This is a genomic window from Streptomyces sp. PA03-6a, from assembly GCF_033792765.1.
In the GTDB taxonomy this organism is placed as follows: domain Bacteria; phylum Actinomycetota; class Actinomycetes; order Streptomycetales; family Streptomycetaceae; genus Actinacidiphila.
Map to the genome: position 1 here is coordinate 1 of NZ_JARAVK010000040.1, position 48,438 is coordinate 48,438.

A 48,438-nucleotide genomic window follows, 5' to 3' on the forward strand; every position below is an offset into this window, starting at 1 on the left:
CGGCTCCTTCGCCAACAACTGGATCGCCGAGTACAACGCCGGCCTGCCCCGGTACAACGAGTACAAGAAGGCCGACGAGAACCACCTGCTGGAGACCACCGGCAAGAAGCTCCGCAAGCTCATGAGCTGGGTGGACGAGGAGGCGTAAGTCCTCCGCACCGCGGTCGGAACGGTCCCGGGGGCGCCGCGCCCCCGGGACCGGCGGCTTTGGCCACCCCGTACACCCTCGTGCGGGTGATCCTTCCACGTTGGCGCAGGATGCCGGGCCCGCCGCCGATACACTCCATTAACAAGCGCGTCAGGCTCACAGCGTCGTGCGTCTTCCACGCGGCATGCCATCCCTCTCCACCGCCTTCGGCCGTCGGGACGCGGCCGTAGACCAGGGACTAGTGAGGACTCACGTGAGCAACCCCGTCGTACTCATCGCTGAAGAGCTGTCGCCCGCCACCGTTGACGCCCTCGGGCCGGACTTCGAGATCCGGCACTGCAACGGCGCCGACCGGGGAGAACTCCTGAGCGCGATCGCCGACGCCGACGCCATCCTGATCCGCAGCGCCACCAAGGTGGACGCCGAGGCCATCGCCGCAGCCTCCAAGCTCAAGGTCGTGGCCCGCGCGGGCGTCGGCCTGGACAACGTGGACGTCTCCGCGGCCACCAAGGCCGGCGTGATGGTCGTCAACGCCCCGACCTCCAACATCGTCACCGCCGCCGAACTGGCCTGCGGCCTGCTGATCGCCGTGGCCCGCAACATCGCCCCGGCGAACGCGGCCCTGAAGCAGGGCGAGTGGAAGCGCAACAAGTACACCGGCGTCGAGCTCGCGGAGAAGACCCTCGGCGTGGTCGGCCTCGGCCGCATCGGCGCCCTGGTGGCCCAGCGCATGTCCGCCTTCGGGATGAAGATCGTCGCGTACGACCCCTACATCCAGCCCGCGCGCGCCGCCCAGATGGGCGTGAAGATCCTCAGCCTCGACGAGCTGCTGCAGGTCTCCGACTTCATCACCGTGCACCTGCCCAAGACCCCGGAGACCGTGGGCCTGATCGGCGAGGAGGCGCTGCGCAAGGTCAAGCCGCACGTCCGCATCGTCAACGCCGCCCGCGGCGGCATCGTGGACGAGGAGGCGCTGTCCGCCGCGCTCAAGGAGGGCCGGGTCGGCGGCGCCGGCCTGGACGTGTACGCCAAGGAGCCGTGCACGGACTCGCCGCTCTTCCAGTTCGACAACGTCGTGGCCACCCCGCACCTGGGCGCCTCCACCGACGAGGCCCAGGAGAAGGCCGGCATCTCCGTCGCCCGCTCCGTGCGCCTGGCGCTCGCCGGTGAGCTGGTGCCGGACGCGGTCAACGTCCAGGGCGGTGTCATCGCCGAGGACGTCCGCCCGGGCCTGCCGCTCGCCGAGAAGCTCGGCCGGATCTTCACCGCCCTCGCGGGCGAGGTCGCGGTCCGCCTCGACGTCGAGGTGCGCGGCGAGATCACCCAGCACGACGTGAAGGTGCTGGAGCTCTCCGCCCTCAAGGGCGTCTTCGAGGACGTGGTCGACGAGACCGTCAGCTACGTCAACGCCCCGCTCTTCGCGCAGGAGCGCGGGGTCGAGGTCCGCCTCACCACCAGCAGCGAGTCGCCCGACCACCGCAACCTGGTCACCGTGCGGGGCACCCTCTCCGACGGCACCGAGGTGGCCGTCTCCGGCACGCTGGCGGGCCCCAAGCACATCCAGAAGATCGTCGCCGTCGGCGACGACGACGTGGACCTGGTCTTCGCCGACCACATGGGCTTCCTGCGCTACACCGACCGTCCCGGCGTCGTCGGCACCATCGGCCGCATCCTGGGCGACGCCGGCGTCAACATCGCGGGCATGCAGGTCGCCCGTGACCAGGCCGGCGGCGAGGCGCTGGTCGCGCTGACCGTCGACACCGCCATCCCGGCGCCGGTGCTGGCCGAGATCGCCGAGGAGATCGGCGCGAGCTCGGCCCGCGCGGTCAATCTCGAGGACTGACGGCCGGTTCGCTCCGCTGGGGGCGGCCGACCCGGGCGATCCGGGACGGCCGCCCCTTTGCCGTCAGCGCCGCCATCGCGGGGGAGCCGGGCCGGAAGCGCAGCGCCACCGCCGCCAGGAAGACCAGGCCCAGCACGGGGTACGGGGAGGCGAAGGGCTGCAGCCACCACGCCAGGTGCAGATCGAGGTCACCGGCCTTCGGCACGATCCACAGCGTGCGCGCCAGGAAGGCCACCGCGGCCACCCGCAGCGCCCAGCGCGGCGCTTCGGCGGCGAGCAGGATCAGCATCGGCACGCACCACACCCAGTGGTGCGACCAGCTGATCGGGGTGATGAGCAGCGCCGTCACCGCGCAGCACACCACGCCCCAGGGTTCCCGGCCCAGCCGGCCCATCCGCACCGAGACCGCGAGCCCCGCGCAGGCCACCACGAGCGCGGCGACCGCCCACACGGCGCCCGGGTGGGCGGTGTGCAGCATCCGGGCGACGAGGCCCTGCAGGGACTGGTTGTCGACGATCCAGACCTTGCCGATCCGGCTGGTGTCGAACAGGCAGCGGGTCCAGTAGTCGACGCTCGCGCCGGGCAGCGCGAGCGCACCCAGCAGCGTGGTGCCGGCGAAGGCGGCGGCGGCGACCGCGGCCTCCTTGCGCCGGCCGGTCAGCAGCAGGTAGACGGCGAAGATCGCCGGGGTGAGCTTGATGCCGGCCGCCACACCGATCGCGATGCCCTTGCCGCGTGCGCCGTCCGGCCTGCTCAGGTCCCAGAGCACCAGCACCGTGAGCAGCAGGTTGATCTGGCCGTACAGCATCGTCTGGAAGACCGGCTCGAGCCACAGCCCGAGGGCCATCGCCAGGAGCACCACCACCCAGCGCGAGCCGCGGGCGCGCGGCCACCCCGTCGCCCGGCAGGACAGGTGCGCGAGCAGCCCGAGCAGCAGCAGGTTGCCGCCCATGAAGGCCAGCTTCAGCAGCGGTACGGGCAGCCACGTCGTCGGTACGAACAGCAGCGCGGCGAAGGGCGGATAGGTCGCGGGCAGCTTCCACTCGGTGACGGTGAAGCCGTACAGGTCGGTGCCGTCGACGGCGGCCGCGCCCTCGGCACGGTAGACCTGCATGTCGGCCATGGGCACGGGCATCGACAGGCACAGCGCGGTGAAGGCGGCCAGCGACACGACCAGCAGCAGCCCGGCCAGGAGCAGTCTGCGGTCGGGGCGCGGTCTGCCGGGGACGGCCGGCGGCGTCCTCCACAGCGCTGGGCGTTCGCGTCCGTGGGCCTCCGTGGAATGAGTCACCGGCTCCCGATCCCCTTGTTTCGCTCCGCGGTGTCCGCGCGGGACGCGCGGGTCACCCGCGTCCTGCGCGTGTTGATCAAGCCCCCCAACGGCCTCGCGCCACGTTACTTGTGCCCCCTCGGGTCGGCAACAGTCCCATCAGTCCCCGAGCCCGGCCGTCTTGAGGGCTATGTGGAGCAGCAGCCGGTCCTCCCCGTCGTCGAGGTCGAGGCCGGTCAGCCGCTCGACGCGGGACAGCCGGTAGTAGAGCGTCTGGCGGTGTATCCGCAGTTCCGCGGCGGCGCGCCCGGCCTGCCCCGCACGGTCGAGGTACACCTCGGCGGTACGTGCGAGGTCGGCGTGCGAGGGCTCCAGCAGCGGGCGCACCGCCGGGTCCACCGCTCCGGTGGGCAGTGCGGCCAGCATCCGGTAGGGGCCGATCGCGTCCCACTCCGCCGTGCGCCCGAGCCGGGGCTGGGCGCGGGCGGCGCGGGCCGCGGAGACGGCCTCGTGCCATGCCTCGGGCAGCTCGGCCAGTCCCTGGCGCGGGGCGCTGATCCCGGCCCGCGCGCCCGGCTCCGCCGCCTGGCCGTTGCCCTCCATCAGCCGCGCGGCCGCCGTGAGCGCGGGCCCCGACATCGTCGACGTGCGCAGCCGCACCAGGGCGGCGAGCGCCGCGACCGAGGGCTCCCGGTGCGTCGCGCCCGTGGTCTCCCGCGGCGGCACCACGCACAGCGCGGCGGCGCCCGGCACACCGCGCGGTCCCGGGGCGTCGCCGTCCTCACCGCCCGGCCAGGGCAGGACGCACACCACCGCGTGGGCCGCGTCCGCGTCCGGGCCGAGCGCGGCCCGCAACGCCTCACGGGCGGCCGTGCGGCCGGGCCCGGGGGCGGAGCCGAGGAGATCGCCCAGCGCCCGGCCGGCGTCGGCGCCCGCGCGGGACTCGGCGGCCAGCAGCGCGCCGATGCGGGCGGCGACCGCCATGGCGGCGGCCAGTTGGGCGTCGGTGTGCCCGCTGGTGTCCAGCAGCCACACGTAGCCGTGGACGACGCCGCCGTGCCGCACCGGCAGGCACAGCCGGGGCCGGAACACCCCGGCGTCGGGGGCGGCGGGGATGCGGACCGGGGCCGTGGCGCGGGCGATGCCGAAACGCTCGAACCAGGAGCGGACCTCGGCGGTGGAGCGGCGGGTGAGGATCGACCGGGTCCGCACCGGGTCCATGGCACTGTCGTCGTCGCTGTCGTGCGCGCCGAAGGCGATCAGCCGGAAGTCGCGGTCCTCCAGGGTCGCGGGGGCGCCGAGCAGCGCCGAGACCTCGTCGACCAGCTCCTGGTAGTCACCGCGCACGCCGCCATTCTCCCTCATACATCTGTATGAGGGATGCCGATCGGATGCGTGACAGCTGTCGATGGTGGGCGGGGTAGGTGGATCCTAGATTTCACGGCGACGCTGCCTGCCCCCTGGGCAGCCCTTCCTCCAGGAGGAGACCGTGCTGGGTCCCGTGCTGCTCGCCGCCTCGCGCAGCGACCGTATGCGCCGCGTCGTCGCGGGCGCGCCGATCACCCGCCCCGTGGTGAACCGCTTCATCGCGGGTGACGAGCTGGCGCCCGCGATGGAGACCGTGCGGTCGCTGACCGCCTCCGGCCTGGAGGTCACGCTCGACCACCTGGGTGAGGACGTCACCGACAAGGCGACCGCGCTCGCGACCCGCGACGCCTACCTGCGGCTGCTGGAGGCCCTGAAGGCCGAGGGCCTGGGCACCCGCGCCGAGGTCTCCGTCAAGCTGTCGGCCTTCGGGCAGGCCCTGCCGGCCGGCGGCCACGACATCGCGCTGGAGAACGTCCGCCCCGTCGCCGACCTGGCGAGCGAGATCGGCACCACCGTCACGCTCGACATGGAGGACCACACGACGGTCGACTCCACCCTCGCGATCCTCGCCGACCTGCGCCTGCGCCACCCCGGCACCGGCGCCGTCCTGCAGTCGTACCTCTTCCGCACCGAGCAGGACGCCCGCGACCTCGCCGTCGCCGGCTCCCGCGTGCGCCTGGTCAAGGGCGCCTACAAGGAGCCCGCCACCGTCGCCCACCAGGACAAGGCCGAGGTCGACCGCGCCTACGTGCGCTGCCTGAAGATCCTGATGGCGGGCGAGGGCTACCCGATGATCGGCTCCCACGACCCGCGGCTGATCTCCATCGCCCAGGAGCTCGCCCACCGGCACGGCCGCAAGCAGGGCTCGTACGAGTTCCAGATGCTGTACGGCATCCGCACCGCCGAGCAGCGGCGCCTGGCCGAAGAGGGCGAGCGCATGCGCATCTACGTCCCGTACGGCGCAGACTGGTACGGGTACTTCATGCGGCGCCTCGCGGAGCGGCCGGCGAACCTGGCCTTCTTCCTGCGGTCCTTCCTCCCCACCCGCTGAGCCCACGACCCCACAAGGACACAAGGAGATGTCTTCCATGGACGCTGTGACCCAGGTCCCCGCCCCGGTGAACGAGCCGGTGCACTCCTACGCCCCGGGGAGCCCGGAGCGGGCCCGGCTGGAGGCGAAGCTGAAGGAGCTGGCCGGGAACCCGGTGGAGCTGCCGATGACCATCGGCGGCGTGCGGCGGATGGGCGGCGGCGAGCGCTTCGACGTCGTGCAGCCGCATAACCACGGCGCCCGCCTCGGCACCTACGCCAACGCCACGCAGGACGACGCCCGCGAGGCGATCGACGCCGCGCTGACCGCCGCCCCGGCCTGGCGCGCCATGTCCTTCGACGACCGCGCCGCCATCATCCTGCGCGCCGCCGACCTGCTGGCCGGCCCCTGGCGCGAGACGATCGCCGCCTCCACGATGCTCGGCCAGTCCAAGACCGCCCAGCAGGCCGAGATCGACAGCCCCTGCGAGCTGGTCGACTTCTGGCGCTTCAACGTGCACTTCGCCCGCCAGATCCTGGCCGAGCAGCCGATCGCCAACTCCCCGGGTGTGTGGAACCGCCTCGACCACCGCCCGCTCGAGGGCTTCGTCTACGCGATCACGCCCTTCAACTTCACCGCGATCGCCGGCAACCTGCCGACCGCCCCGGCCCTCATGGGCAACGTCGTGGTGTGGAAGCCCTCCCCGACGCAGACGCACGCCGCCGTGCTGCTGATGGAGCTGCTGGAGGAGGCCGGGCTGCCCAAGGGCGTCATCAACCTGGTCACCGGCGACGGCATCGCCGTCTCCGAGGTCGCCCTGGAGCACCCGGACCTGGCCGGCATCCACTTCACCGGTTCCACCCGGACCTTCCAGCACCTGTGGCGGACGGTCGGCAACAACATCGACAAGTATCGTTCCTACCCGCGGATCGTCGGCGAGACCGGCGGCAAGGACTTCGTCGTCGCCCACCCCTCGGCCGACCCGGCGGTGCTGAAGACCGCGCTGACCCGCGGCTCCTTCGAGTACCAGGGCCAGAAGTGCTCCGCCACCTCCCGCGCCTACATCCCGCGCTCCCTGTGGGAGAACGGCTTCAAGGAGGAGTTCGCGGCCGAGGTCGACGGCCTCACCATGGGTGACGTCACCGACCTGTCGAACTTCATCGGCGCCGTGATCGACGAGCGCGCCTTCGCCAAGAACAAGGCCGCCATCGACCGCGCCAAGGCCGACCCGACCGTCGAGGTCGTCGCCGGCGGCACCTACGACGACAGCGTCGGCTACTTCGTCCGGCCGACCGTCCTGGCCTCCTCCGACCCGGAGAACGAGATCTTCCGCGAGGAGTACTTCGGCCCGGTGCTCGGCGTCCACGTGTACGACGACGCCGACGAGGACGCCTTCGAGGCGATGCTGACCCAGATGGAATCGGTCGCCGCGTACGCGCTGACCGGCTCGGTCGTCGCCCGTGACCGCGCCGCGGTCGCCCACGTCATGGAGCGGCTGCGCTTCGCCGCGGGCAACTTCTACATCAACGACAAGTCCACCGGCGCCGTGGTCGGCCAGCAGCCGTTCGGCGGCGGCCGCGCCTCCGGCACCAACGACAAGGCGGGTGCCGCGCAGAACCTGATGCGCTGGACGTCGACCCGGTCGATCAAGGAGGCCCTGGTGCCCCCGACCGACTACCGCTACCCGCACATGGGCTGACCTCCGAGTCACCCGGACGAGCCCGCAAGGGGCAGGGCCCGGTACCCCCGATTCCGTGGGGTGCCGGGCCTTCGCCGTCTCAGATAGTAGGAAGTCCGAGTAATTGTGGAGACAGATCGGCGGAGCTGTCCTAGCTTTGTAGGAGCCGAACGTCTCGCTCCACCAGCGACCGGCGGACAGCCGCGCACCTGTGGCAGGTCACCCCCTGCAGCGCCGCTCCCCGCCCCGTTCTATGGCGACACAACCCTCTCTTCTTCTCCGGGAGCTGTTCACCATGGACGAGACCGCCCGCAAGAACGCCGCCGAAGCCCTCCAGCGCGCCCTGGACCGCCGTGACAACGGCGGATCGACGGGACACGAGCCGCGTTGACCGGCCACTCCGTTCCCCATCCCCTCCGCCGTCTGCGACGCCTGGCCTACCTGGCCGTCCGCGCGATGGTGAAGTGATCGATCCGTCTGCCGTTCTCGGCGAGCGCCGAGACGACCAGCCGCGCCGTCCCACCGGGCGGCGCGGGCTGTGACTCCACGGTCAGGAACGAGTGGCCGGTGTAGCGGACGCGTGACCACTCCACCGTCTCCGTGACCTTGTGGGCACCTTTCACCCAGTGGTACGTCTCCACGCCGTCCAGGTCCTTGACGTGCCCTTCGTGGCTGTCGGGCACCGGGAAGGCGTACAGGCTCTTCCCGGCGCCGCCCGCCGTGACGTAGACGATGCCGTCCCGCTCGGGGTGCGTGGTCGCCCCGATGGGGACGTCCTTGCCCACGGCGTCGCGGCGCACCGCGTCGGTGCGCTCGTAGACGTGGTTGTGCCCGTTGACCACCAGGTCGACCCGGTGCTTGTCGAAGAGCGGCACCCAGGCCTCGCGCACCCCGCCCTCGGAGGCGTGCGCGCTGGTGGTCGAGTAGGCGCAGTGGTGGAAGAAGACGACGACGAAGTCGACGCCGCGCCGGGCCCGCAGTTCGCCCAGCCGCCGGTCCAGCCAGGCGGTCTGCCGGCCGCCGCTGATCCCGTGGTTGGCCGGGATCTCGTACGACACGTCGTTGGCGTCCAGCGCCACGACGGCCACGTTGCCGTAGCCGAAGGAGTAGACGCCGGGGAGCCGCGCCGGGTCAGGGCCGTTGCCCGGCAGCGACCAGCGGGCCTCCTGGCCGCCGTAGCCGTTGGGGGAGTACCAGGCCTCCATGTCGTGGTTGCCGAGCGCGACCATCCACGGGACGCGTGAGGCGACGCTCTCGGTCTGGGCGAGGAACTGGTCCCACACCCGCGCGTCGTAGGTGTCGCCCTCCGTGCCCCGGCCCGAGTCGTCGGCGTAGCAGATGTCGCCCGCGTGCAGGTGGAACGCGGGGTTCTGAGCCAGGATCAGACTGTCGTTGGCCAGGGCGTGGTAGCTGACACCCTGGTCGCCGAAGGCCGTGAACACGAACGACCTGCGCTGCCCGGGGTCCGGGGCGGTGGCGAAGGAGCCGATCGTGGCGTAGGCGGGCGCCGACGCGGGGTCGAAGCCCTGGTGTCCCACGCCGTAGTAGTACGTGGTGCCGGGGCGCAGCCCGTCGAGCGCCGCGTGCAGGTAGTACTGCTCCACCGCGGGCAGTTCCTTGCCGAGCGCCGCCGTGTGCAGCGGGCGCACCTCGGCCTCGATCCGCTGCCCGAGGTCCCAGGGCCGCAGTCCCACCCGGACGAACGGCCCCCGCACCGGCAGCGGCACCTGCCAGGAGACGCGCATCTGGGTCCCGGGATCGGCGCCGAAGGCCAGGTGCCGGCCGAACGGGGCCACCAGCGCACCGTCCACGTGGACCGCGGCCGGCGGGGCGGGCGCCGTGGGGAAGCGCGCCGGTGCGGCGGCCGGCTCCTTCCCGGCGTACGCGGACGCGCCCAGCACACCGGCCCCGGCGACGATCCCGGCGGCCGCGACACCGCCCCGGATCACTCGTCTGCGGGAGTGCCGCTCCCGCAGCCAGGCGTGCTGCTCCGCCATGCTCAGACGGCCGGCGAGGTCCTCGTCGATGCCCATGCGTGGAGTGTCCATGGACAGGGAATTCCCTTCCGCCACCAACTCAGCACGGTCATACGGGTGAACAGCACCTGGCGCGTACAGGAGGCGTCCGCCATGCGGACATCATGTGTCATTCCATGGACGGCAGAGTAGGGTTCTCGCCATGTCTCGCAGCATCAGTCTCGCAGTGATCCCCGGCGACGGAATCGGACAGGAGGTGGTGGCCGAGGGCCTGAAGGTCCTGTCCGCCGTCCTCCCGCAGGACGTGAAGCTGGAGACCAAGGAGTACAGCCTCGGCGCCAAGCGCTGGCACGAGACCGGCGAGACCCTGCCGGACGCGGAGCTGGAACAGCTCAAGGCCCACGACGCGATCCTGCTCGGCGCCGTCGGCGACCCGTCGGTGCCCTCGGGCGTCCTGGAGCGCGGGCTGCTGCTGAAGCTCCGCTTCGCCTTCGACCACCACGTCAACCTGCGGCCCTCCCGGCTCTTCCCGGGTGTGAAGGGTCCGCTGGCCGGCGAGCCGAGCATCGACTTCGTCGTCGTCCGCGAGGGCACCGAGGGCCCGTACGTCGGCAACGGCGGCTCCCTGCGCACCGGTACGCCGCAGGAGGTGGCCACCGAGGTCAGCCTCAACACGGCGTTCGGCATCGAGCGCGTGGTGCGCGACGCCTACGCCCGCGCCCAGGCGCGCCCCCGCAGGAAGCTGACGCTGGTCCACAAGAACAACGTCCTCGTGCACGCCGGCCACCTGTGGAAGAACATCTTCGACAAGGTCGGCGAGGAGTACCCCGAGGTCACCACCGACTACCTGCACGTGGACGCGGCGACGATCTTCTTCGTCACCCAGCCCGAGCGCTTCGACGTGATCGTCACCGACAACCTCTTCGGTGACATCCTCACCGACCTGGCCGCCGCCGTGACCGGTGGCATCGGCCTCGCCGCCAGCGGCAACATCAACCCGAGCGGCGCGTTCCCGTCGATGTTCGAGCCGGTGCACGGCTCCGCCCCGGACATCGCCGGCCAGGGCAAGGCCGACCCGACCGCCACCGTGCTCTCGGTCGGCATGCTGCTGCGGCACCTCGGTTACACCGGCGAGGCAGAGCGGATCGAGGCCGCCGTCGCCGCGGACCTCGCCGAGCGCTCCGGGACGCGCAGCACCAGCGAGATCGGCGACGCGCTCGCCGCGCGAGTAGCCGGCTGACCGCCGGGTTAGCCTCCACCAGTCGGCCCGGCCGGTCAGTGACCGCTCCACGACTGACCCTGACCTCTCGGGCCGCGCATGTATGTCCCCGGCCCCGCCGCTGCGATAATCAGCGGTGGGGCCGCTGTGCGAGGGGGAACTCGGACGTCCTAGCACCTCGGGACGGCGGGTGCGGTCCGCCCTGACCCTGACGCGAAGGACACGACAGATGACGACGCCCACGATCGAGCTCAAGCCCTCCTCGCGCCCGCTGCCCGACGCGCAGCGCGAGGCGATCCTCGCCAGCCCCGGCTTCGGCCGCCACTTCACCGACCACATGGTGACGATCCGGTGGACCGAGGGCCGTGGCTGGCACGACGCGGAGCTCGTCCCGTACGCGCCGCTCTCCATCGACCCCGCGAACATGACGCTGCACTACGCGCAGACGATCTTCGAAGGCCTCAAGGCCTACCGTCAGCCCGACGGGTCCGTCGCCACCTTCCGTCCCGAGGCCAACGCCGAGCGCTTCCAGGCCTCCGCCCGTCGCCTGGCCATGCCCGAGCTGCCCGTCGAGACCTTCCTCGCCGCCGTCGACGCGCTTGTCACCCAGGACGAGGCGTGGGTGCCCAGCCAGGGTGAGCAGTCGCTGTACCTGCGTCCCTTCATGTTCGCCACCGAGGTCGGCCTCGGCGTCAAGCCGGCCAACGAGTACCTGTTCATGGTCATCGCCTCCCCGGCCGGGGCCTACTTCCCCGGTGGCGTCAAGCCGGTCTCCGTCTGGCTCTCCGAGGAGTACGTCCGTGCCGCGCCCGGCGGCACCGGCGCCGCGAAGGCCGGCGGCAACTACGCCGCGTCGCTGGTCGCCCAGGCCCAGGCCATCGAGCACGGCTGCGACCAGGTCGTGTGGCTCGACGCGATCGAGCGCCGCTGGATCGAGGAGATGGGCGGCATGAACCTGTACTTCGTGTACGGGGACACGATCGTCACCCCCGAGCTCACCGGCTCCCTCCTCCCCGGCATCACCCGCGCCTCGCTGCTGCGCATCGCCGCCGACCTCGGCTACGAGGTCCGCGAGGGCCGCATCTGCGTGGACGACTGGAAGAACGGCAACGCGGACGGATCGCTGACCGAGGTCTTCGCCTGCGGCACCGCGGCCGTCATCACACCGGTCGGTTCCGTGAAGTCCACCCGCGCGGACTGGACCGTCGGCGACGGCAAGCCGGGCGAGGTGACCATGAAGCTGCGCAAGGCGCTGCTCGACATCCAGACCGGCCAGTCCCCCGACACCCACGGCTGGATGCACCCTCTGGGCGGCTGACCGCCCACCGCCCCCGTACGGCGCCGCGCCGGGCAGGACCCGGGCGGCGCCGCACAGCTGTCCGTGCGACGGCGGGGCCGGGCGGGGGAGCGGCCCCGCCTCACACGGTGACCGCGACCCGTTCCGGGGTCGGCGCCGGCGGCACGGGGTGCGGGCGGCCCGCGTTGAGCACGAGGTACACCGCGGCCGTGACGGCCCCCGACATCAGGAAGCTGAGGTCGATCCCGCCGGTCACGGACAGCAGGGGCCCGCTGTAGGCCGGGGTGTCGACGGCGAGCAGCCCGATGCCGGACCCCGCCGCCCAGGCGAGCGTTGCCTGCACGTTCCAGCCGCCGCGGTACCAGTACAGGCCGCCGCGGCTGCGCCGGTTGTAGACCTGGAGGGCGTCGGCGTCGTAGCGGCCCCGGCTCCGGGCGAATCCGATGAGGGTGACGACCGCCCACGGGGTGCCCACGGCGGTGAGCAGCAGGACGAACGAGGTCATCGCGTCCTGAGCGGCCCAGGCGAAGTGCCCGAGGTAGACCAGCGCGGTGGAGACCGCGGCCACCACGTAGGTCGCCTGCGTGCGCGTCGCCCGCGGCAGGATCGCGTCCAGGTCCAGGCCCATGCTGTAGAGCATCAGCCCCGCGTTGCCCACCGAGCCCGCCGACGCGTTGGCCAGCAGCAGCACCAGGTACCAGGCGGGCGCCGCCGCGACCAGCGGCCCCGCGTAGTCCTCGCCGGCCCCCACCGCGAGCGCGGTGAAGGTGCCGAAGAGCTGGGGCACGAGCAGTCCGGCGACGAGCCCGGCGCAGGTGGCACGGAAGACCCGCGGCTGGGAGAAGCGGCGCGGCGATATGTAGCGCGTGTAGTCGCCCAGCAGCGTGATGAACGCGATCGGCCCGCTCAGGCCCGCCGAGACCGTGGCGAGCAGCCAGGTCGGCCAGAAGCCGCCGAGCAGGTACTGCGTGCCGGCGGGCGCGGCCGTCGTGAAGTCCCCCGCGTACGCGAGGACCCCGATGACCAGCAGCACGGTCAGCCCTATGGACAGGGCGCGGCTGAGCCGCAGCAGCATCCGGTAGCCGAAGACGGCGGACGTGGCGGTGCAGGCCGCGAGCAGGGCGTAGACCACGGCGTAGCTCCAGCCGCCGGCCGGCAGCCCGACGAGCCGGCCGAGGCAGCCGACGACGGCGTCGCCGCCGACCCACAGGGTCAGCGCGGTGTAGCCGAGCGACAGCAGCAGGCCGATGACCGAGCCGAGCAGCCGGCCGCGCACGCCGAAGTGGGCGCCGCTGCTCGTGGAGAGGTTGGTGGCGGTGCGCAGCGAGACCAGCGCGAGCGGGGCGACCAGCACCGTGCCGACCACAGTGCCCAGGACCAGGGACGTGACGGAGGCCCACCAGCCGAGGCCGAACGAGACCGGGAGCCAGCCGAAGACGATCACGCCCAGCGCGAGGTTGGAGCCCAGCAGGATGCTGACCAGGTCGCGGGGGCGACTGGTCCGTTCCTCGTCGGGGACGGTGTCCACTCCGCGTTGTTCGATCTGCATGGCGGGCTCCCTTGCCGTGCCGGGAAAGTTTGAACGCCACTCAATTTCCTCCGACCCTGCGCCGAGGTCAATACTTCCCCTGGGTGGCTTTCAGGTTTAGAGTGGTGCTCTAATCGGTGATCGATGTGGGAGGTCGATGTGGGAGGTGTGGAGGCGTGAGGCTCACCCCGACCGAGCGCGACCGGCTGCTGCTGTTCGGTGCCGCGGAGCTGGCCCGGGCCCGCCGGGCGCGCGGGCTGCGGCTCAACGTGCCCGAGGCCACCGCCCTGATCGCCGACACGGTCTGCGAGGCCGCGCGGGACGGCGCGCGCCTCGCGGAGGCCGTCGAGGCCGGCCGTGCCGTGCTCGGCCCCGGCGACGTGCTGCCCGGCGTGGCGGACGTGGTCACCGAGGTCCACGTGGAGGCCGTCTTCGACGACGGCTCGCGGCTGGCCGTGGTCACGGACCCGATCGGCGGGGGCTCGCTGGGGGCGGACGCCCCCGGCGCCGTGCTGCCCGGCCCGGCCCACCCCGAGCGGCCCCCGGAGGTGGTGGTGGCCGTGCGCAACACCGCTTCCGTACCGGTCAGCGTGACCTCGCACTTCCACTTCTTCGAGGCCAACCCCCGGCTGGACTTCGACCGTTCGGCGGCGTACGGCATGCGGCTGCACGTGCCGGCCGGTTCCTCCGTGCGCTTCGGGCCGGGGGAGGCGCGGGAGGTCGGCCTGGTCCCGGTCGGCGGCGACCGCGTGGTGATCGGCTTCGCCGGGCTCGTCGACGGTCCGCTCGACGCGCCCGGCGCGAAGGCGGAGGCGTTGCGGCGGGCCGCCGCCTGCGGATACCTGGGAGCGCAGTCATGAGCATCGACCCGTACGAGTACGCCGCCGTGCACGGACCGCGTGCCGGGGACCGGGTCAGGCTGGGCGACTCGGGCCTGGTGGTCCGCGTCGAGTCGGACTCCCAGCGGCCCGGGGACGAGTTCCTCGCCGGGTTCGGCAAGACCGCCCGCGACGGGCTGGCACTCAAGGCCGCCGCCGTCCGCGAGACCTGCGACGTGGTGATCAGCAACGTGCTGGTCATCGACGCGGCCGTCGGCATCCGCAAGGCGTCCATCGGCATCCGCGAGGGCCGCATCCACGCCATCGGCCGGGCCGGCAACCCCGACACCCTCGACGGGGTGGACGTCGTGGTCGGCACGGGCACCTCCATCGTGTCCGGCGAGGGGCTGATCGCCACCGCCGGAGCCGTGGACACCCATGTCCACCTGCTGTCCCCGCGCATCATGGAGGCCTCGCTCGCCTCCGGGGTCACCACGATCATCGGCCAGGAGTTCGGGCCCGTGTGGGGCGTCGGCGTCAACTCGCCCTGGGCGCTGCGGCACGCCTTCAACTCCTTCGACGCCTGGCCCGTCAACATCGGCTTCCTCGGCCGCGGTTCGTCCTCCGACCCGGCGCCGCTGGTCGAAGCGCTCGCCGAGGGCGGGGCGTCCGGCTTCAAGGTCCACGAGGACATGGGCGCCCACACCCGCGCCCTGGACACCGCGCTGCGCGTGGCCGAGGAGCACGACGTCCAGGTCGCCCTGCACAGCGACGGCCTGAACGAGTGCCTGTCCGTGGAGGACACCCTGCGCGTGCTGGAGGGCCGTACGATCCACGCCTTCCACATCGAGGGCTGCGGCGGCGGGCACGTTCCCAACGTGCTGAAGATGGCGGGCGTGCCCAACGTCATCGGCTCCTCCACCAACCCCACCTTGCCCTTCGGCCGCGACGCGGTCGGCGAGCACTACGGGATGATCGTCTCCGTCCACGACCTCAAGCCCGACCTGCCGGGCGACGCCGCGATGGCGCGCGACCGCATCCGCGCCGGCACGATGGGCGCCGAGGACGTGCTGCACGACCTGGGGGCGATCGGCATCACCTCCTCCGACGCCCAGGGCATGGGCCGCGCCGGTGAGACCGTACGCCGCACCTTCGCCATGGCCGGGAAGATGAAGTCCGAACGCGGCCCCCTGGAGGGGGACGGCCCGGACGACGACAACGCCCGCGTGCTGCGCTACGTCGCCAAACTCACCATCAACCCGGCGATCGCCCACGGCCTCGCCCACGAGATCGGCTCGATCGAGGTCGGCAAGCTCGCCGACATCGTGCTGTGGCGGCCGCAGTACTTCGGCGCCAAGCCGCAGATGGTGCTCAAGTCCGGCTTCCCCGCGTACGGGGTCACCGGCGACCCGGGCGCCGCCACCGACACCTGCGAACCGCTGGTCCTCGGCCCGCTGTTCGGGGCCCACGGCGCGACCGCCGCCGACCTGTCCGTGGCGTTCGTGGCCCGCGCCGCCCTGGAGCTGGAGCACGACCGGATGCCCACCCGGCGCCGCCGCGTCGCCGTGCGCGGCACCCGCGGCATCGGCCCGGCCGACCTCGTCCTCAACTCCCGCACCGGGCAGGTCGACGTGGACGGCGGGACGGGACTGGTGACGCTCGACGGCGACCCGCTGCGTTCCGAGCCCGCGGAACAGGTGTCGCTCAGCCGTCTCTACTTCTTGTGACAAGGACCAGCACCATGCCCACCACCCCCGCCGCCGACGGCTACACGATGCCGCCCGAGTGGGCGCCGCACACCCGCACCTGGATGGCGTGGCCGTCCCCCAGCGTCACCTTCGACGGCGCCGAGGACCTGGCCGTGTCCCGTGCGGCCTGGGCCGCCGTGGCCCGGACGGTCGCCCGCTTCGAGCCGGTGACCGTCGTGGCACGGCCCGAGGACGCCGCGGGCGCCCGGGAGCTGCTCGGCTCCGGCGGCGCGCACGTCACGGTCGCCGAGGCGCCGCTGGACGACGCCTGGATGCGCGACATGGGCCCGACCTTCCTGACCGGCGCCGGACGCCTCGCGGCCGCCGACTGGACGTTCAACGGCTGGGGCGCCCAGGAGTGGGCGGCCTGGGGGCACGACGCGGAGATCGGCGCCTTCGTCGCCGGACGGGCGGGCGCGACCCGCTACGGCACGTCCTTCGTGAACGAGGGCGGCGGCATCCACGTCGACGGCGAGGGCACCGTGCTGCTCACCGAGACCGTGCAGCTCGACCCGGGCCGCAACCCGGGCTGGACCAGGGAGCGGGTGGAGGCCGAGGTCCACGCCTTCCTCGGCACCCGCAAGGCGATCTGGCTGCCCCGCGGTCTCACCGCCGACTACGGCCGCTTCGGCACCCGCGGGCACGTCGACATCGTGGCGGCCTTCGTCCGCCCCGGCGTGGTCGTCGTCCACGGCCAGCAGGACCCGGCCCACCCCGACCACGCCGTCTCCCGGGAGGTCACGTCCCTGCTGCGGGCCGCCACCGACACCAAGGGCCGGCCGCTGGAGGTCGTGGAGCTGCCCGCGCCCGAGGTCCAGGAGGTGGACGGGGAGCTGGTCGACTACTCCTACGTCAACCACTACCTCTGCAACGGCGCCGTGATCCTGTGCGCCTTCGACGACCCCGCCGACGAGGTCAACAAGGCCGTCTTCGAGCGGCTCCTCCCGGAGCGGGAGGTCGTGCTGGTGGACGCTCGTACGATCTTCGCCCACGGTGGTGGTATTCATTGCGTGACCCAGCAGCAGCCCCAGGTGTGACCGCCCCGGAGGAACAGTGACCGGACCCGCCCGCCCGCGGCGGCGGCTCAAGCAGCCCCGCGAGGACGTGATGGCCGCCGCCATGGCGACCATCGCCGAGCGCGGGCTGGCCGAGCTGACCATCGCGGGCCTCGGCCGGCAGGTCGGCATGAGCAGCGGCCACGTCCTCTACTACTTCGGCAGCAAGGACGAGCTGCTGCTGCAGACCCTCGAATGGAGCGAGGAGCAGCTCGCCGCCGAGCGCCGGCGGGTGCTGGGCAGCCCCACCGCTCCCCGGGAACGGCTCGACGCCGTCATCGACCTGTACCTGCCCGACGGGCGCCGCGACCCGCGCTGGACGCTCTGGTCCGAGATCTGGAACAGGACGACGGCCGCCGAGGAGGTGCTCCGCCGCCAGCTCGACCTCGAACTGGTCTGGCACCGCGACCTGGTCGCCCTGCTCGCCGAGGGCATCTCGCGCGGCGACTTCCGGCCACTGGACCCCGAGCGCTTCACCGTACGGCTGAGGGCGCTGCTGGACGGCTTCGGCGTGCCCCTGGTCATCGGGCTGCCCGGGCTGGACCGCGAGCAGGCCCTGGGGCACGTCAAGGAGTTCCTGGACGACGCCCTCACCCCGGCGCCCGCCGTCTGACGACGGCCCGCCGTCGACCGGGTGCCCGCATCCTGAGACCGTGTCCCACGCCCGCGGGTCCTGTGGCAGACTGCCGATGTGCCCTCGTTCGCCATGATTATCGGCAGCAGGCGCGCCGGTCCTCAGTGATCGCCGAACCGCAGACCACCGCGGAAGCGACCACCGTGTCCCAGACCCGCGCGCAGACCTCTCGCACCCGCGAGGGGTCTTTTCGTTTCCCGGCCCACCCGTGCCGGAGGCGGTGCAGCGCGAGGGAAGATGGGGGCAAGTGGAGCCCGGTCTTCCGGAACCACTCACCCGACAGGAGTTGGAACGAACCATGACGGCCGTACTGGACGACAGCTTCCACGTCTTCGACACCACGCTGCGCGACGGCGCGCAGCGCGAGGGCATCAACCTCACCGTCGCCGACAAGCTGACGATCGCCCGGCACCTGGACGACTTCGGGGTGGGCTTCATCGAGGGCGGCTGGCCCGGCGCCAACCCGCGCGACACCGAGTTCTTCGCGCGCGCCGCCGCCGAGCTGGACCTGTCGCACGCCCAGCTGGTGGCCTTCGGCGCCACGCGCCGCGCCGGCGGCAATGCGGCGGAGGACCCACAGGTCAGGGCGCTTCTGGAGTCGGGCGCACCGGTCATCACCCTGGTCGCCAAGTCCCATGACCGGCACGTCGAGCTGGCCCTGCGGACCACGCTGGAGGAGAACCTGGAGATGGTCCGGGACACCGTCTCCTACCTGCGCTCCCAGGGCCGCCGGGTCTTCGTTGACTGCGAGCACTTCTTCGACGGCTACAAGGCCAACCCGGGGTACGCCAAGGAGGTCGTGCGCGCCGCCCACGAGGCCGGCGCCGACGTCGTCGTCCTGTGCGACACCAACGGCGGGATGCTCCCCGCCCAGATCACCGCCGTCGTCCGCACCGTGCTCGCCGACACCGGCGCCCGTCTGGGGATCCACGCCCAGGACGACACCGGCTGCGCCGTCGCCAACACCCTCGCCGCCGTCGACGCGGGCGCCACGCACGTCCAGTGCACCGCCAACGGCTACGGCGAGCGGGTCGGCAACGCCAACCTCTTCCCGGTCGTGGCGGCGCTGGAGCTCAAGTACGGCCGCAAGGTCCTGCCGGCCGGCGCCCTCGTCGAGATGACCCGCATCTCGCACGCCATCGCCGAGGTCGTCAACCTCACGCCCTCCACCCACCAGCCGTACGTGGGAATCTCGGCCTTCGCCCACAAGGCGGGTCTGCACGCCTCGGCGATCAAGGTCGATCCCGACCTCTACCAGCACATCGACCCGGAGCTGGTCGGCAACACCATGCGCATGCTGGTCTCCGACATGGCAGGCCGTGCCTCGGTGGAGCTCAAGGGCAAGGAACTCGGCATCGACCTCGGTGACGACCGCGAGCTGATCGGCCGGGTCGTGGCGCGCGTCAAGGAGCGCGAACTCGCGGGCTACACCTACGAGGCCGCCGACGCGTCCTTCGAACTCCTGCTGCGCGAGGAGGTCGAGGGCCGCCCGCTGCACTACTTCCGGGTCGAGTCCTGGCGCGCCATCGTCGAGGACCGCCCCGACGGCACCCACGCCAACGAGGCGACGGTCAAGGTGTGGGCCGACGGCCAGCGCATCGTCGCCACCGCCGAGGGCAACGGCCCGGTCAACGCGCTGGACCGCGCGCTGCGCGTGGCGCTGGAGCGGACCTACCCGCAGCTGGCGAAGCTGGAGCTGGTGGACTACAAGGTCCGCATCCTGGAGGGCAAGCACGGCACGGAGTCCATCACCCGGGTACTGGTCTCCACCTCCGACGGCATCTGCGAGTGGTCCACCGTCGGCGTCGGCGAGAACGTCATCGCCGCCTCCTGGCAGGCCCTGGAGGACGCGTACGCGTACGGGCTGCTGCGCGCCGGCGTGGAGCCGCGCCGGAACGACTGACGGCCGCCGGCCGATGAGCTCGGCGGATGCGGACGCGGACGCGGACACGGCACCGACCGCGTCCGCGTCCCCTTCCACGGCGGCCCAACTGCCGTGCATACGCGCGTAGAACGCCGGGCACACTCCTCCTGCTCCACCTGCTCCAGCTGCACAGCCGCCCCACCGGAAGCACGGTCACCAGCAGGAGGAATCCCCATGAAGATCCGCTCCGTCCTGAGCGCACTCGTCCTCGCGCTCGGAGTGCTGTTCGCCCCCGGCGTCGGTCTCGCCGCGTCCCACGACGCCTACGCCGTCACCAAACTGACGCACGCCCAGGCCACGACGATGTTCCGCAACGCCGGGATCACCTGGTCCTCGTCAGGTGGCTGTTCCAACCGCAACAACGCGACCTGCACGTCCTTCGACCAGCTCAACCAGGCGACCGCCCAGGGCGCGGTCACCCTGAAGGGCGCCACCGGCTGCGCCCTGAACATCACCGGCGGCACCGAGACCGGTCACGCGAGCGGCACCTACTCGCACTGGAACGGCTACAAGCTCGACTACGGCAAGAACAGCTGCGTCACCAACTACATCCACAGCGCCTTCACCTACATCGGCCTGCGCGGTGACGGCGCCCCCCAGTACCGCTCCGGCTCGGGCAACATCTACGCCGACGAGGGCAACCACTGGGACGTCCTTTACTACAACTGCGGCGGCTGCTGATCCTCGCCGGGTGAGCCGCCCGCGGCCCGGTCCCGGCCGAGCCGCGGGCGGTCACGCCCAGGCCCGCACCTCCACCGGGTCGCCCACCGCGATCGTGCCCGGCCGGAGCACCGCCGCCTTCATCGCGAAGCTCACCTTGTTGCCGTACTCCGGCTCCCGCCGGTAGCCGGCCAGGGTGCGCACCGGCTCAGGGCCGGCCGTACGGCCGGTCGCCTGGTCGACCAGCGGCACGGAGCAGCGCATCGCGCGGACGGAGTAGCCGAGCCGGGCGGTGCCGACGTCCATGAGCCGCACCCGGTCCTCGGTGTGGGGCTCGCTCCAGCCGCCGACCACGATGTTGGGGCGGAAGCGGTCCATGGGCACGGGCGTGCCGCCGCGCTCGGTGATGCGCCGGTTGAGGTCGTCGAGCGAGGCCAGCGAGGCCACCGAGAGGGCGTGGGCGTCGGCGAAGTTGACCTTGCCGGGGTGCTCGCCCCAGCCGTCCCGGTCGAAGCCCGGGCGCACGCGCACCAGGCGCGAGGACGCCCCCAGCGCCTCGGAGAACCAGCGCGCGGCCTCCTCGCCCTGGTCCACCGCCGGCCCCAGCGGCCGGTCGAACAGGACCACCTCGCGCGGCGGCCCCTCGTACGCCACTTCCAGCGTCAGTTCCCCGGCACCGGGCGCCGACAGCGTCAGGTGCTTGCCGTCGTCGGTGACGTCCGCGCGCACCACGGCCATCCGCGGCAGCGTCCGCTGGCTGCGGAAGGACCCGTCGGCGGCGTCGACCACCATGAACGTACGGTCGTGGGCCAGACCGGTCGCGCCGACGGCGACGCCGTCCAAGGGCACGCCGGCACAGCCCTTGACGGGGTAGCAGGTCAGCGAGTGCACGGTCGCGGCGGTCATGGGGCTCGTCCTTCCCGGGGCGGAGAAACCCATTCGATCACGCTCCCGCCCCCGGCGTACGGTCATCGCGTGACCGATGACACAGCGATACGGATCAGGCCAGGACAGGCCGCGGACGCGGACGCGATCACCGCGGTCTTCCTCGCCTCCCGGGCGGCCGCGATGCCCTGGCTGCCCCGGCTGCACACCGACGAGGAGACCTGGTGGTGGGTCGCGAACGTCGTCCTGGAGCAGTGCCGGGTGTGGGTCGCGGAGCAGGCCGCGACCGGTGCCGCGGCCGGCTTCGCGGCGCTCGACGGCGACTGGCTGGAGCACCTCTACCTGCGGCCCGACGCGCGCGGACGCGGCATCGGCTCGCGGCTGCTCGACGAGGTCCTGCGTCACCACCCGGACGGCCCACTGTCGTTGCACGTCTTCCGGCGCAACGCCGCGGCACGCGCGTTCTACGAACGGCACGGCTTCCGGGCCGTCCCCGGCAGCGGGAGCACCGCGAACGAGGAGGGCGAGCCCGACCTGACCTACCGTCTGCCGCCCGTGGCCGACCGGTGACCAACGGCACACGTACCGACCAGTAACGCGGGGGTCCCGCGGATCATAAGGTGAGCGCCGTACGCTCCCCACCCTCGACCCCGGGAGACCGCATGCGTTCCGCGAAGGACTTCTTCCGACCGCTGGCCGTGGGGGCCCCGGCCCCCGTACGGGAAGTACCGTTCCGGCCGTCGCGGATGATCCACTTCTTCGATCCGAGCAACGAGAAGATGGCCGCGAAGGTCCCCTCCATCGCGCCCAAGGTGGACGTCCTGCTGGGCAACCTGGAGGACGCCGTCTCAGCCGACCGCAAGGAGGCCGCCCGCGCCGGGCTGGTCGGCACGGCCAAGGCCCACGACTTCGGCGACACCCAGCTGTGGACCCGGATCAACAGCCTGGACTCGCCATGGGCGCTGGACGACCTGCTGACCCTGGTCGCCGAGATCGGCCACAAGCTCGACGTCGTGATGGTGCCCAAGGTGGAGGGCGCCGAGGACATCCACTACGTCGACCGGCTGCTCGCCCAGCTGGAGGCCAAGGCGGGCATCGAGCGGCCGATCCTGGTCCACGCGATCCTGGAGACCGCCACGGGCGTGGCGAACGTCGAGGAGATCGCCGGGGCCAGCCCCCGGATGCAGGGCATCTCCCTCGGCCCGGCGGACCTCGCGGCGAGCCGCCGCATGAAGACCACCCGCGTCGGCGGGGGCCACCCGGGGTACCTCGTGCGGGAGGACCCCAAGGACCCCGAAATGGAGCTGCCGCGGCTGACCTTCCAGCAGGACCTGTGGCACTACACGATCGCGCGCATGGTCGACGCCTGCGCCGCGTACGGGATCCTGCCGTACTACGGGCCCTTCGGCGACATCAAGGACACCACCGCCTGCGAGGACCAGTTCCGCAACGCCTTCCTGCTCGGCTGCGTCGGGGCGTGGAGCCTGCATCCGGTGCAGATCGACATCGCCAAGCGGGTCTTCTCCCCGGCGCCGGCGGACGTCGCCTGGGCGCGCAGGGTCATCGACGCCATGGGTGACGGCACCGGAGCGGTGATGATCGACGGCAAGATGCAGGACGACGCCACGGTGAAGCAGTGCCGCGTCGTCGTCGAGCTCGCGGAGGCGCTGGCCGCCCGCGACCCGGAGCTGGCGCAGGCGTACGAGGCCGCGTACAAGGAGCAGGAGCAGAACCGATGACCGACGCGATCCTGCGGCCGCGCCGCTCCGTCCTCTACATGCCCGGCGTGAACGAGCGCGCCCTGGAGAAGGCGAAGACCCTCCCCACCGACGCGCTCATCCTCGACCTGGAGGACTCCGTCGCACCGGACGCCAAGGCCGACGCCCGCAAGCGGGTCGCCGCTGCCGCCGCCTCCGGGGAGTACGGGTACCGGGAGGTCACCATCCGGGTGAACTCGCCCGGCACCCCCTGGCACGAGGACGACCTGCGGGCCGCCGCGGAGGCGGGCCCCGACGCCGTGGTCGTCCCCAAGGTCGACTCGGCCGCGACCGTGCACGCCGTCGAGCGGGCCCTGGAGGCCGCCGGAGCCCCGGACCGCACCGCCATCTGGGCGATGGTGGAGACCCCGCGCGCGATGCTGGACGCCCGTGCCATCGCGGCGGCGTCGCAGCGGCTCCGCGTCCTGGTGATGGGCACCAACGACCTCGCCAAGGAACTGCACGCCGAGCACGTCCCGGGCCGGGCCCCGCTCCTCACCGGGCTCTCCCTCGCCCTTCTGGGTGCGCGCGAGGCCGGCAAGGTGATTTTGGACGGTGTCTACAACGACGTCACGGACGAGACCGGCTTCGAGGCGGAGTGCGTCCAGGGCCGGCAGTTCGGCTTCGACGGCAAGACCCTCATCCACCCCCGGCAGGTGGAGGTCTGCAACAGGGTCTTCGCCCCCTCTCAGGAGGAGGCCGACAGGGCGCGGCGCATCATCGAGGCCTTCGAGGAGGCCGTGGCCGAGGGCCGGGGGGTGGTCACCGTGGACGGCCGGATGATCGAGAACCTCCATGTGGATGACGCCCGGCGTGTCCTTGCGCTGGCCGAGGCGGTATCCGGAAGGTAGCGGTCCCGTTGCGTCCGGGTGGACGACCGCTACAAAGAAAAGGTCCCGCACGTGCCGTGCGGGGCCTTTCTTGTGTTGGTTCTGTCCAGATGCTCCATGAAGCGGGTCCGGACACTGTACGAAGTCGACGCCGATTATGACGGCCCTCCGCTCGTATGGTCGATGTCATGAGCGTTTTGGACGAGGTGCCGACCCAGCCCGCCGAGGCCGAAGGGGCCGAAGAGGCCGCGCAGCCGGCGAACGACGCCCGCGGGCGCGTCGCGGAACTGCACGCCATCCGCGAGCAGGTCCGGCTCGGCCCCAGCGAGAAGGCGACCCAGGCCCAGAAGGCCAAGGGCAAGCTCACCGCGCGCGAGCGCATCGAGCTGCTGCTCGACGAGGGCTCCTTCAACGAGGTGGAGCCGCTGCGCCGGCACCGCGCCAGCGGGTTCGGCCTGGAGGCGAAGAAGCCCTACACCGACGGGGTCATCACCGGCTGGGGCACCGTCCACGGGCGGACCGTCTTCGTGTACGCCCACGACTTCCGGATCTTCGGCGGCGCGCTGGGCGAGGCCCACGCCAGCAAGATCCACAAGATCATGGACATGGCCATCTCGGCCGGCGCCCCGCTGGTCTCGCTCAACGACGGTGCCGGCGCGCGCATCCAGGAGGGCGTCTCGGCGCTCGCCGGCTACGGCGGCATCTTCCAGCGCAACACCCGCGCCTCCGGTGTGATCCCGCAGATCTCCGTGATGCTCGGCCCCTGCGCCGGCGGCGCCGCGTACTCCCCGGCCCTGACCGACTTCGTGTTCATGGTCCGGGAGACCTCCCAGATGTTCATCACCGGCCCGGACGTGGTCCAGGCCGTCACCGGCGAGAAGATCTCCCAGAACGGGCTCGGCGGCGCCGACGTCCACTCCGAGGTCTCCGGTGTCTCGCACTTCGCGTACGACGACGAGCAGACCTGCCTGGAGGAGGTCCGCTACCTGCTGTCGATGCTGCCGCAGAACAACCGTGAGAACCCCCCGTCGGTCCCCGCCGCGGACCCGGCCGACCGGCGCGGCGACGTCCTGCTGGACATCGTCCCGGCCGACGGCAACCGCTCGTACGACATGCACCAGGTCATCGAGGAGCTCGTCGACGACGGCGAGTACCTGGAGATCCACGAGCGCTGGGCGACCAACATCATCGTGGCCCTGGCCCGCCTCGACGGCCAGGTCGTCGGCATCATCGCCAACCAGCCCGCCTCCCTCGCCGGCGTCCTCGACATCGAGGCCAGCGAGAAGGCCGCGCGCTTCGTCCAGATGTGCGACGCCTTCAACATCCCGCTCATCACCCTTCTGGACGTCCCCGGCTTCCTGCCCGGCGTCGACCAGGAGCACGGTGGCATCATCCGGCACGGCGCCAAGCTGCTGTACGCGTACTGCAACGCGACCGTGCCGCGGATCTCGCTGATCCTGCGGAAGGCGTACGGAGGTGCCTACATCGTCATGGACAGCCAGTCGATCGGCGCCGACCTCACCTACGCCTGGCCGACCAACGAGATCGCCGTCATGGGCGCCGAAGGCGCCGCCAACGTGATCTTCCGGCGCCAGATCGCCGAGGCCGACGACCCCGACGCCATGCGTGCCCGCATGGTGAAGGAGTACAAGTCCGAGCTGATGCACCCCTACTACGCCGCCGAACGCGGCCTGGTGGACGACGTGATCGACCCCGCCGAGACGCGCGAGGTCCTCGTCCGCTCGCTCGCGATGCTGCGCACCAAGCACGCCGACCTGCCGTCCCGCAAGCACGGCAACCCGCCCCAGTAAGGGAGAGACGAACCCCGTGAGCACTCCTGCCGACAGCACCTCCGCCGCGCTCGTGCGCGTGGAGCGCGGCCACGCCAGCGACGAGGAACTGGCCGCACTCACCGCTGTCCTGCTCGCCCGCGCCGCGGCCCAGGGCCAGGACGCGACCGACTACGTCAAGCCCCGCTCCACGGCCGGCTGGCGCCGCCTCGAGCGGCAGTCCGGCTTCAGCGCGCCGCACAGCTGGCGCAGCTGACCCTCCGGCTCCGAACGGCGGCGCGGCACCCCCTCGCGGGTGCCGCGCCGCCGTCGTCGTACGGGGACGTCCTCACCACATGCCGCCCGCGATGTCGTCGAAGACGGCCTCCCACAGCCCGTCGCCCGTGCCGAACGGGACGGGATCGACGGCGGTCAGGGCGTCGCGGATCTCCTCGGCGATCCGGATGAGGTCGTCGATCTCGGGGAACACGCCGGGAGGGTCGTAGTCCGGGCGCCTGAGCTGCAGCAGGCACATCCCGTGGACCATCGACGAGACGTCGGTGTGGATCCACTCGATCCTGCGCACCTCGTGGTCGACCACGTGCACCCTTCCGGTGCCGCCGTCGAGGGCCACCTCACCGTGGATGGCCCGGCCCAGGTGCAGCCACCGGTGGACGCCGGGGGAGAACCCCTCGTAGTCCGTCAGGTCCTCGACGCGGGATGCGGCCCGCAGCGGCGTCGGGCCGCCCGCGAGGTCCTTCCGGAGCTCGAAGAGCACACCGTCGGCCACCGGCAGGCCCACGTCCGCCAGGAAGCCGCGTGTGGGCCCGTGCGTGGGCCCTGCGTCCTGCCCCGTGGCGCGGACGCGCACGATCTGCTCCGGGGCGAAGACCGCGGCGAGGGAAGCGGCCGTCACGGGGGCGATCATCCCGGGCCTGCGGGGAGGCCGAGGTGCGCCGGGTCGTCCGGTCCGAAGGGTGCGGGCAACGGTCCTCCTGTGGTCCGGCCCGACGCGAAGGCCCCGCACATGCCGTGCGGGGCCTTTCGCGTCGTACGGGAAGCGGGAACCGCTACCGCAGACGCGCCATCAGCGCGTGCTCGACCAGCGTGATCAGCGCGCTCTTGGCCTCGGCGCGGTGCCGGGCGTCCGTGATGATGATGGGGGCCTCGGGACCGATCTGGAGGGCCTCGCGGACTTCCTCGGGGTTGTACGGCTGGTGGCCGTCGAAGCCGTTGAGGGCGATGACGAACGGCAGACCGCTGTTCTCGAAGTAGTCGACGGCCGGGAAGCAGTCCGCCAGCCGGCGGGTGTCCACGAGGACGACCGCGCCGATGGCGCCGCGCACCAGGTCGTCCCACATGAACCAGAAGCGGTCCTGGCCCGGCGTGCCGAACAGGTAGAGGATCAGGTCCTCGTCCAGGGTGATACGGCCGAAGTCCATCGCCACGGTCGTCGTGGTCTTGTCCGGCGCGTGCGTCAGATCGTCGATCCCCGCGGAGGCGGAGGTCATCACGGCTTCGGTACGCAGCGGGTTGATCTCCGATACGGCACCGACGAACGTGGTCTTGCCCACGCCGAAGCCGCCCGCCACCACGATCTTCGCCGAGGTGGTTGAGCGAGCTGGACCGCTAGAGCTTGCGAAGTCCACTGAGCACCCTTTCGAGCAGTGTCACGTCTGGCTGTCCGCCCGAGGCATCGTCGCCACCGGGCTGGTGAATGGCGACGAGCCCGGCCTCCGCCAGGTCGGCGACGAGGATTCGGGCGACGCCGAGGGGGATGGAGAGGAGCGCGGAGATCTCCGCGACCGACTTGATCTCCCGGCAGAGGATGCAGATCCGCTGGTGCTCCGGCAACTGGCCCCGCAGCTGGACCGGGTCGGCGGTCGTGCTGACCAGTGCCTCGATGGCGAGCTGGTAGCGCGGCCGGGTGCGGCCACCGGTCATGGCGTAGGGGCGTACCAGACCGGACGGCGGCTTGGAACGCCCGGTCTGCGCTGTCCGAGGCGGTGGCGCCTGCGGGGGTTCGTACGGCTGGATCCTCGGCTGCCGGTGCGACGGCATGGGGCCGGGACCTGGGTCCTGGCTGGGTGCCGAGGGGAAGTCGAACCGCTTGAAGGGCGGCTGCTGTTGGTGATTGCCGTACTGATCTCCGCCTGGGGGCGTTGCCACGGTTCCTCCTCCAGCTGGGTAGCGCGTCTGAAAACCCTACGGGTCTCCAGACGCGCCCGCATGCCTGTCCGTTAGTTGAGCAGGCTGCCCTGCAATTCCGCACGCAGATCGGGCGTGAGCACGTTGCCCGCGCGGTCGACCAGCAGGGCCATCTCGTAGCCCACGAGGCCGATGTCGCACTCGGGGTGCGCCAGCACGGCCAGCGAGGAACCGTCCGAGACGGACATGATGAAGAGGAAGCCGCGCTCCATCTCCACGACGGTCTGGTTCACGTGCCCGCCCTCGAAGATGCGCGAGGCACCCGCGGTCAGCGAGGTCAGACCGGAGGCCACCGCGGCCAACTGGTCCGCGCGGTCCCGCGGGAACCCTTCGGACATCGCCAGCAGCAGGCCGTCGGCAGAGACCACAACCGTATGGGAGACCCCTGGGGTCTGGTCCACGAAACTGGTGATCAACCAGTTCAGGTTCTGTGCCGCCTGGCTCATCGGACTCAACTAACGCTCCTGGTGCTTGGGGCCGAAGCCCTGGCCGTTCGTGTCAGTTCCCGCAGTGCGTCCCTGCTGGACACCGCGCCGCAGATTGCTCAGGCGGCCACGGACGTCCTCGGGTGCACGGGAGACCATCGGTCCGCCCTGCGGAGTCTGCTGTGCGGTACCCGGGACCAGGTTGGCCTTGGGGACCCGTCGGGGCAGGCCGGAGGGGGTGACCCCGCCCGCCTTGGGCTTGCGGGCCTGTTCGGCCCGCTGCCAGTTGTCGTCGTTCGTGGAGCGCCACTCCGACTCCCCGTCCGACGCAGGTGCGGAGGGCGCCGGCTGCGCCGGGAAGCCGTCCGCCGACTGGGGCTCCGGCTGCGCCGGGGCCGCCGGGCCGGACTGCTGCCATCCGCGGTCACGGCGCGGCAGGCCCGCGTCGGTCACCGAGGACTGCAGCGGGCCGGTGGCCGGAGCCGGTCGGTCGAAGCCTACGCGCTCCGGGGCCTCGAAGGGGGTGGCTGTGGCGGAATCGGCCGTCGCCTGGGCCGGGAAAGCCTGCGGCTGGGCCGTCTGCGGCAGTTCGCCGCCGGGCGTCGCCGTCCACTGCTCCTGGGCGTACCCGTTCTGCTGCTGCCAGTCGTCCTGGGTGTAGCCGTTCTGCGCAGCGGCGTACCCCTGCTCGGCGTAGCCGCCTTCGGTGTACACCGGCTCCTGGAACCCGGGCTGCGCGTCGTAGCCGTGCTGCTCCTGGAACGGCTGGACCTGCGGCTCCTGGTAGCCCTGCTGGTCGAAGCCGTTCGCCGGGAAGCCGTTGTCCTGGAAACCGTTGTCCTGGAACGGGGTCTCCTGGAACGCGGCCTCGGCGCCGGTCTCCTGGTAGCCCTGTTCCTGGGCGTCGCCCTCGAACGGCAGGTGCTCCGGGGCACGGTCGCCGGCCGCGGCCTCGAGCTGGGCACGGCGCTGGTCGCGCATGAGCGAGCGGCCGACCGGGTCGAGCGAGCGGGTGTCGCCCGGGGCCTCGGCGCGCTCGTAGCGCGAGTCGTCGAAGCCGAGTTCCGCGGCGGTCGGCCCGTAAGCGGCGAACTGCGGGGTCTCGAGCTCGGGCACGATCCGGGACACGGTGAAGTCGTCCTCCAGCGGCATCTCCTCGCCGCCGCCACCGTGGGTGATCGGCTCGGGGAGCATGACCAGCGAGGTGGTGCCGGCCTGCTCGCCGGACGGGCGGAGCTGGACGCGGATGCCGTGCCGGTCGGCGAGGCGGCCGACCACGAACAGGCCCATGCGCTTGGAGATCGACGCGTCGACGGTCGGCGGTTCGGCCAGCTTGTGGTTGATGTCCGCGAAGTCCTCGGCGGTGAGGCCGATGCCCTTGTCGTGGATCTCGACCATGACGCGGCCGTCGGGCAGCCGGGTCGCGGTGACCCGCACCTTGGTCTGCGGCGAGGAGAACGTGGTGGCGTTCTCCAGCAGCTCGGCCAGCAGGTGCACGAGGTCGGTGACCGCGGTGCCGTGGATCTCGGTCTCGGGGATGCCGACCAGCTCGATGCGCTCGTACGCCTCCACCTCGGAGGCCGCGGCGCGGAGCACGTCGACCAGCGGGACCGGCTGGTTCCAGCGGCGGCCGGGCTCCTCGCCGGCGAGGACCAGGAGGTTCTCGCCGTTGCGGCGCATGCGGGTCGCCAGGTGGTCCAGCTTGAAGAGGTTCTCCAGCTGGTCCGGGTCCGCCTCGTTGTTCTCCAGGTCCGTGATCAGCGTCAGCTGGCGCTGGATGAGGCCCTGGTTGCGGCGGGAGAGGTTGGTGAAGATCGCGTTGACGTTGCCACGGAGCAGGGCCTGCTCGGCGGCGAGCCGTACGGCCTCGCGGTGGATCTGGTCGAAGGCGCGGGCGACCTCGCCGATCTCGTCGTTGGACGTGATCGGGATCGTCTGGACGCGGGTGTCGACCTTGCCCGGATCGGTGCGGGAGAGCTGGTCGACCAGGGCCGGCAGGCGCTGCTCGGCGACCTCGAAGGCCGCGGTGCGCAGCCGTCGCATGCTGTTGCTCATCGAGCGGGCCACCATCGCGGCCACGATGAAGGCGATGATCAGCGCGACGAGCACGATGGCGGAGTTGACGATCGCTTCGATGCGGGCGCTGTCGGCGATGTCGCTCGAGTCGTTGTACGCCTGGTTGGCCAGGTGCTGCTCGACGCTCTTGTAGGCGTCGAAGGCGAGGGTGGTCGCGCCGAACCAGCTCTCCGCGGTCACGCCCTGGGCCTTGAGCTCCTCGGGGCTCGCACCGGAGGCGATCAGCTTGATCATGTTCTCCAGGCTCGGCGGGGCCTTGAAGGGCTGGCCTGCCTGCTTGGCCGCCTGGACGGCCTGGGCGACCTGCTCCTTGCCCTTCTCCAGGGCCGCGTCCTGTGCGTCCAGCAGCCGCTGGTAGTCCGCGTCGGTGCCACCGCCCCGGTACTCCTCCAGGGCGACCTGCTGGAGGTAGGCGTACGAGGTGAAGGCGGTCAGCTGGAGCTTCAGCTCGCCGTCGACGAGCTTGTCGCGGTCCTCGACGAGCAGGTGGGTGCCGATGGAGCGGGTCAGCGACTCGGCGGCCTTGGTCAGTTCGAGCGCGTAGAGGGTGCGGCCGTAGGAGGCGATGCTGTTGGTGCCGAAGCCCAGCTCGTTCGCGAGCTCCATCAGCGGGTGCTGGACCTCGACGTACTTCTCCTCGGTCTGCACGCCCGGGAGCTGCCGGGTGAAGGCCGTGTCACGCAGCTTCGCCAGGACCTTCTCGCCCTCGCGGATGTTCGCCACGCGGCGCTGCAGCCGGTCGCTCACGGGCAGCTCGGCTACGGCGGCGTCGAACTTCGCGGCCGCCTGGTCGGTGGCCGCGCGGGTCGCGACGACGTCCTTGTTCTCGGTGTCGCCGGCCAGCAGGGGAACAACGCTGAGGTCGCGTTCGTTCAGGACGGCGTTGGCGTAGTCCACGGCGGCGCGCACGGCGTTGGCGGTCCGCACCGCGTCGTCGGCGTCCTGCCAGGTCTGCACCGAGCTCTGCACCCGGAAGCCGCCGAAGACCAGGGCGACCATCACCGGGATGAGGAGGATGACGTTCAGACGGGTGGCCACCCGCCAGTTGCGCATGGCGAAGCGGCTGCCCGGGCTCGTCACCGGCTCGGGCGCGGTGGCCGCCTGGGGGGCAGCGGCCTGAGCCGTGCCGTATCGCGCAGGCGGGGTGAAATTGCCACGCGGGTGGTCCGCGGGACCCGGCTCTGCTCGCCTCGTGTTCCTCACTCGACCAACAACCTCTCGGCGACGGCGCGGGCGGCGCCGTTCCTACTCTCGGGTTTCGATGAATTCCAGCACGTCATGGGGGTGCTCCACAAACGTCCGGCGAGGACTGCGAAGCCATGATCACGCGCCGGTTAAAACGGGCATAAGCGTAAAGCGGTGGCAATTCACTGGGTAGATGTATGCGCAGTGAAGCCGACTGGGCGCGGGCGGTGTTCGGGTTGTTCCGATTCGCGGTCGAAACGTTATGAACAGAAGGACCGGCCATGTCAAAAGACACAGCCGGTCCATACGCGAAGTGGCAAGCTGGAATGCCTACTTGAGACGAGCGAGCAGCGCGTGTTCGACGAGCGTGATCAGCGCGCTCTTCGCCTCGGCGCGGTGCCGGGCGTCCGTGATGATGATGGGGGCGTCCGGGCCGATCTGCAGCGCTTCCCGGACCTCGTCGGGCGTGTACGGCTGGTGGCCGTCGAAGCCGTTGAGGGCGATGACGAACGGCAGACCGCTGTTCTCGAAGTAGTCGACAGCCGGGAAGCAGTCGGCCAGTCGGCGGGTGTCGACCAGGACGACGGCGCCGATGGCACCGCGGACCAGGTCGTCCCACATGAACCAGAAGCGGTCCTGGCCCGGCGTACCGAACAGGTACAGGATCAGGTCGTCGTCGAGCGTGATACGACCGAAGTCCATGGCCACGGTCGTCGTGGTCTTGTCGGCCACGTGTGTCAGATCGTCCACGCCCGCGGATGCCGAGGTCATCACGGCCTCCGTACGGAGCGGGTTGATCTCCGAGACCGCCCCGACGAACGTGGTCTTGCCCACGCCGAAGCCACCCGCCACCACGATCTTCGCCGAGGTGGTGGACCGGGCCGCGGGCGGCGCACCGTACGCCGCCTGCTGCCCCGGCCTAGAGCTTGCGAAGTCCACTGAGCACCCTTTCGAGCAGTGTCACATCAGGCTGTCCGCCGGCCTCGCCGCTGCTCGGCTGGTGGATGGCGACCATACCGGCCTCAGCCAGGTCGGCCACCAGAATCCGGGCCACCCCCAGCGGGATCCCCAGCAGTGCGGAGATCTCGGCGACCGACTTGATCTCCATGCACAGGTGGCAGATGCGCTGGTGTTCGGGGAGCAGCCCCTGGTAGGCACTCGGGTCCGCGGAGGTGCTGACCAGTGCCTCGATGGCGAGCTGGTAGCGCGGCCGGGTGCGACCACCGGTCATGGCGTACGGCCGCACCAGCGGCTGGTCGCCTTCGCCCCCGTACGGCGCATGGTGGGGCGCGCCGTACGGGCCGGGCGAGGCGGGCGGCGGGGTCATGAATGGTCCTCCGGGTAAGAGCGGACGCGTGTCGCGAGTAGTCATGGGGCGTGCATTCGGCCGGGCTCCGGTGAGGAGCTCAGCCCATCAGGCTGCCTTGGAGTTCTGCGCGCAGGTCGGGGGTGAGAACGGCGCCCGCTCGGTCGACGAGCAGGGCCATCTCGTAGCCCACGAGGCCGATGTCGCACTCGGGGTGCGCCAGTACGGCCAGCGAGGATCCGTCCGAGACCGACATCAGGAGGAGGAAGCCGCGCTCCATCTCCACGACGGTCTGGTTGACGCTGCCGCCCTCGAAGATGCGGGACGCGCCCGCGGTCAGCGAGGTGAGGCCGGAGGCGACGGCCGCCAACTGGTCGGCACGGTCACGGGGGAAACCCTCGGACATGGCCAGCAGCAGGCCGTCGGCGGATACCACCACGGTGTGGGACACCCCGGGGGTGTTGTCCACGAAGTTGGTGATCAACCAGTTCAGATTCTGTGCCGCCTGGCTCATCTGACTCAACTAACGCTCCTGCTGGTGAGTGGTGCCAAAGCCGCGGCCGTCGGTCGTTCCCGTACCGGCCTGGCGACCCTGCTGGATACCGCGACGGAGGTTGGTCAGGCGTCCGCGCACGTCGTCGGGGGCCCGGGAAACCTGCGGACCGCCCTGTGGGGCTTGCTGGGGAGCACCGGCTCCCGGGACGAGGTTGGCCTTGGGGACCCGCCGCGGCAGCCCGGAGGGGGTGACCCCGCCCGCGGACGGCTGGCGGACCTGGCCCGCGCGCTCCCACACCTCGTCGTTCGGCGAGGACCGCCACGCCGCCGAGTCGCGCCGCGGGGGCTGCGAGGGCTGCGGCGGGTGCGCCGGCTGTGCCGGGTGCGAGGGCGGCGCCGCGTGCTCGGCGCGGGCCCGCTGCGGCTGCTGCGGGTGCTGCTGCGGGGCGGGCTGCTGCGGGCGCTGCGGCGGCCGGGTGGGCGCTGCGGCGCCCGGGCCGTTGCCGTTCTGCTGCGGGCCGACAGGGCCGCGCTCGACGTGCACCTGCTGCATGCGCTCGGCGCGACCGGTACGGAACCAGTCCGACTCGAGGGAGTCGAAGATCGGGCTCGGCTCGTCGTGACGAACGGGGGCCGGGGGCAGCGCCATCGGCTCGTTGACGGCCGGCAGCGGCTGCCGGTCGGCCTGCGGGGCCGCGGGACGCTGCTGGTGGGCGGCGCCGGGTCCCTGGGCGTACCCGCCGGAGTGGCGCGGTCCCTGGGGCGCCGCCGGGGCGGCCGGCGGGGTCTGTGGCGCCTGCGGCACGTGTGGTGCCGCGGGACGCTGGAAGACGTCGCTGCGGGTGAACTGGCCCTGCTGCTGCGGGGCCTGGCCACCGTGCTGCGGCATCTGCTGGGGCTGGCCGCCGTGCTGCGGCATCTGCGGCATCTGCGGCATCTGCTGGGTCTGGGGACCGCCGTACGCCGGTGCGGTGTGCGGCATGGCGTTGAAGTCCGGGCGCTCGAACTGCGCCGTGGACTCCAGGTCCTCGTGACCGCGCGGCATGTCGGCCTCGGGGCCGTGGGCCGCGCCCATCGGCTGCGGCGCCGCCGGACGCTGCGGGGGAGCGGCCGGTCGCTGCGGCTGCTGCTGCTGCGGTCGGCCCTGGCCACCGGGGACCTGCTCGTTGGCCCAGCTCGGGCCCGAGCGCTGCGGCCCGGGCGCCGTCGGAGCACCGGGGCCGGCCGGGCGGCCGCCCTGCGGGCCCATACCGGGACCGGAGTTGAGGGCCGGACGCGAGGCGGAACCGGACACCTGGCCGCGCTGCCCACCGCGGTGCATGCCGGCGAGGCCGGTACCGCCGCCGCCACCCATGGCCGGCGCGGGAGCGCCCGGAGCCGCGGCGGGGGCACCGCCCGGCTGCTGACCGCGGTTGCCCGCGCCGGGCTGGGGCTTGGCGCCACCCTGGGTGACGTCCACCGGCAGCATGACGAGCGCGGTGGTGCCGCCCGAGTCGGACGGACGGAGCTGGATCCGGATGCCGTGCCGCAGGGACAGGCGGCCGACCACGAACAGACCCATGCGGCGGGAGACGGAGACGTCCACCGTCGGCGGGTTTGCGAGCCGCTCGTTGATGTCGGCGAGGTCCTCCGGGGAGAGACCGATGCCGGTGTCGTGGATCTCGATCAGCACGCGGCCGTCGGGCAGCGCGTGACCGGTGACCCGCACCTTGGTCTGCGGGGAGGAGAACGAGGTCGCGTTCTCCAGCAGCTCTGCGAGCAGGTGGACGAGGTCGTTGACGACGCGGCCGGTGACCTCGACCGCCGGCACCGAGGTGAGCTCGATGCGCTCGTACTGCTCCACCTCGGAGGCGGCGGCGCGGAGGACGTCGACCAGCGGGACCGGGCGGGTCCAGCGGCGGCCGGGCTCCTCGCCCGCGAGGACGAGGAGGTTTTCGCCGTTCCGGCGCATACGGGTCGCGAGGTGGTCGAGCTTGAAGAGGTTGGACAGCTGGTCCGGGTCGGCCTCGCGGGACTCCAGTTCGGAGATCAGGCTCAGCTGACGCTGGATCAGGCCCTGGCTGCGGCGCGAGAGGTTGGTGAACATCGCGTTGACGTTCCCTCGCAGGAGCGCCTGTTCGGCGGCGAGTCGGACCGCCTCGCGGTGGACCTCGTCGAACGCGCGGGCCACCTGGCCGATTTCGTCGCGGGTGTGGATGCCGATCGACTCGACCGAGGTGTCGACGTCCTGCGGGTCGGACTCGGAGAGCTGCTTGACCAGCTCGGGCAGTCGCTTCTGGGCGACTTCCTGGGCGGTGTCCTGCAGCCGGCGCAGCGAGCGGACCATAGACCGGGCGACGACGAAGGCGCCGACGACCGAGATGCCGAGCACGAGGAGGATCAGCGCACCGCTGATGATCGCCTCTTGCTGGGCCTCGTCGCGCAGCGTCAGGGCCTTCTGCTGCATCTGCTGCAGCAGGGTCTGCTCGATCTGACCCATGAGCTGGATCTTGGTCTTGGCGTCGTCGTCCCAGTCCAGGTAGGTGCCCTGGAAGTTCTGGATGCTCGATTCGGAGGCCGCGATGCGGTCCGCCTGCTCGTCGACCTTGGTGACGATGTCGTTGCCGCCGTTGAGGCCCTTGAGGAGCTCCTCGGCGTTCGTCCGGCCGTAGATCTGGCTGAACTGCTTGAGTTCCGTGCCCTCGGAGCGGTGGGCGCCCTGCAGGTAGCGGAAGTCGTTGGAGCTGAGGTTGCTGTTGTCGGCCAGTGCGGCGCTGACGATCGCGCGCTGCATGGAGTCGTACTCCTTGGCGGACGAGAACGCCGCCAGCGCGCGGGTGCTGGAGATCATGTCCGAGTTACCGGTCGCCTCGGCCATCTCCTGGGAGAGGTCGATGAGCGAGCGGATGAGCTCGTCGTACTCGCTGACCGTCTGCGCGACGTAGCCCGGCTGGTCGTACGCACGCTCGCGGATGGCGTTCAGGGTGCCGAGCTGGCGGCTGATCGCGGTCAGCGAGGCGTTGACGCCCGTGAGGTCCGGGGAGACCTCGTTGGCGGCGTTGACGAACGCCGTGCGCGCCAGCTTGGTCTTCTGCAGCGCGGCCGCGATGTTGTCGTCTTCCGAGTCCCGGGGCGTGCTGGACAGCGGGCCGGCCGAGACGTCTCGCTCCTCCTGGAGCGCGGCGGCGAGCTTGGTCGCCTGCTCCGTGAGGTCGGTCAGCGAGGTCATGGCCTCCAGCTGCTGCACGTTCTCCAGCGAGCTCTGGATGCGGAGCGCACCCAGGGTGGTCGCGGCGACCACCGGCAGCGCGAGCAGCGACACCAGACGAGTGCTGATGCGCCAGTTGCGCATGGCTATTCGGGAGCCGTGCTTCGGGCCGGTGCGCACACCGCTTCCCGGCGTGGCGCTGCTCTGTGCGCCCGCGGTTCCGGCGTCTGCGGTTTCATCCCGGCGGGCGGGACCGTGATCGGTCCCACCGCGCTGTTCCGGGTCGCCCGCAGCGCCGCCATCCCTCTTGAAACGTCCCTGCACTAGCGTCGCAACCTCTGGACCAGGCGTCCCCCGCACGGGCGGCAGGACGGTGTCGAGTCTTCGGAGTCCCGCCCTCCCCGGCGGATACCCATTGGCCGCCGCCGCTCGGCGATCGCACGCTCCCCCCTGCGCGCCGGCATCTGTTGATACGGCGGTCCGGGGAATTCCAGCACAGTGCCGCACGTCCAACAAGGGCCGACAGGTTTCGAGTGGAATACGTGACTCAGTGCGTCCGGTGGATCACACGGTGTCGGTGGCCTTTCGGATGTCTTCCGGCAATCCGGGCTTTCTCCAGGGGTGTTGGGGTCCGCCGGCCGGCGCCCGGCTGCTGCCAACCGGGGGTGAAGAGTCCGGATGGGCCGTGATGTCGGTTTCGCTGGTATCGGGCGGCCGACCGATTCGCCCTGCTTGTCCCCGCGTTCGTGAGCAAAATCACAGACCGTCAGTTGTATTGGTCATCCAGATCGGGGAATGGGCGCCGATAGATTGACGTTTGACACAGCCGTGTACTACGTCAACCGCGCCTGCCAGGGCGCCCGGTAACAACACGAGGTTCTGACCGGCCCATGAAGACGACCATGATCATGCGACCCATAGCCAACCCGCGCCGCACCACCCTCGCGCACCTGGCGGACGCCGAGGACATGCGGACCGCAGAGGTCGCTCCGGCCGTCGAGGACGCGGAAGCCGTCGTGCTGCCCCGGCAGACCGCCAACCCCCGCCGCACCGTCCTGACGGAGCTGCCGACCGCCTGAGGCGCGGCTCGGCGGGCAGGTCCGGGAGCCACCCCCGGGATAACCTGGAGCGTCAGTCTCCGGCCAGTGAGGTGAGCTGCTTCCCGTGCGCATCGCCAGGTTCTCCATCGACGGCAATGTCGCCTTCGGCGTCGTCGAGGGCGACGAGTCCGTCCCGGACGGACTCGTCCTCGACATCATCAAGGGCATCCCGTTCGCCGAGTACGAGCGCTCCGGCACGAAGGTGCCGCTGAGCAAGGTCCGGCTGCTGCCGCCCGTGCTCCCCAGCAAGGTCGTCGCGATCGGGCGGAACTACGCCGAACACGCCGCCGAGCTGGGCAACGAGGTGCCGGAGGTCCCGGTCGCCTTCTTCAAGCCGTCCACCTCGGTGATCGGCCCGGGCGACCCCATCGTCTACCCCTCCTTCTCGCAGGAGGTGCACCACGAGGCCGAGCTCGCCGTCGTCATCGGCCGGATGTGCCGCGAGGTCCCGCGCGAGCGCGTCGCCGAGGTCGTCCTCGGGTACACCTGCGCCAACGACGTCACCGCGCGGGACGCCCAGAAGGCCGAGAAGCAGTGGGCGCGCGCCAAGGGCTTCGACTCCTCGTGCCCCATCGGCCCCTGGATCGAGACGGACCTCGACCTCGCCGCCGCCAACGACCTCGCCGTCACCGCCACCGTCAACGGCGAGCCGCGCCAGTCCGGCCGCACGAGCCAGATGATCCGCTCCATCGAGGACCTGATCGTGCACATCACCGAGGCCATGACGCTGCTCCCGGGCGACGTCGTCCTCACCGGCACCCCGGCGGGGGTCGGACCGCTCCACGTCGGCGACGAGGTCGCCGTCACCATCGAAGGCATCGGCACTCTCACCAACAAGGTGATCAAGCGTGACTAGCGCAGCACCCGTACGCGTACGTTTCTGCCCCTCGCCGACCGGCAACCCCCACGTGGGCCTGGTCCGCACCGCCCTGTTCAACTGGGCGTTCGCCCGCCACCACCAGGGCACCCTGGTCTTCCGCATCGAGGACACCGACGCCGCCCGCGACTCCGAGGAGTCGTACCAGCAGCTGCTGGAGGCCATGCGCTGGCTCGGCTTCGACTGGGACGAGGGCCCCGAGGTCGGCGGCCCGCACGCGCCCTACCGGCAGTCGCAGCGCATGGACGTCTACAAGGACGTCGCCGCGAAACTGCTCGGGTCCGGCCACGCGTACAAGTGCTACTGCACCACCGAGGAGCTCGACGAGCGCCGCGAGGCCGCCCGCGCCGCCGGCCGCCCCTCCGGCTACGACGGCCACTGCCGCGACCTCACCGCCGAGCAGGTCGACGCGTACGAGCGCGAGGGCCGCGAGCCCATCGTCCGCTTCCGCATGCCCGACGAGACGATCACCTTCACCGACCTCGTCCGCGGCGAGCTGACCTTCACCCCGGACAACGTGCCCGACTACGGCATCGTCCGGGCCAACGGCGCCCCGCTGTACACGCTGGTCAACCCGGTCGACGACGCGCTGATGGAGATCACGCACGTGCTGCGCGGCGAGGACCTGCTGTCCTCCACCCCGCGCCAGATCGCGCTCTACCGCGCGCTCGCCGAGATCGGCGTCGGCAACGGCACGACCCCGCACTTCGGCCACCTGCCGTACGTCATGGGCGAGGGCAACAAGAAGCTCTCCAAGCGCGACCCGCAGTCCTCCCTCAACCTGTACCGGGAGCGCGGCTTCCTCCCCGAGGGCCTGCTGAACTACCTGTCGCTGCTCGGCTGGTCGCTCTCCGCCGACCGCGACGTCTTCACCGTCGAGGAGATGGTGGCCGCCTTCGACATCGACGCGGTCAACGCCAACCCGGCGCGCTTCGACCTCAAGAAGGCCGAGGCGATCAACGCCGACCACATCCGCCTGCTGGACGTGAAGGCGTTCGCCGAGGCCTGCGGCCCGTGGCTGAAGGCCCCGTTCGCCCCCTGGGCGCCCGAGGCGTTCGACCAGGCCGCCTTCGAGGCGATCGCGCCGCACGCGCAGACCCGTCTGACCGTGCTCTCCGACATCACCGACAACGTCGACTTCCTCTTCCTCGACACGCCGGTGGAGGACGAGGCGTCCTGGCAGAAGGCGATGAAGGACGCGGCCGCCGCCTCGGCGCTGCTCACCACCGCCCGCGAGAACCTGGCGGCCGCGGACTGGAACGCCGAGGCCCTGAAGGACGCCGTCCTCACCGCCGGCGAGACCCACGGCCTCAAGCTCGGCAAGGCCCAGGCGCCGGTCCGGGTCGCCGTCACCGGCCGCACCGTCGGGCTGCCGCTCTTCGAGTCCCTCGAAGTGCTCGGCCGTGAGCGCACCCTGGCCCGCGTCGACGCCGCCCTGGCGAAGCTGGCCGGCTGACCGCGGCAGGCCGATCCGCCCCGGGCCCTGCACCCAGAGCCCGGGGCGGCACGCTTCCCGGACCACGTCATGCGCCGCAGGACCAGGCCCCCGATCCCCCCGCTGCCCCAGCGCCGCGGGGTCGACCCCGTGCGCGTGCGGCTGCCCGGCACCGGGACCTGGGCGACGGTGCGCGACCACCTGGTGGACCGGCTCGGCGCCGCGGTGTCGCCGGAGCGGGTGGACGCCATGTTCGCGGCGGGGGAGGTGCACGGCGCCGACGGCCCGCTCGCCCCCGGCGCCGCCTACCGTCCGGGCGGCTACGTCTGGTTCCACCGGGAGCTGCCGCAGGAGGTCCCGGTGCCCTTCGGCATCGAGGTGCTCCACCGGGACGACCGGCTGCTCGTCGTCGACAAGCCGCACTTCCTCGCCACCATGCCGCGCGGCGGCCACGTCGTGGAGACCGCGCTCACCCGGCTGCGCCACGACCTCGCGCTGCCCGGGCTGAGCCCGGCCCACCGCCTTGACCGGCTCACGGCGGGCGTGGTGATGTTCGTGATCCGCCCCGAGTTGCGCGGCGCCTACCAGACGATCTTCCGGGACCGGCTGGCCCGCAAGGAGTACGAGGCGGTGGCCCGGCACGACCCCGCCCTGGCGCTGCCGCGCACGGTGGAGAGCCGGATCGTCAAGGAGCGCGGACGGATGGCGGCCCGGGAGGTCCCCGGCGAACCCAACGCCCGCAGCCACGTGGAACTGCTGGACCACCGCGACGGGCTGGCCCGTTACCGGCTGCGCCCCGAGACCGGCCGTACCCACCAGCTGCGGGTGCACATGAACGCCCTGGGGGTGCCGATCCTCGGCGACCCCGTCTACCCGCACGTCCTGCCGCCCGCCGCGCCCGGCGACTTCTCCCGCCCGCTGCTGCTGCTGGCCCGGGTGCTGGAGTTCGATGACCCCGTGACGGGGGAGCGGCACCGTTTCGAGAGCGGCCGGACGCTGTTCACCCGGTGTCCGCCGCGCGCCGGTACCCCGGACGGAGCACAGGGCTAGAGTCGGCATATGCCGATCCGCGCCGTGCTCTGGGACATCGACGACACGATCTTCGATTACTCGGGCGCCGAGCGGGCCGGAGCGCTGCGTCACCTGGAGGCCGAGGGTCTGCTCGGCGCCTTCGGCGGCGAGGAGCGGGCGCTGCGGACGTGGCGCGAGGTCATGGAGGCGCACTACACGCGCTTCCTCACCGGCGAGCTGACCTTCGCCGAGCACCGCAGGGAGCGGGTCAGGGCCTTGCTGGGGCCGGCCGTCGGCGACGCCGCGGCCGACGCCTGGTTCGCTGCGTACTACGTCCATTTCGAGGCCGCCTGGGCGGTCTTCCCCGACGTCGTACCGGCCCTGGAGGCCCTCACCCCCGGCTACCGGCACGGCCTGCTGTCCAACTCCAGCACCGCCCACCAGGAGCGCAAGCTGACCCGGCTGGGCCTGCGCGACCGCTTCGAGTGCCTGGTGTGCTCGCAGGAACTGGGGCACGCCAAGCCCGCTCCGGAAGCCTTCCTGGGAGCGTGCCAGGCGCTGGGACTGCCCCCGGCGGAGGTCGCCTACGTCGGCGACAAGGCCGACACCGACGCGCGCGGCGCCGACGCGGCGGGCCTGTACGGGGTGTGGCTGGACCGTACGGGTTCCGTCACCGCGCCGGACCTGCGGCGGATCACGGGGCTCGCGGAGCTGCCGGCACTTCTGGCGGCGGATACTCGTTTTGGAGCCCCGTCACCGATCGGGTAATGTTCTTCCTGCGCCGCCCGGGCGGGCCGAAAAGGCCAGTGCGGGAGGCGCGGCCAAACAAAACCCCCCACGGGGGGTTGAGTTTTGGTGGGGTATGGTGTAATTGGCAGCACGACTGATTCTGGTTCAGTTAGTCTAGGTTCGAGTCCTGGTACCCCAGCGCAGATCTTCTGCAAAGCCCCCGTTGTGTAGCGGCCTAGCACGCTGCCCTCTCAAGGCAGTAGCGCCGGTTCGAATCCGGTCGGGGGTACTGATCTCTCTGGCAGGGATCGCTAGGGCCCCCGTTGTGTAGCGGCCTAGCACGCCGCCCTCTCAAGGCGGTAGCGCCGGTTCGAATCCGGTCGGGGGTACTTGACACACCATGGGGTATGGTGTAATTGGCAGCACGAGTGATTCTGGTTCATTTAGTCTAGGTTCGAGTCCTGGTACCCCAGCACATTTCCACAAGACTTGCCCCCGTTGTGTAGCGGCCTAGCACGCCGCCCTCTCAAGGCGGTAGCGCCGGTTCGAATCCGGTCGGGGGTACATCGAGGAGAGGCCCCCCGCTTCGGCGGGGGGCCTCTCCTGTTTCCCCGCCCGCGCGCCCGTTCCCGGCGGCCCGCCTCACCCAACTCCGAAGCGGCGGCGGGACTCCTCGGCCTCGGCGAGCCGGCGCAGGCTCAGCAGCACGGGCTCGTAGAGCACCGTGAGCGTCACGGCGGCGGCCGCCTGTTCCAGCGGGGTGTCGTACGTCTCGACCAGATCCAGGTCGTGGACGGCCTGTTGGGCGGCCAGTCGCGCGTAGGGCGCCAAGTGCCGTGCGCTGCTGGGATATCCGAGGCGGGTCAGGGCGGCGACCGCCGTCACGAGCATCCGGTACGCGGGGGAGGGGCCGTGCTCCTCGCCGCCGTACCGCCAGCCGAGTTCGGCCATCAGCCCGTCCACCTCGCGGCGGGCGGTCTCGGTCGCCGGGTCGTCCTCGTCGGGCTCCGGGCCGTGCGGCAGGGCGAAGGTGGCGGCACCGAGCCGCAGGTGCTGGTTGAGCGATTCGTCCTCCACCGCGGCGAGCACCTCCCGCGCGGTGGCCACCGGCACCTTGCCGATCTGGATCAGCGCCCGGACGAACTTCAGCCGGCGCAGGTGCTCCTCCCCGTACTCGGCCTGCGTGGCCGTGACGCGACGGCCGGGCGGGAGCAGCCCTTCGCGCAGGTAGTACTTGATCGTGGCCGTCGCCACGCCGCTGCGTTCACTCAGCTCGGCCAGTCGCATTCCCTTGCGCCCTCCATTGGATAGTGGCACTATCCAAGCATGGATAGTGCCACTATCCAAGACGACCGACAGGGGTTCCTCATGTCCGCGCAGGTGATTCCGGGCCGCAACACCGCCGCCGCCGAGGGAGGCATCGTCGTGTTCCTCATCGGGATGCGGATCAACCGCTTCCGGTCCCTGGGCAGCTGGCTCCCGGTGTTCCGGGCCATGCCGCGCATGCTGCGGGAGCTGTCGCAGGACGACGGGAGCGGGTTCCTCGGGTACCGGCTGCTGTTCGGCGGGCCCCGTGTGATCTACGTCGTCCAGTACTGGAAGTCCACGGAGCAGCTCTTCGCCTACGCCTCCCAGCAGGACAAGCAGCACCGGCCCGCATGGGCGGCGTTCAACCGTCGCGCGCGGGCCGGCAAGGGCAGGGTGGGCTTCTGGCACGAGACGTACGCCGTGCCGGCGGGCGGCTACGAGTCCGTGTACGTCGACATGCCCGCCTTCGGGCTGGGCGCCGCGACCGGGGTCGTCCCGGTGGGCCGCCGCGGTGAGACGGCGGCCCAGCGTCTGAAGGCCGGCGAGGGGCGGGCGGCCTGAGGCCGGGGTCCCGGGCTCAGCCGCTGCGGCGCAGGGACTCGGACAGGCGGGCGGCGGCGTCGACGACGGACTGGGCGTGCATGCGCCCGGGGTGCCGGGTGAGCCGCTCGATCGGGCCGGAGACGGAGACCGCCGCCACGACGCGGTTGGACGGGCCGCGCACCGGGGCCGAGACGGACGCCACGCCCGGTTCGCGCTCGCCGATCGACTGGGCCCAGCCGCGGCGCCGTACGCCGGACAGCGCGGTGGCGGTGAAGCGGGCCCCCTGCAGCCCGCGGTGGAGCCGCTCCGGCTCCTCCCACGCGAGCAGGACCTGGGCGGCGGAGCCGGCCTTCATCGGCAGCGTGGAGCCGACCGGGACGGTGTCCCGCAGTCCGGACAGCCGCTCGGCGGCGGCCACGCAGATGCGCATGTCGCCCTGGCGACGGTAGAGCTGGGCGCTCTCGCCGGTCATGTCCCGCAGATGCGTGAGCACCGGCCCGGCCGTGGCCAGCAGGCGGTCCTCGCCCGCCGCGGCGGCCAGTTCGGACAGCCGCGGGCCGAGGATGAAGCGCCCCTGCATGTCGCGCGCCACCATCCGGTGGTGCTCCAGGGCGACGGCAAGACGGTGTGCGGTGGGGCGGGCGAGACCCGTGGCGCCCACGAGCCCGGCCAGGGTGGCCGGGCCGGACTCCAGTGCGCTGAGCACCAGAGCCGCCTTGTCGAGAACGCCGACGCCACTACTGTTGTCCATGCAACGATACTCGCGTCTCACTCTGTGAAACGCAAGTTCAATTTTCCGGCGGACGCGGCACGCTGGAATGCACAGGGCCGCTGCGGCCACTCCCCACAAGGGGGCGGACACGCAGGGCAACGACGAACAGGCCGGCAGAGCGGCCGGTCGGAGGGAATGCGATGGCACGGACACTCGCGGAAAAGGTCTGGGAGGATCACGTCGTACGGCGCGCCGAGGGCGAGCCCGACCTCCTCTTCATCGACCTGCACCTGCTCCACGAGGTCACCAGCCCGCAGGCCTTCGACGGTCTGCGGATGAACGGCCGCCCGGTGCGCCGGCTGGACCTCACCATCGCGACCGAGGACCACAACACCCCCACCCTCGACATCGACAAGCCCATCGCCGACCCGGTGTCGCGCACGCAGCTGGAGACGCTGCGCAAGAACTGCGCCGAGTTCGGGGTGCGGCTGCACCCGCTGGGCGACGTCGAGCAGGGCGTGGTGCACGTCGTCGGCCCGCAGCTGGGCCTGACGCAGCCGGGCATGACGGTCGTCTGCGGCGACAGCCACACCTCCACCCACGGCGCCTTCGGCGCGCTGGCGTTCGGCATCGGCACCAGCCAGGTAGAGCACGTGCTGGCCACCCAGACCCTGCCGCTGGCCCCGTTCAGGACCATGGCGATCACCGTCGACGGCGAGCTGCCCGAGGGCGTCAGCGCCAAGGACCTGATCCTGGCGATCATCGCCAGGATCGGCACCGGCGGCGGTCAGGGCTACGTCATCGAGTACCGCGGCTCGGCCATCGAGAAGCTCTCGATGGAGGCCCGGATGACCATCTGCAACATGTCGATCGAGGCGGGCGCCCGGGCCGGCATGATCGCCCCCGACCGGACCACCTTCGACTACCTGCAGGGCCGTCCGCACGCCCCGCAGGGCGAGGACTGGGACGCCGCGGTCGCGTACTGGAGCACGCTCAGGACCGACGAGGACGCCGTCTTCGACCACGAGGTCGTCATCGACGCCGCCTCCCTGTCCCCGTTCGTCACCTGGGGCACCAACCCCGGCCAGGGCGCCCCGCTGAGCGCCTCCGTGCCGGACCCGGCCGGCTTCGAGGACCCCAGCGACCGCCTGGCCGCCGAGAAGGCCCTGGAGTACATGGCCCTGGAGCCCGGTACGCCGCTGCGGGAGGTGAAGGTCGACACCGTCTTCGTCGGCTCCTGCACCAACGGCCGCATCGAGGACCTGCGCTCCGCCGCCTCCGTCGTCAAGGGTCGCAAGATCGCCGACGGCGTGCGGATGCTGGTCGTGCCCGGCTCGGTCCGGGTCGCCCTGCAGGCCGTGGAGGAGGGCCTGGACAAGGTCTTCAAGGAGGCCGGCGCCGAGTGGCGGCACGCGGGCTGCTCGATGTGCCTGGGCATGAACCCCGACCAACTGGCCCCCGGTGAGCGCTCAGCGTCCACCTCCAACCGCAACTTCGAGGGACGGCAGGGCAAGGGCGGCCGCACCCACCTGGTGTCGCCGCAGGTCGCGGCCGCGACCGCGGTCACCGGCCACCTCTCGTCCCCCGCCGATCTGCCCGGCGCAGCCGTCCTGGAGGCCTGAGAACGATGGAAGCTTTCACCACGCACACCGGCCGCGCCGTCCCGCTGCGCCGCAGCAACGCCGACACGGACCAGATCATCCCGGCCCACTGGCTGAAGAAGGTCACCCGCAACGGCTTCGAGGACGGCCTGTTCGAGGCCTGGCGCAAGGACCCCGAGTTCGTCCTCAACCGGCCCGAGCGCCAGGGGGCGACCGTCCTGGTCGCGGGCCCGGACTTCGGCACCGGCTCCTCCCGCGAGCACGCGGTGTGGGCCCTGCAGAACTACGGTTTCAAGGCGGTCATCTCCGCGCGCTTCGCCGACATCTTCCGCGGCAACTCGTTGAAGAACGGCCTGCTCACCGTGATCCTGCCGCAGGAGACGGTCGAGGAGCTCTGGAAGCTGACCGAGTCCGACCCGACGGCCGAGATCACCGTCGACCTTCAGGCCCGCGAGGTCCGCGCCGAGGGGATCACCGCCCCCTTCGAACTGGACGACAACGCCCGCTGGCGGCTGCTCAACGGCCTGGACGACATCAGCCTCACCCTGCAGAACGAGGCCGACATCACCGCCTACGAGACCAAGCGCCCCTCCTTCAAGCCGCAGACCCTGCAGGTCTGAGCGGTCCGGCGGCCCCCCGCGGCCGCCGCCGGCCCACCTCCGCAGCGCCCCCCGCCCCCACCGGGCGGGGGGCGCTGCGGCGTGTTCGGCTCCACACCTCGTGACAACTCACCGCAGATGACACAATCGGCACATGGAACACGATGGCCAACTCGAGCTGTACGGGTTCCTCGCTGCCAGGTTGAAGCAGGCCCACACCCGGGTGGCGGGTCTGCAAGTGCCGGAGGACGTCAGGATGCAGTTGACCCGGCGGCTGCTCGTCATCACCGCGGCCGCGAAGCACGATCTCGCAGGTGCGGCAAGGCGTCTGGAGGAACTGATGAAGGACCTCGACGAAGGCCGATTCCCCGATCAAAGGTCTTCCTGAGCCCCGAGTTCGTTGCGGCACAAGGGTGATTCGCCCGTTTCGTATTTGATTTGCGGTATATATCCGCCTAGCGTGCGAAAAAGCCCGAACTTCATCGCCGGGCAAGTTTCCGAAGGGGAAGACGTGAACAAGGCGCAGCTCGTTGAAGCGATTGCCGACAAGCTCGGCGGCCGTCAGCAGGCCGCGGACGCGGTCGACGCCGTCCTGGACGCGATCGTCCGCGCGACGGTGAGCGGGGACCGGGTCTCGGTCACCGGCTTCGGCTCGTTCGAGAAGGTGGAGCGTCCCGCCCGCTACGCCCGCAACCCCCAGACCGGGGAGCGGGTCCGGGTCAAGAAGACCTCCGTCCCGCGCTTCCGCGCCGGTCAGGGCTTCAAGGACCTGGTCAGCGGGTCGAAGAAGCTCCCCAAGATGGGAGAGGTCTCCGTCAAGAAGGCGCCCAAGGGCAGCCTGAGCGGAGGCGTCACCGCCAAGGCCACCACCAAGAAGGCCGCCGCGAAGAAGACGACGGCGAAGAAGGCCACCGCTGCCAAGGCGGCCACGGCCAAGAAGACCACCGCCGCCAAGGCCACGGCCAAGAAGACCACCGCGGCCAAGGCGACGACGGCGAAGAAGGCGACCGCCAAGAAGACCACGGCGAAGAAGGCGACCGCCAAGAAGACCGCCCCGGCCAAGAAAGCGCCCGCCAAGTCAGCGGCCCGGAAGACCGCTGCCAAGCGGACCGCGAAGCGGTAACGATTCCGCGGACCCGCACACGCCGACGGGCCGGGTACCCCTGACTCAGGGGCACCCGGCCCGTGCCGTCATGTGCTCAGGCCCCCGGGTCGGGGAAGGTCTGCAGCGTCACGAACACCACCCGGCGCCCGTCCCCGCCGCCCTCGGTGCGGATCCGCACCCGCTGACCGGGCCGCAGCAGCCGCAGGCCCCCGGCGTCGAACGCCGCCGCGTCGAACGGCAGCGGCGTCCCGTCGTCCAGCAGCACGCTGCCGGCGCGGGTCTCGGGGTCGTAGGTGTACGCGGTGGCCTGCATGGGCCCCAGCCTATCGGGCACCGCTTCCCGGAGCGGGTGCGCCCGCGGCCGGGCACCCGGCGGGCCCGGGCCCCGCAGGACCCTCCTGCGGAGCCGCCCGAAGTCCGGGCCGCAGCAGCGCCCGCGTGTGCGGCCCGACCCCCAGCACCAGGGCGGCGGCCAGGTCCTCGCCCGTATCCACGTCCCGGCGCACGGAGTCCACGTCCGGCAGGACGATCTCGTGGGCGCCGGACGCCCGGTGGCGGGCCCGTGAGGGACCCCCGAAGGCCGGCGCGAGGGCGGTCCCGGCGGTGGCCGCCAGCAGCGTGGTGCCGATTCCGGCCGCGTCGGCCAGGAACGACCGTCCTGGGCGCCGGGCGGCCGCGCGGAGCGCCGCTGCCAGTTCGGCGGGCCGCAAGGCCGGGAGATCGGCGTTCAGGGCCGCCACGGCCGCCGTGGGGTGGCGCCTGCGGACCACGTCGGCGCCGTGCCGCAGCGCGGCGTTGAGCCCGGCCGCCGGGGAGTCCGCCTGGACGTGCGCCCCGAGGGCCGACAGCGCGGCCCCGGCGAGCGGATCATCGGTGACGACCGTCACATTTCGTACCGCCTCGCAGGAGAGGGCGGCGGCCACCGTGTCCTGCGCGAAGGCCAGTGCCAGCCCGGGCCGCACGGGGCCGACGGCCTCCGCGAGGCGGCTCTTGGCGGCGGCCAGCGGCTTCAGCGGGACGACGAGCGACCATTCCACGGGTGGTGACACCGAACTATTGTGCTCGGGTCCCCCGGGCCCACCGCCACCCTGCCCCCAAC

The 48,438-nt window shown here is 71.7% G+C and carries 44 protein-coding genes, 5 tRNA genes and 1 pseudogene; 32 read left to right on the forward strand and 18 right to left on the reverse strand.

Annotated elements, in window-relative coordinates:
- Together PV350_RS12670 and serA are read left to right on the forward strand one after the other, a co-directional pair.
- Window positions 1-148 (forward strand): annotated as a pseudogene (locus PV350_RS12670) (ketol-acid reductoisomerase); the annotation flags it as partial.
- 253 nt (window positions 149-401) lie between these two features.
- Entirely contained in the window at window positions 402-1,991 is a 1,590-nt protein-coding gene (gene serA / locus PV350_RS12675; RefSeq protein WP_499514159.1) for a phosphoglycerate dehydrogenase, read from the forward strand.
- Here the strand turns inward: serA and PV350_RS12680 are convergent.
- Together PV350_RS12680 and PV350_RS12685 are read right to left on the reverse strand one after the other, a co-directional pair.
- Entirely contained in the window at window positions 1,975-3,282 is a 1,308-nt protein-coding gene (locus PV350_RS12680) for a glycosyltransferase 87 family protein (RefSeq protein ID WP_500333777.1), read from the reverse strand. The two genes, serA and PV350_RS12680, sit on opposite strands and share 17 nt — an antisense overlap.
- Window positions 3,283-3,420: 138 nt before the next feature.
- Window positions 3,421-4,608, reverse strand: a complete 1,188-nt coding sequence (locus tag PV350_RS12685; protein ID WP_499514161.1) for a PucR family transcriptional regulator — start codon at window positions 4,606-4,608, stop codon at window positions 3,421-3,423.
- A gap of 142 nt (window positions 4,609-4,750) precedes the next feature.
- On the opposite strand from PV350_RS12685, the gene PV350_RS12690 reads away from it, so the two are divergent.
- Entirely contained in the window at window positions 4,751-5,680 is a 930-nt protein-coding gene (locus PV350_RS12690; protein ID WP_499514162.1) for a proline dehydrogenase family protein, read from the forward strand.
- Between the two features lie 37 nt (window positions 5,681-5,717).
- The gene (gene pruA, locus PV350_RS12695; RefSeq protein WP_499514163.1) at window positions 5,718-7,358 is read left to right on the forward strand and encodes an L-glutamate gamma-semialdehyde dehydrogenase; all 1,641 of its coding nucleotides are present in this window, start codon (window positions 5,718-5,720) and stop codon (window positions 7,356-7,358) included.
- 416 nt (window positions 7,359-7,774) lie between these two features.
- Here the strand turns inward: pruA and PV350_RS12700 are convergent, their stop codons facing one another.
- Window positions 7,775-9,385, reverse strand: coding sequence for a purple acid phosphatase family protein (locus tag PV350_RS12700; RefSeq protein ID WP_500333779.1), 1,611 nt, complete (start codon window positions 9,383-9,385; stop codon window positions 7,775-7,777).
- 130 nt (window positions 9,386-9,515) lie between these two features.
- On the opposite strand from PV350_RS12700, the gene PV350_RS12705 reads away from it, so the two are divergent.
- Both PV350_RS12705 and PV350_RS12710 read left to right on the forward strand, forming a co-directional pair.
- Window positions 9,516-10,553 (forward strand): 3-isopropylmalate dehydrogenase, encoded by a 1,038-nt coding sequence (locus PV350_RS12705; RefSeq protein WP_500333780.1) that lies wholly within the window; start codon window positions 9,516-9,518, stop codon window positions 10,551-10,553.
- A gap of 208 nt (window positions 10,554-10,761) precedes the next feature.
- Window positions 10,762-11,850: a branched-chain amino acid aminotransferase gene (locus tag PV350_RS12710; RefSeq protein WP_500333781.1), complete on the forward strand. Its 1,089-nt coding sequence runs from the start codon at window positions 10,762-10,764 to the stop codon at window positions 11,848-11,850.
- Between the two features lie 100 nt (window positions 11,851-11,950).
- Here the strand turns inward: PV350_RS12710 and PV350_RS12715 are convergent, their stop codons facing one another.
- Entirely contained in the window at window positions 11,951-13,378 is a 1,428-nt protein-coding gene (locus PV350_RS12715) for a cytosine permease (RefSeq protein WP_499514167.1), read from the reverse strand.
- 155 nt (window positions 13,379-13,533) lie between these two features.
- On the opposite strand from PV350_RS12715, the gene ureA reads away from it, so the two are divergent.
- The 6 genes from ureA to PV350_RS12745 all read left to right on the forward strand — a co-directional run bounded on the left by ureA (window position 13,534) and on the right by PV350_RS12745 (window position 20,217).
- The gene (gene ureA, locus PV350_RS12720; protein ID WP_499514168.1) at window positions 13,534-14,217 is read left to right on the forward strand and encodes an urease subunit gamma; all 684 of its coding nucleotides are present in this window, start codon (window positions 13,534-13,536) and stop codon (window positions 14,215-14,217) included.
- Window positions 14,214-15,902, forward strand: a complete 1,689-nt coding sequence (locus tag PV350_RS12725) for an urease subunit alpha (protein WP_499514169.1) — start codon at window positions 14,214-14,216, stop codon at window positions 15,900-15,902. Before ureA ends, PV350_RS12725 begins: the two co-directional genes overlap by 4 nt.
- 14 nt (window positions 15,903-15,916) lie before the next feature.
- Window positions 15,917-16,960: an agmatine deiminase family protein gene (locus tag PV350_RS12730; protein ID WP_500333782.1), complete on the forward strand. Its 1,044-nt coding sequence runs from the start codon at window positions 15,917-15,919 to the stop codon at window positions 16,958-16,960.
- A gap of 16 nt (window positions 16,961-16,976) precedes the next feature.
- Window positions 16,977-17,591 carry a TetR/AcrR family transcriptional regulator gene (locus PV350_RS12735; protein WP_499514171.1) on the forward strand — a complete coding sequence of 205 codons (615 nt, stop codon included), beginning with the start codon at window positions 16,977-16,979 and terminating at the stop codon, window positions 17,589-17,591.
- Window positions 17,592-17,910: 319 nt separating this feature from the next.
- Window positions 17,911-19,515 (forward strand): citramalate synthase, encoded by a 1,605-nt coding sequence (cimA, locus tag PV350_RS12740; RefSeq protein WP_499514172.1) that lies wholly within the window; start codon window positions 17,911-17,913, stop codon window positions 19,513-19,515.
- Between the two features lie 195 nt (window positions 19,516-19,710).
- On the forward strand, window positions 19,711-20,217 hold the full coding sequence (locus PV350_RS12745; protein ID WP_499514173.1) for a hypothetical protein: 507 nt from the start codon (window positions 19,711-19,713) through the stop codon (window positions 20,215-20,217).
- Between the two features lie 51 nt (window positions 20,218-20,268).
- On the opposite strand, the gene PV350_RS12750 is transcribed toward PV350_RS12745, so the two are convergent.
- Window positions 20,269-21,102, reverse strand: a complete 834-nt coding sequence (locus PV350_RS12750) for an MOSC domain-containing protein (RefSeq protein ID WP_500333783.1) — start codon at window positions 21,100-21,102, stop codon at window positions 20,269-20,271.
- Between the two features lie 69 nt (window positions 21,103-21,171).
- On the opposite strand from PV350_RS12750, the gene PV350_RS12755 reads away from it, so the two are divergent.
- From PV350_RS12755 to PV350_RS12775, 5 genes are all read left to right on the forward strand, one after another.
- Complete coding sequence (locus PV350_RS12755) at window positions 21,172-21,651, forward strand: GNAT family N-acetyltransferase (protein WP_500333784.1); 480 nt, start codon at window positions 21,172-21,174, stop codon at window positions 21,649-21,651.
- Window positions 21,652-21,743: 92 nt separating this feature from the next.
- Window positions 21,744-22,820 carry an HpcH/HpaI aldolase/citrate lyase family protein gene (locus PV350_RS12760; RefSeq protein ID WP_500333785.1) on the forward strand — a complete coding sequence of 359 codons (1,077 nt, stop codon included), beginning with the start codon at window positions 21,744-21,746 and terminating at the stop codon, window positions 22,818-22,820.
- A complete protein-coding gene (locus PV350_RS12765; protein ID WP_500333786.1) occupies window positions 22,817-23,689 on the forward strand; it encodes an HpcH/HpaI aldolase/citrate lyase family protein in 873 nt (290 codons plus the stop codon). Before PV350_RS12760 ends, PV350_RS12765 begins: the two co-directional genes overlap by 4 nt.
- A 167-nt stretch (window positions 23,690-23,856) precedes the next feature.
- On the forward strand, window positions 23,857-25,479 hold the full coding sequence (locus PV350_RS12770) for an acyl-CoA carboxylase subunit beta (RefSeq protein WP_499514178.1): 1,623 nt from the start codon (window positions 23,857-23,859) through the stop codon (window positions 25,477-25,479).
- Between the two features lie 16 nt (window positions 25,480-25,495).
- Window positions 25,496-25,714 (forward strand): acyl-CoA carboxylase epsilon subunit, encoded by a 219-nt coding sequence (locus tag PV350_RS12775; RefSeq protein ID WP_089224994.1) that lies wholly within the window; start codon window positions 25,496-25,498, stop codon window positions 25,712-25,714.
- Between the two features lie 72 nt (window positions 25,715-25,786).
- Here the strand turns inward: PV350_RS12775 and PV350_RS12780 are convergent, their stop codons facing one another.
- The 9 genes from PV350_RS12780 to PV350_RS12820 all read right to left on the reverse strand — a co-directional run bounded on the left by PV350_RS12780 (window position 25,787) and on the right by PV350_RS12820 (window position 36,643).
- The gene (locus PV350_RS12780) at window positions 25,787-26,353 is read right to left on the reverse strand and encodes an SUKH-4 family immunity protein (RefSeq protein ID WP_500333788.1); all 567 of its coding nucleotides are present in this window, start codon (window positions 26,351-26,353) and stop codon (window positions 25,787-25,789) included.
- Window positions 26,354-26,507: 154 nt separating this feature from the next.
- Complete coding sequence (locus tag PV350_RS12785) at window positions 26,508-27,086, reverse strand: GTP-binding protein (protein WP_089224993.1); 579 nt, start codon at window positions 27,084-27,086, stop codon at window positions 26,508-26,510.
- Window positions 27,067-27,606, reverse strand: coding sequence for a DUF742 domain-containing protein (locus PV350_RS12790; RefSeq protein ID WP_499514180.1), 540 nt, complete (start codon window positions 27,604-27,606; stop codon window positions 27,067-27,069). Before PV350_RS12790 ends, PV350_RS12785 begins: the two co-directional genes overlap by 20 nt.
- Window positions 27,607-27,677: 71 nt before the next feature.
- Window positions 27,678-28,091, reverse strand: coding sequence for a roadblock/LC7 domain-containing protein (locus PV350_RS12795; protein WP_018562059.1), 414 nt, complete (start codon window positions 28,089-28,091; stop codon window positions 27,678-27,680).
- Between the two features lie 9 nt (window positions 28,092-28,100).
- Entirely contained in the window at window positions 28,101-31,199 is a 3,099-nt protein-coding gene (locus PV350_RS12800; RefSeq protein WP_500333800.1) for a sensor histidine kinase, read from the reverse strand.
- Window positions 31,200-31,661: 462 nt separating this feature from the next.
- Entirely contained in the window at window positions 31,662-32,270 is a 609-nt protein-coding gene (locus tag PV350_RS12805; RefSeq protein ID WP_078620110.1) for a GTP-binding protein, read from the reverse strand.
- Window positions 32,251-32,658 (reverse strand): DUF742 domain-containing protein, encoded by a 408-nt coding sequence (locus PV350_RS12810; RefSeq protein WP_361792631.1) that lies wholly within the window; start codon window positions 32,656-32,658, stop codon window positions 32,251-32,253. The genes PV350_RS12805 and PV350_RS12810 overlap by 20 nt, the downstream gene beginning before the upstream one ends.
- Before the next feature lie 79 nt (window positions 32,659-32,737).
- The gene (locus PV350_RS12815) at window positions 32,738-33,151 is read right to left on the reverse strand and encodes a roadblock/LC7 domain-containing protein (protein ID WP_018562063.1); all 414 of its coding nucleotides are present in this window, start codon (window positions 33,149-33,151) and stop codon (window positions 32,738-32,740) included.
- A 9-nt stretch (window positions 33,152-33,160) separates the two neighbouring features.
- Window positions 33,161-36,643 (reverse strand): sensor histidine kinase, encoded by a 3,483-nt coding sequence (locus PV350_RS12820; protein ID WP_500333791.1) that lies wholly within the window; start codon window positions 36,641-36,643, stop codon window positions 33,161-33,163.
- A 566-nt stretch (window positions 36,644-37,209) separates the two neighbouring features.
- Between PV350_RS12820 and PV350_RS12825 the strand changes: the two genes are divergently transcribed.
- From PV350_RS12825 to PV350_RS12870, 10 genes are all read left to right on the forward strand, one after another.
- Window positions 37,210-37,398 carry a hypothetical protein gene (locus tag PV350_RS12825; RefSeq protein ID WP_499514182.1) on the forward strand — a complete coding sequence of 63 codons (189 nt, stop codon included), beginning with the start codon at window positions 37,210-37,212 and terminating at the stop codon, window positions 37,396-37,398.
- Between the two features lie 85 nt (window positions 37,399-37,483).
- On the forward strand, window positions 37,484-38,275 hold the full coding sequence (locus PV350_RS12830; protein WP_499514183.1) for a fumarylacetoacetate hydrolase family protein: 792 nt from the start codon (window positions 37,484-37,486) through the stop codon (window positions 38,273-38,275).
- The gene (gene gltX / locus PV350_RS12835) at window positions 38,268-39,752 is read left to right on the forward strand and encodes a glutamate--tRNA ligase (RefSeq protein ID WP_500325621.1); all 1,485 of its coding nucleotides are present in this window, start codon (window positions 38,268-38,270) and stop codon (window positions 39,750-39,752) included. Before PV350_RS12830 ends, gltX begins: the two co-directional genes overlap by 8 nt.
- A 69-nt stretch (window positions 39,753-39,821) precedes the next feature.
- Window positions 39,822-40,781 carry a pseudouridine synthase gene (locus tag PV350_RS12840; protein ID WP_500333793.1) on the forward strand — a complete coding sequence of 320 codons (960 nt, stop codon included), beginning with the start codon at window positions 39,822-39,824 and terminating at the stop codon, window positions 40,779-40,781.
- Between the two features lie 9 nt (window positions 40,782-40,790).
- On the forward strand, window positions 40,791-41,510 hold the full coding sequence (locus PV350_RS12845; protein WP_500333795.1) for an HAD family hydrolase: 720 nt from the start codon (window positions 40,791-40,793) through the stop codon (window positions 41,508-41,510).
- Window positions 41,511-41,598: 88 nt separating this feature from the next.
- Window positions 41,599-41,670, forward strand: a tRNA-Gln gene (locus PV350_RS12850).
- 17 nt (window positions 41,671-41,687) lie between these two features.
- Window positions 41,688-41,760, forward strand: a tRNA-Glu gene (locus tag PV350_RS12855).
- A gap of 27 nt (window positions 41,761-41,787) precedes the next feature.
- Window positions 41,788-41,860: transfer RNA gene (locus PV350_RS12860), tRNA-Glu, on the forward strand.
- A gap of 12 nt (window positions 41,861-41,872) precedes the next feature.
- A tRNA-Gln gene (locus tag PV350_RS12865) sits at window positions 41,873-41,944 on the forward strand.
- A gap of 18 nt (window positions 41,945-41,962) precedes the next feature.
- Window positions 41,963-42,035: transfer RNA gene (locus PV350_RS12870), tRNA-Glu, on the forward strand.
- A gap of 78 nt (window positions 42,036-42,113) precedes the next feature.
- Here PV350_RS12870 and PV350_RS12875 read toward each other — a convergent pair.
- A complete protein-coding gene (locus PV350_RS12875) occupies window positions 42,114-42,758 on the reverse strand; it encodes a MerR family transcriptional regulator (RefSeq protein ID WP_500333797.1) in 645 nt (214 codons plus the stop codon).
- 81 nt (window positions 42,759-42,839) lie between these two features.
- Between PV350_RS12875 and PV350_RS12880 the strand changes: the two genes are divergently transcribed.
- Window positions 42,840-43,340, forward strand: coding sequence for a DUF4188 domain-containing protein (locus tag PV350_RS12880; RefSeq protein ID WP_499514188.1), 501 nt, complete (start codon window positions 42,840-42,842; stop codon window positions 43,338-43,340).
- A gap of 16 nt (window positions 43,341-43,356) precedes the next feature.
- On the opposite strand, the gene ndgR is transcribed toward PV350_RS12880, so the two are convergent.
- On the reverse strand, window positions 43,357-44,073 hold the full coding sequence (ndgR, locus tag PV350_RS12885) for an IclR family transcriptional regulator (RefSeq protein ID WP_499514189.1): 717 nt from the start codon (window positions 44,071-44,073) through the stop codon (window positions 43,357-43,359).
- Between the two features lie 161 nt (window positions 44,074-44,234).
- Here ndgR and leuC point away from each other — a divergent pair, with 161 nt between their 5' ends.
- The 4 genes from leuC to PV350_RS12905 all read left to right on the forward strand — a co-directional run bounded on the left by leuC (window position 44,235) and on the right by PV350_RS12905 (window position 47,357).
- Entirely contained in the window at window positions 44,235-45,656 is a 1,422-nt protein-coding gene (leuC, locus tag PV350_RS12890) for a 3-isopropylmalate dehydratase large subunit (RefSeq protein WP_499514190.1), read from the forward strand.
- 5 nt (window positions 45,657-45,661) lie between these two features.
- Window positions 45,662-46,255 carry a 3-isopropylmalate dehydratase small subunit gene (gene leuD, locus PV350_RS12895; RefSeq protein WP_499514191.1) on the forward strand — a complete coding sequence of 198 codons (594 nt, stop codon included), beginning with the start codon at window positions 45,662-45,664 and terminating at the stop codon, window positions 46,253-46,255.
- A gap of 133 nt (window positions 46,256-46,388) precedes the next feature.
- Window positions 46,389-46,622 carry an SCO5555 family protein gene (locus PV350_RS12900; protein WP_018562075.1) on the forward strand — a complete coding sequence of 78 codons (234 nt, stop codon included), beginning with the start codon at window positions 46,389-46,391 and terminating at the stop codon, window positions 46,620-46,622.
- A 123-nt stretch (window positions 46,623-46,745) separates the two neighbouring features.
- Window positions 46,746-47,357: an HU family DNA-binding protein gene (locus tag PV350_RS12905; protein ID WP_499514192.1), complete on the forward strand. Its 612-nt coding sequence runs from the start codon at window positions 46,746-46,748 to the stop codon at window positions 47,355-47,357.
- Window positions 47,358-47,433: 76 nt separating this feature from the next.
- On the opposite strand, the gene PV350_RS12910 is transcribed toward PV350_RS12905, so the two are convergent.
- Window positions 47,434-47,652 carry a hypothetical protein gene (locus tag PV350_RS12910; RefSeq protein ID WP_499514193.1) on the reverse strand — a complete coding sequence of 73 codons (219 nt, stop codon included), beginning with the start codon at window positions 47,650-47,652 and terminating at the stop codon, window positions 47,434-47,436.
- A 10-nt stretch (window positions 47,653-47,662) separates the two neighbouring features.
- On the reverse strand, window positions 47,663-48,376 hold the full coding sequence (gene cofC / locus PV350_RS12915; RefSeq protein ID WP_500333802.1) for a 2-phospho-L-lactate guanylyltransferase: 714 nt from the start codon (window positions 48,374-48,376) through the stop codon (window positions 47,663-47,665).
- Window positions 48,377-48,438: the final 62 nt, after the last annotated feature.

What these genes read in the sequence shown, in the direction of transcription:
- pruA (WP_499514163.1), top strand. Translation starts at nt 5,718, where the DNA reads ATGGACGCTGTGACCCAGGTCCCCGCCCCGGTGAACGAGCCGGTGCAC.
- PV350_RS12810 (WP_361792631.1), bottom strand. Translation starts at nt 32,658, where the DNA reads ATGACCCCGCCGCCCGCCTCGCCCGGCCCGTACGGCGCGCCCCACCAT.
- PV350_RS12725 (WP_499514169.1), top strand. Translation starts at nt 14,214, where the DNA reads ATGAGCATCGACCCGTACGAGTACGCCGCCGTGCACGGACCGCGTGCC.
- PV350_RS12770 (WP_499514178.1), top strand. Translation starts at nt 23,857, where the DNA reads ATGAGCGTTTTGGACGAGGTGCCGACCCAGCCCGCCGAGGCCGAAGGG.
- ndgR (WP_499514189.1), bottom strand. Translation starts at nt 44,073, where the DNA reads ATGGACAACAGTAGTGGCGTCGGCGTTCTCGACAAGGCGGCTCTGGTG.
- PV350_RS12760 (WP_500333785.1), top strand. Translation starts at nt 21,744, where the DNA reads ATGCGTTCCGCGAAGGACTTCTTCCGACCGCTGGCCGTGGGGGCCCCG.
- PV350_RS12880 (WP_499514188.1), top strand. Translation starts at nt 42,840, where the DNA reads ATGTCCGCGCAGGTGATTCCGGGCCGCAACACCGCCGCCGCCGAGGGA.
- PV350_RS12845 (WP_500333795.1), top strand. Translation starts at nt 40,791, where the DNA reads ATGCCGATCCGCGCCGTGCTCTGGGACATCGACGACACGATCTTCGAT.
- PV350_RS12705 (WP_500333780.1), top strand. Translation starts at nt 9,516, where the DNA reads ATGTCTCGCAGCATCAGTCTCGCAGTGATCCCCGGCGACGGAATCGGA.
- PV350_RS12745 (WP_499514173.1), top strand. Translation starts at nt 19,711, where the DNA reads ATGAAGATCCGCTCCGTCCTGAGCGCACTCGTCCTCGCGCTCGGAGTG.
- PV350_RS12710 (WP_500333781.1), top strand. Translation starts at nt 10,762, where the DNA reads ATGACGACGCCCACGATCGAGCTCAAGCCCTCCTCGCGCCCGCTGCCC.
- PV350_RS12875 (WP_500333797.1), bottom strand. Translation starts at nt 42,758, where the DNA reads ATGCGACTGGCCGAGCTGAGTGAACGCAGCGGCGTGGCGACGGCCACG.
- PV350_RS12840 (WP_500333793.1), top strand. Translation starts at nt 39,822, where the DNA reads ATGCGCCGCAGGACCAGGCCCCCGATCCCCCCGCTGCCCCAGCGCCGC.
- PV350_RS12750 (WP_500333783.1), bottom strand. Translation starts at nt 21,102, where the DNA reads ATGACCGCCGCGACCGTGCACTCGCTGACCTGCTACCCCGTCAAGGGC.
- PV350_RS12795 (WP_018562059.1), bottom strand. Translation starts at nt 28,091, where the DNA reads ATGAGCCAGGCGGCACAGAACCTGAACTGGTTGATCACCAGTTTCGTG.
- leuD (WP_499514191.1), top strand. Translation starts at nt 45,662, where the DNA reads ATGGAAGCTTTCACCACGCACACCGGCCGCGCCGTCCCGCTGCGCCGC.
- PV350_RS12900 (WP_018562075.1), top strand. Translation starts at nt 46,389, where the DNA reads ATGGAACACGATGGCCAACTCGAGCTGTACGGGTTCCTCGCTGCCAGG.
- PV350_RS12825 (WP_499514182.1), top strand. Translation starts at nt 37,210, where the DNA reads ATGAAGACGACCATGATCATGCGACCCATAGCCAACCCGCGCCGCACC.
- PV350_RS12815 (WP_018562063.1), bottom strand. Translation starts at nt 33,151, where the DNA reads ATGAGCCAGGCGGCACAGAATCTGAACTGGTTGATCACCAACTTCGTG.
- PV350_RS12765 (WP_500333786.1), top strand. Translation starts at nt 22,817, where the DNA reads ATGACCGACGCGATCCTGCGGCCGCGCCGCTCCGTCCTCTACATGCCC.
- leuC (WP_499514190.1), top strand. Translation starts at nt 44,235, where the DNA reads ATGGCACGGACACTCGCGGAAAAGGTCTGGGAGGATCACGTCGTACGG.
- cimA (WP_499514172.1), top strand. Translation starts at nt 17,911, where the DNA reads ATGACGGCCGTACTGGACGACAGCTTCCACGTCTTCGACACCACGCTG.
- PV350_RS12715 (WP_499514167.1), bottom strand. Translation starts at nt 13,378, where the DNA reads ATGCAGATCGAACAACGCGGAGTGGACACCGTCCCCGACGAGGAACGG.
- PV350_RS12910 (WP_499514193.1), bottom strand. Translation starts at nt 47,652, where the DNA reads ATGCAGGCCACCGCGTACACCTACGACCCCGAGACCCGCGCCGGCAGC.
- PV350_RS12700 (WP_500333779.1), bottom strand. Translation starts at nt 9,385, where the DNA reads ATGGACACTCCACGCATGGGCATCGACGAGGACCTCGCCGGCCGTCTG.
- PV350_RS12800 (WP_500333800.1), bottom strand. Translation starts at nt 31,199, where the DNA reads ATGCGCAACTGGCGGGTGGCCACCCGTCTGAACGTCATCCTCCTCATC.
- PV350_RS12730 (WP_500333782.1), top strand. Translation starts at nt 15,917, where the DNA reads ATGCCCACCACCCCCGCCGCCGACGGCTACACGATGCCGCCCGAGTGG.